56 protein-coding genes and 4 pseudogenes (1 of these 60 cut by a window edge) are annotated in these 56,113 nt (G+C 66.2%); 20 read left to right on the top strand and 40 right to left on the bottom strand.

All coding sequences use genetic code 11. The annotated features are described in order from the left end of the window. The 4 genes in view from RL72_RS04915 to RL72_RS04900 are tightly spaced (each overlapping or abutting the next) and all read right to left on the bottom strand, a layout consistent with a single transcriptional unit that may run on beyond the window. Nucleotides 1-373, bottom strand: the 5' portion of a protein-coding gene (locus tag RL72_RS04915; RefSeq protein ID WP_045249697.1) for a nucleoside/nucleotide kinase family protein. The gene continues 182 nt to the left of window position 1, outside the view; only the first 373 of its 555 coding nucleotides appear in the window; the start codon lies at nt 371-373; its stop codon lies off the left edge, out of view. After that, a complete protein-coding gene (locus tag RL72_RS04910) occupies nt 363-1,133 on the bottom strand; it encodes an energy-coupling factor transporter transmembrane component T family protein (RefSeq protein WP_045249696.1) in 771 nt (256 codons plus the stop codon). The genes RL72_RS04915 and RL72_RS04910 overlap by 11 nt, the downstream gene beginning before the upstream one ends. Further along, nucleotides 1,130-2,620, bottom strand: coding sequence for an ABC transporter ATP-binding protein (locus tag RL72_RS04905; protein ID WP_045249695.1), 1,491 nt, complete (start codon nt 2,618-2,620; stop codon nt 1,130-1,132). The genes RL72_RS04910 and RL72_RS04905 overlap by 4 nt, the downstream gene beginning before the upstream one ends. Next, a complete protein-coding gene (locus tag RL72_RS04900) occupies nt 2,617-3,237 on the bottom strand; it encodes an ECF transporter S component (RefSeq protein WP_045249694.1) in 621 nt (206 codons plus the stop codon). Before RL72_RS04900 ends, RL72_RS04905 begins: the two co-directional genes overlap by 4 nt. 99 nt (nt 3,238-3,336) lie before the next feature. Between RL72_RS04900 and RL72_RS04895 the strand changes: the two genes are divergently transcribed. After that, nucleotides 3,337-4,008, top strand: a complete 672-nt coding sequence (locus RL72_RS04895; protein WP_045249693.1) for a GntR family transcriptional regulator — start codon at nt 3,337-3,339, stop codon at nt 4,006-4,008. Between the two features lie 296 nt (nt 4,009-4,304). On the opposite strand, the gene RL72_RS04890 is transcribed toward RL72_RS04895, so the two are convergent. The 15 genes and pseudogenes from RL72_RS04890 to RL72_RS04830 form a co-directional block, all read right to left on the bottom strand. Continuing rightward, nucleotides 4,305-5,375, bottom strand: a complete 1,071-nt coding sequence (locus tag RL72_RS04890) for a hypothetical protein (RefSeq protein WP_045249692.1) — start codon at nt 5,373-5,375, stop codon at nt 4,305-4,307. Beyond that, nucleotides 5,363-5,995, bottom strand: a complete 633-nt coding sequence (locus tag RL72_RS20370) for an RNA polymerase sigma factor (protein WP_346218186.1) — start codon at nt 5,993-5,995, stop codon at nt 5,363-5,365. Before RL72_RS20370 ends, RL72_RS04890 begins: the two co-directional genes overlap by 13 nt. A gap of 96 nt (nt 5,996-6,091) precedes the next feature. After that, nucleotides 6,092-6,274, bottom strand: a pseudogene (locus tag RL72_RS20365) (integrase core domain-containing protein); the annotation flags it as partial. Nucleotides 6,275-6,290: 16 nt separating this feature from the next. After that, on the bottom strand, nt 6,291-6,740 hold the full coding sequence (locus RL72_RS20360; protein ID WP_248700376.1) for a transposase: 450 nt from the start codon (nt 6,738-6,740) through the stop codon (nt 6,291-6,293). Further along, nucleotides 6,719-7,231: an IS110 family transposase gene (locus RL72_RS20355; protein WP_052674192.1), complete on the bottom strand. Its 513-nt coding sequence runs from the start codon at nt 7,229-7,231 to the stop codon at nt 6,719-6,721. The genes RL72_RS20360 and RL72_RS20355 overlap by 22 nt, the downstream gene beginning before the upstream one ends. Nucleotides 7,232-7,563: 332 nt before the next feature. After that, nucleotides 7,564-7,845, bottom strand: coding sequence for a DDE-type integrase/transposase/recombinase (locus tag RL72_RS20030; RefSeq protein WP_338061346.1), 282 nt, complete (start codon nt 7,843-7,845; stop codon nt 7,564-7,566). After that, nucleotides 7,788-7,946, bottom strand: a pseudogene (locus tag RL72_RS20620) (IS3 family transposase); the annotation flags it as partial. The gene RL72_RS20030 and the pseudogene RL72_RS20620, both read right to left, overlap by 58 nt. Before the next feature lie 977 nt (nt 7,947-8,923). Beyond that, the gene (locus tag RL72_RS04865; RefSeq protein WP_045249691.1) at nt 8,924-9,718 is read right to left on the bottom strand and encodes a tyrosine-protein phosphatase; all 795 of its coding nucleotides are present in this window, start codon (nt 9,716-9,718) and stop codon (nt 8,924-8,926) included. Continuing rightward, nucleotides 9,715-11,112: a hypothetical protein gene (locus RL72_RS04860; RefSeq protein ID WP_052674191.1), complete on the bottom strand. Its 1,398-nt coding sequence runs from the start codon at nt 11,110-11,112 to the stop codon at nt 9,715-9,717. Before RL72_RS04860 ends, RL72_RS04865 begins: the two co-directional genes overlap by 4 nt. A gap of 93 nt (nt 11,113-11,205) precedes the next feature. Next, nucleotides 11,206-12,147, bottom strand: coding sequence for a DUF1214 domain-containing protein (locus tag RL72_RS04855; RefSeq protein WP_045249690.1), 942 nt, complete (start codon nt 12,145-12,147; stop codon nt 11,206-11,208). Nucleotides 12,148-12,179: 32 nt separating this feature from the next. After that, nucleotides 12,180-12,497: an SHOCT domain-containing protein gene (locus RL72_RS04850; RefSeq protein WP_045249689.1), complete on the bottom strand. Its 318-nt coding sequence runs from the start codon at nt 12,495-12,497 to the stop codon at nt 12,180-12,182. A gap of 1 nt (nt 12,498) precedes the next feature. Beyond that, a complete protein-coding gene (locus RL72_RS04845) occupies nt 12,499-12,951 on the bottom strand; it encodes a DUF6325 family protein (protein WP_211256027.1) in 453 nt (150 codons plus the stop codon). Then, nucleotides 12,948-13,334 (bottom strand): SHOCT domain-containing protein, encoded by a 387-nt coding sequence (locus RL72_RS04840; RefSeq protein ID WP_045249688.1) that lies wholly within the window; start codon nt 13,332-13,334, stop codon nt 12,948-12,950. Before RL72_RS04840 ends, RL72_RS04845 begins: the two co-directional genes overlap by 4 nt. Before the next feature lie 60 nt (nt 13,335-13,394). Further along, a complete protein-coding gene (locus RL72_RS04835; protein WP_045249687.1) occupies nt 13,395-14,075 on the bottom strand; it encodes a GAP family protein in 681 nt (226 codons plus the stop codon). After that, nucleotides 14,072-15,745, bottom strand: a complete 1,674-nt coding sequence (locus RL72_RS04830; protein WP_045249686.1) for a SulP family inorganic anion transporter — start codon at nt 15,743-15,745, stop codon at nt 14,072-14,074. Before RL72_RS04830 ends, RL72_RS04835 begins: the two co-directional genes overlap by 4 nt. Before the next feature lie 110 nt (nt 15,746-15,855). On the opposite strand from RL72_RS04830, the gene RL72_RS04825 reads away from it, so the two are divergent. From RL72_RS04825 to RL72_RS19710, 3 genes are all read left to right on the top strand, one after another. Further along, nucleotides 15,856-17,331, top strand: coding sequence for a helix-turn-helix transcriptional regulator (locus RL72_RS04825; protein ID WP_045249685.1), 1,476 nt, complete (start codon nt 15,856-15,858; stop codon nt 17,329-17,331). Nucleotides 17,332-17,358: 27 nt separating this feature from the next. Continuing rightward, the gene (locus RL72_RS04820) at nt 17,359-17,769 is read left to right on the top strand and encodes a phage holin family protein (protein WP_045249684.1); all 411 of its coding nucleotides are present in this window, start codon (nt 17,359-17,361) and stop codon (nt 17,767-17,769) included. 109 nt (nt 17,770-17,878) lie between these two features. Then, complete coding sequence (locus RL72_RS19710; protein ID WP_156156702.1) at nt 17,879-18,055, top strand: hypothetical protein; 177 nt, start codon at nt 17,879-17,881, stop codon at nt 18,053-18,055. Between the two features lie 314 nt (nt 18,056-18,369). Here the strand turns inward: RL72_RS19710 and RL72_RS19380 are convergent. Further along, nucleotides 18,370-19,166: pseudogene (locus RL72_RS19380) on the bottom strand (ISL3 family transposase); the annotation flags it as partial. Between the two features lie 76 nt (nt 19,167-19,242). Between RL72_RS19380 and RL72_RS19705 the strand changes: the two are divergent. Further along, nucleotides 19,243-19,653, top strand: coding sequence for a hypothetical protein (locus tag RL72_RS19705; protein ID WP_156156701.1), 411 nt, complete (start codon nt 19,243-19,245; stop codon nt 19,651-19,653). Here the strand turns inward: RL72_RS19705 and RL72_RS19375 are convergent. The 3 genes from RL72_RS19375 to RL72_RS04795 form a co-directional block, all read right to left on the bottom strand. Then, nucleotides 19,634-20,543, bottom strand: a protein-coding gene (locus RL72_RS19375; protein WP_211256026.1) for an IS5 family transposase whose coding sequence is annotated in 2 segments (ribosomal slippage) — nt 19,634-20,191 and nt 20,193-20,543 — 909 coding nt in all. Because the reading frame shifts where the segments join, the coding sequence is not laid out codon by codon here. The genes RL72_RS19705 and RL72_RS19375 overlap by 20 nt on opposite strands. Before the next feature lie 359 nt (nt 20,544-20,902). Then, nucleotides 20,903-22,057: a hypothetical protein gene (locus RL72_RS04800; RefSeq protein ID WP_156156700.1), complete on the bottom strand. Its 1,155-nt coding sequence runs from the start codon at nt 22,055-22,057 to the stop codon at nt 20,903-20,905. Between the two features lie 121 nt (nt 22,058-22,178). Further along, nucleotides 22,179-22,901 carry a helix-turn-helix domain-containing protein gene (locus RL72_RS04795; RefSeq protein ID WP_211256025.1) on the bottom strand — a complete coding sequence of 241 codons (723 nt, stop codon included), beginning with the start codon at nt 22,899-22,901 and terminating at the stop codon, nt 22,179-22,181. A gap of 355 nt (nt 22,902-23,256) precedes the next feature. Between RL72_RS04795 and RL72_RS20210 the strand changes: the two genes are divergently transcribed. The 3 genes from RL72_RS20210 (at nt 23,257) to RL72_RS04780 (ending at nt 25,566) form a co-directional block, all read left to right on the top strand. Then, on the top strand, nt 23,257-23,850 hold the full coding sequence (locus RL72_RS20210) for a hypothetical protein (protein WP_052674189.1): 594 nt from the start codon (nt 23,257-23,259) through the stop codon (nt 23,848-23,850). A 2-nt stretch (nt 23,851-23,852) separates the two neighbouring features. Beyond that, nucleotides 23,853-24,395: a hypothetical protein gene (locus RL72_RS19700; RefSeq protein WP_156156699.1), complete on the top strand. Its 543-nt coding sequence runs from the start codon at nt 23,853-23,855 to the stop codon at nt 24,393-24,395. A gap of 940 nt (nt 24,396-25,335) precedes the next feature. Beyond that, entirely contained in the window at nt 25,336-25,566 is a 231-nt protein-coding gene (locus tag RL72_RS04780) for a hypothetical protein (protein ID WP_156156698.1), read from the top strand. 151 nt (nt 25,567-25,717) lie between these two features. Here RL72_RS04780 and dmpG read toward each other — a convergent pair whose 3' ends face one another. The 10 genes from dmpG to RL72_RS04730 all read right to left on the bottom strand — a co-directional run bounded on the left by dmpG (nt 25,718) and on the right by RL72_RS04730 (nt 34,286). Then, nucleotides 25,718-26,734 (bottom strand): 4-hydroxy-2-oxovalerate aldolase, encoded by a 1,017-nt coding sequence (gene dmpG / locus RL72_RS04775; protein ID WP_045249676.1) that lies wholly within the window; start codon nt 26,732-26,734, stop codon nt 25,718-25,720. Continuing rightward, the gene (locus tag RL72_RS04770; protein WP_045249675.1) at nt 26,731-27,687 is read right to left on the bottom strand and encodes an acetaldehyde dehydrogenase (acetylating); all 957 of its coding nucleotides are present in this window, start codon (nt 27,685-27,687) and stop codon (nt 26,731-26,733) included. The genes dmpG and RL72_RS04770 overlap by 4 nt, the downstream gene beginning before the upstream one ends. Nucleotides 27,688-27,692: 5 nt before the next feature. Further along, nucleotides 27,693-28,109: a hypothetical protein gene (locus RL72_RS04765; RefSeq protein WP_052674188.1), complete on the bottom strand. Its 417-nt coding sequence runs from the start codon at nt 28,107-28,109 to the stop codon at nt 27,693-27,695. Then, entirely contained in the window at nt 28,106-28,960 is an 855-nt protein-coding gene (locus RL72_RS04760) for an SDR family NAD(P)-dependent oxidoreductase (protein ID WP_045249674.1), read from the bottom strand. The genes RL72_RS04765 and RL72_RS04760 overlap by 4 nt, the downstream gene beginning before the upstream one ends. Beyond that, complete coding sequence (locus RL72_RS04755) at nt 28,957-29,808, bottom strand: alpha/beta fold hydrolase (RefSeq protein WP_045249673.1); 852 nt, start codon at nt 29,806-29,808, stop codon at nt 28,957-28,959. The genes RL72_RS04760 and RL72_RS04755 overlap by 4 nt, the downstream gene beginning before the upstream one ends. Nucleotides 29,809-29,857: 49 nt before the next feature. Next, entirely contained in the window at nt 29,858-30,460 is a 603-nt protein-coding gene (locus RL72_RS04750; RefSeq protein WP_248700375.1) for an aromatic-ring-hydroxylating dioxygenase subunit beta, read from the bottom strand. Nucleotides 30,461-30,533: 73 nt separating this feature from the next. Continuing rightward, on the bottom strand, nt 30,534-31,769 hold the full coding sequence (locus RL72_RS04745) for an NAD(P)/FAD-dependent oxidoreductase (protein ID WP_045249672.1): 1,236 nt from the start codon (nt 31,767-31,769) through the stop codon (nt 30,534-30,536). Beyond that, nucleotides 31,766-32,110: a non-heme iron oxygenase ferredoxin subunit gene (locus RL72_RS04740; RefSeq protein ID WP_045249671.1), complete on the bottom strand. Its 345-nt coding sequence runs from the start codon at nt 32,108-32,110 to the stop codon at nt 31,766-31,768. Before RL72_RS04740 ends, RL72_RS04745 begins: the two co-directional genes overlap by 4 nt. Next, the gene (locus RL72_RS04735) at nt 32,107-33,468 is read right to left on the bottom strand and encodes an aromatic ring-hydroxylating oxygenase subunit alpha (RefSeq protein WP_045249670.1); all 1,362 of its coding nucleotides are present in this window, start codon (nt 33,466-33,468) and stop codon (nt 32,107-32,109) included. The genes RL72_RS04740 and RL72_RS04735 overlap by 4 nt, the downstream gene beginning before the upstream one ends. 14 nt (nt 33,469-33,482) lie before the next feature. Beyond that, nucleotides 33,483-34,286 (bottom strand): 2-keto-4-pentenoate hydratase, encoded by an 804-nt coding sequence (locus RL72_RS04730; RefSeq protein ID WP_045249669.1) that lies wholly within the window; start codon nt 34,284-34,286, stop codon nt 33,483-33,485. Nucleotides 34,287-34,404: 118 nt separating this feature from the next. On the opposite strand from RL72_RS04730, the gene RL72_RS04725 reads away from it, so the two are divergent. Continuing rightward, nucleotides 34,405-35,376, top strand: a complete 972-nt coding sequence (locus tag RL72_RS04725; protein ID WP_045249668.1) for a zinc-binding dehydrogenase — start codon at nt 34,405-34,407, stop codon at nt 35,374-35,376. A gap of 16 nt (nt 35,377-35,392) precedes the next feature. Here the strand turns inward: RL72_RS04725 and RL72_RS04720 are convergent, their stop codons facing one another. Then, complete coding sequence (locus tag RL72_RS04720; RefSeq protein ID WP_045249667.1) at nt 35,393-35,968, bottom strand: XRE family transcriptional regulator; 576 nt, start codon at nt 35,966-35,968, stop codon at nt 35,393-35,395. Nucleotides 35,969-35,982: 14 nt separating this feature from the next. Here RL72_RS04720 and RL72_RS04715 point away from each other — a divergent pair, with 14 nt between their 5' ends. Beyond that, nucleotides 35,983-36,882, top strand: a complete 900-nt coding sequence (locus RL72_RS04715) for an IclR family transcriptional regulator (RefSeq protein ID WP_248700374.1) — start codon at nt 35,983-35,985, stop codon at nt 36,880-36,882. Between the two features lie 67 nt (nt 36,883-36,949). Here the strand turns inward: RL72_RS04715 and RL72_RS04710 are convergent, their stop codons facing one another. From RL72_RS04710 to RL72_RS04695, 4 genes are all read right to left on the bottom strand, one after another. After that, the gene (locus RL72_RS04710; RefSeq protein ID WP_045249665.1) at nt 36,950-37,945 is read right to left on the bottom strand and encodes a VOC family protein; all 996 of its coding nucleotides are present in this window, start codon (nt 37,943-37,945) and stop codon (nt 36,950-36,952) included. 15 nt (nt 37,946-37,960) lie between these two features. After that, complete coding sequence (locus RL72_RS04705) at nt 37,961-39,583, bottom strand: AMP-binding protein (protein WP_248700378.1); 1,623 nt, start codon at nt 39,581-39,583, stop codon at nt 37,961-37,963. A gap of 149 nt (nt 39,584-39,732) precedes the next feature. Next, nucleotides 39,733-41,382, bottom strand: coding sequence for an amidohydrolase (locus RL72_RS04700; protein WP_045249663.1), 1,650 nt, complete (start codon nt 41,380-41,382; stop codon nt 39,733-39,735). Between the two features lie 540 nt (nt 41,383-41,922). Then, nucleotides 41,923-42,567 (bottom strand): TetR/AcrR family transcriptional regulator, encoded by a 645-nt coding sequence (locus tag RL72_RS04695; RefSeq protein ID WP_045249662.1) that lies wholly within the window; start codon nt 42,565-42,567, stop codon nt 41,923-41,925. Nucleotides 42,568-42,790: 223 nt separating this feature from the next. Between RL72_RS04695 and RL72_RS04690 the strand changes: the two genes are divergently transcribed. The 9 genes from RL72_RS04690 (at nt 42,791) to RL72_RS04650 (ending at nt 53,055) form a co-directional block, all read left to right on the top strand. Next, the gene (locus RL72_RS04690) at nt 42,791-44,410 is read left to right on the top strand and encodes an ABC transporter substrate-binding protein (RefSeq protein WP_169748208.1); all 1,620 of its coding nucleotides are present in this window, start codon (nt 42,791-42,793) and stop codon (nt 44,408-44,410) included. Further along, nucleotides 44,383-45,363, top strand: a complete 981-nt coding sequence (locus RL72_RS04685; RefSeq protein WP_156156697.1) for an ABC transporter permease — start codon at nt 44,383-44,385, stop codon at nt 45,361-45,363. The genes RL72_RS04690 and RL72_RS04685 overlap by 28 nt, the downstream gene beginning before the upstream one ends. Before the next feature lie 11 nt (nt 45,364-45,374). Next, nucleotides 45,375-46,244, top strand: coding sequence for an ABC transporter permease (locus RL72_RS04680; protein WP_248700373.1), 870 nt, complete (start codon nt 45,375-45,377; stop codon nt 46,242-46,244). Beyond that, a complete protein-coding gene (locus RL72_RS04675) occupies nt 46,241-47,260 on the top strand; it encodes an ABC transporter ATP-binding protein (RefSeq protein WP_045249659.1) in 1,020 nt (339 codons plus the stop codon). The genes RL72_RS04680 and RL72_RS04675 overlap by 4 nt, the downstream gene beginning before the upstream one ends. Continuing rightward, nucleotides 47,257-48,069, top strand: coding sequence for an ABC transporter ATP-binding protein (locus RL72_RS04670; protein WP_045249658.1), 813 nt, complete (start codon nt 47,257-47,259; stop codon nt 48,067-48,069). Before RL72_RS04675 ends, RL72_RS04670 begins: the two co-directional genes overlap by 4 nt. Beyond that, nucleotides 48,050-49,750 carry a CocE/NonD family hydrolase gene (locus tag RL72_RS04665; protein WP_248700372.1) on the top strand — a complete coding sequence of 567 codons (1,701 nt, stop codon included), beginning with the start codon at nt 48,050-48,052 and terminating at the stop codon, nt 49,748-49,750. The genes RL72_RS04670 and RL72_RS04665 overlap by 20 nt, the downstream gene beginning before the upstream one ends. Then, complete coding sequence (locus RL72_RS04660; protein WP_082072075.1) at nt 49,737-51,452, top strand: amidohydrolase; 1,716 nt, start codon at nt 49,737-49,739, stop codon at nt 51,450-51,452. The genes RL72_RS04665 and RL72_RS04660 overlap by 14 nt, the downstream gene beginning before the upstream one ends. Next, a complete protein-coding gene (locus tag RL72_RS04655) occupies nt 51,449-52,669 on the top strand; it encodes a flavin monoamine oxidase family protein (protein WP_045249655.1) in 1,221 nt (406 codons plus the stop codon). The genes RL72_RS04660 and RL72_RS04655 overlap by 4 nt, the downstream gene beginning before the upstream one ends. 140 nt (nt 52,670-52,809) lie before the next feature. Further along, the gene (locus RL72_RS04650) at nt 52,810-53,055 is read left to right on the top strand and encodes a hypothetical protein (RefSeq protein ID WP_045249654.1); all 246 of its coding nucleotides are present in this window, start codon (nt 52,810-52,812) and stop codon (nt 53,053-53,055) included. A gap of 484 nt (nt 53,056-53,539) precedes the next feature. On the opposite strand, the gene RL72_RS19695 is transcribed toward RL72_RS04650, so the two are convergent. Both RL72_RS19695 and RL72_RS19690 read right to left on the bottom strand, forming a co-directional pair. Beyond that, on the bottom strand, nt 53,540-53,692 hold the full coding sequence (locus tag RL72_RS19695; protein ID WP_156156696.1) for a hypothetical protein: 153 nt from the start codon (nt 53,690-53,692) through the stop codon (nt 53,540-53,542). Next, nucleotides 53,625-54,065, bottom strand: a complete 441-nt coding sequence (locus RL72_RS19690; RefSeq protein WP_282955660.1) for a serine hydrolase — start codon at nt 54,063-54,065, stop codon at nt 53,625-53,627. Before RL72_RS19690 ends, RL72_RS19695 begins: the two co-directional genes overlap by 68 nt. Before the next feature lie 59 nt (nt 54,066-54,124). Here RL72_RS19690 and RL72_RS04640 point away from each other — a divergent pair. Then, a pseudogene (locus RL72_RS04640) lies at nt 54,125-55,397 on the top strand (IS3 family transposase). The last annotated feature ends 716 nt before the right edge of the window (nt 55,398-56,113 follow it).

Genomic DNA, 56,113 nt, shown 5'->3' with positions numbered 1-56,113 from the left:
CGGGTGTTTCGACCCAGATGCCGAGGTCGGCGAGGTTCCGGGTTCGGAGGCTGAGCGAGCCGACGCCTTCGACGATGAGCGGTGCGCTGGCGGGCACAGTCCGCCAACCGGAGGGCGCGTTGGATGCCCAGTCCCATTGGCGCCACGTCCCGCGTGTGCTGCGGCTGCGGGGTTCCAGCAGTGACGTGATGATGTGTTGGTGGGCCCATTCCAGTCCGTCCCAGCCGGGGTAGATGTCGTCCAGGTGCACGACCATGCAGCCGTGTACGGTCGCGGCGACCGCGTTGGCGAGGGTGGACTTGCCGGCCCCTGAGCGCCCGTCGATCAGCAGCGTCTGCCAGGTTCCCCTCGCGGGAAGGTGATCAACGTGCACCGATGAAGCTCCAGGTTCCGGCGAGGACGGCGACAGTGATCGAGGTCGCGCCGATGGCTGCGCCGATTGCGATTATGGAGAAATCCGATTTTGACAGCGTCGACTCGCGGGCCCAGGTTCGGGTGGGGTAGGCCCCGAATCCTCGTGCTTCCATCGCGGTGGCGAGTTTTGCTCCTCTCCGCACGGCGAACACGAGCAGCGCGAAGGCTTGGCCCGCACTCCGGCGGATCCGACCGTGGTCGGCGACGCCGCGAGCGCGCCGGGCATAGCCGAGGTAGCGCCAGTCTTGCTGGAGCAGCCCGATGAGGCGGAACCCTGCCAATGCGCCGAGCACGAATCGGGCTGGCAGCCGCAGGATCTGTGCAAGTCCGTCCGCGAGGTCGGTGGGATCGATGTCGAGGAACAACAGGATGGACGGCAGCCCGATGGCCAGTACCCGAAGGAGCGTGGCCGTTGCGAGGACGATGGAGCCGTCACTGATGGTCACGAGCAGGAACTGGGCGTGCACGGTTCCGCTCGGTTGCCCGTAAAGCAGAATTGTCAGGGCTGTGAGAAGGCCTGCGATCACGACGGGGAGACTCCGGCGTAGAACCTTGCCGATAGGGATGCCGCTGAAGAGCAGGAGGACAGTTTCGAGTACGAGTGCCGTCAATGCCGACACCCAGTCGATACTGAAGATCAGCATGACCCCAATCAGCAGCGCCGCGATTAGGCGGGCGACAGGGTTGGCGCGAGAGACATCGACGCGCGGGGCAGTCATCGGGTCACTGCTTCCTCTTCGGTCTCCCACGCGGGCAACTCGATCCAGTCATCCGCGAGGAGTTGCGCGAATTCCTCGTCGTGTGTGACGGCGACCACCGCGGTGCCAGCGTCCACGACATCGGCGATGAGCTGGACAAGCTCCTCCCAAGTTCGCCGGTCCTGACCGAAGGTGGGTTCGTCGAGCACGATGACGTCGGGTTGAGTGGCGAGGACGGTCGCTACCGATAGCCGACGTTTCTCACCACCAGAGAGCGTGTACGGGTTCGCGTCTGCCAAATGGTTCAGACGGAGCCTGTGGAGCAGGTCTTCCGTGAGAGTGGCGATCCGGTCGTCATCGAACTTCAGGGCGCGCGGGCCGATCGCAAGTTCGTCGCGCACGGTCGCGGCTAGGAACTGATGTTCGGGATCCTGAAAGACGCTGCCGATGCGCGTGAGGAGTTCCTTGGATCTCCATGCGGACGGGTCGAGTCGTCGCGGGTCGGGTGCGAACTCCGTCGTCGCCTCAAGTCGTCCCGCGGCGGCGGGGATCAGCCCGCCAAGAGTCAACGCCAACGTGGATTTGCCGGCGCCGTTGGGGCCGGTCACGACGGTAGTGCGGCCACGGCGAACCTCGAACTCGAGGCGCCGCCGCCGGTGCGTTTCCGAGGTGTGGCCGACCGCGAGCTGAGAGGCAGTGATCACAACCCGCTCGTCGGTGCTCCGAGTACGCTCAAGGTGTGGCAGTGGGGCTCCGGGTACCCATACGCCCGCCGTGAGGAGCATCTCTTGCTCCTGTTCAACGGTGGCGGCTGCGGGTCCGTCGGCGATGATGCCGTCGTGTCCGAGGACCACGGCTCGGTCGACAACCGGAAGCCAGATCTCGGTTCGGTGCTCGATGACAACCAGAGTCGCTCCGGTCCGATCCGCGACGGCGACGACGGCGTCGCGCACTTCGTGCACGCCCGCGGGGTCGAGGTTGGCTGTCGGCTCGTCGAGAAGGATGAGTCCAGGCTCCATCGCGATCACCCCTGCGAGAGCGAGTCGCTGCTTCTGTCCGCCCGAGAGCCTGCTCGTGTTGTGGTCCATGGGGACTGTGAGCCCGACACGTTTCAGGGCAACGCGCACTCGCTGCCAGATGCTTTGGCGAGGCACCCGGAGATTCTCCATGCCGAATGCGACATCGTCGCCCACACGGGAGAGGATGACCTGCGAGTCGGGGTCCTGCAGAACCAGGCCGATACGATCGCGACGTCGTGACGGCGGGGCACCATCCACCAGCAGTGTGCCCCGCTCATCTCCGTCCTCCTGTCCGCCGAGGATACCGGCGATACCGTGGAGGAGCGTCGACTTGCCAGCGCCGGACGCGCCCAGCAGCAGCACACGCTCGCCTTCACGGATATGCAGGTCGAGGGACGTGACGGCCCACTCGTCGCGGCCGGCGTGCCGCCATCCCCATCCGTCCGCTCTGATCGTGGTACCAGTGCGAGGGGAAGTCGCGAGACTCATCGGCGGACGTGACGGCCAACTGCGAAACGGTTGAGCGCTCCGGTCTTCGCGATCGCTTTGACCACGAACCAGGCGAGCACGCCCGCGACGACAGCGCCGGAGACGACAGCGGAGACCGTGTAGATCACGGTGAACATGGTGCCAGAGCCCGGGTACCAGAGGATCAGATCGTTGATCGCGAGCGCAAGACCTGACGCCGCACCAGCCAAAATTGCGATCGGAAGGCCCCACCGCTTGTAGAGGAAGATTGCGAAGACAAGCTCGGCGCCAAGCCCCTGCACGATGCCAGACTCCAGCGTCAGCGCTCCCCACTGGTTTCCGATGAGGGCGGACACGCTGGCAGCGAGCAACTCCCCGTAAAGCGCAGCACCCGGCTTGCGAATGATGAGTGCGGTGAGCACTCCTGCGAACAGCCAGCCTCCGCCGACCAGCCCTTGAACGCCAGGGAGGAGAGCGCTCAGCGGTGCGCTGATCGGGTTGGAGGCGATGTTCCACAATACGAACACGAGACCGGACGCAACGCCGATAACGCTTGCGACGACGATGTCAATGACTCGCCACTGCAACGCGCGCGATGCCCAGGCCTCGGTGCGGTGGATGGTCTGGAAATCAGTCATGATGCGCCTCGATGAGTTAAGCGGAATCGGATGCTCAAGTATCCGGCGACGCCCGCCAAAAGGTGCACAGATGTGACGTTGTGTGTATTTTATGTATGCATGATGTTCGCGAATGTATACAAGGAGGTGGATGTGCCTGAACGCGTACCGTTGCATGCGCGACTGCGGGCCGACCTTGTCGCCGGACGATTCGCTGCCGACGATCACTTGGTCGAGACGATGATCGCCGAGCTCTACGGAGTTTCCCGCACCCCGGTACGCGAGGCTCTGAACCGGCTCGAGCAGGAGGGCCTCATCGTGCGAGCGATGCGTGGCTTTCGTATCCGGTCAGGAAGCCCCGAAGACGTTATCGAGATCTACGACGTCCGCATCGCGTTGGAGCGAGCCGCAGCCGAATCGGCCGCATCCCTCCGTACAGAGTTGCACCTCGCGGAGCTCACACAGCTCCATCAGCAGTCCATCGACGCAGCAGGGGATCCCGCGTTGTCGCGGGCCCTTCACTCCCGTTTCCACGAGGTGTTGTGGGACGCCTCGCAGAACGTGACGTTGCAATCCATGCTGGCCGCACTCGTCGCACGTCTTCGCATCTTCGACCGAGAGACACGCCATCGCGACGATCGAGCCGAGACCGGCAACGAACACGCGGAGATCCTCTCCGCGCTCCACGAACGCAACGCAACGAGAGCAGGTGTTGCTGTCGTAGCGCACCTCGCTCGCACTAAGCAGGAACGCCTCGACACCTTCGTCAGGGATCGTGTGCGACTGCGCTGAGAGGCGCAGGAGGACGACTACGATGACGCGCCGAGAGCAGCTCTCCAAGTCTTTGTAGTGCGCAGACATACACGGCTGCGGCTGCGGGTTCGTCCAAGCAGGATTATCGATTGCCCGGCTGGCGCGTGCAGGGCAATTCGCTGACCCATTGCGCGGGGGACCTTCCGTCCGGGACCAGATCGGTCAGCGCTTACAGGACAGCGTTCCAAGAAGTGGTTGGCATCGTTGCGCCAGAATGAAGAGGGGTGGGACCTGCATGATGCAGGTCCCACCCCTCTTTCTCTCGAGACGGAGGCCTAGTTCGTGGCGGTTTCTGCCGGCGGCGCGGCGTCGACGACATCTTGGGTGATGGTGACGGTGAGGTCCGCGGTGTCCGCGGGTACGAACGACGGACGCGTCTGGGATACGGTCGTGCTCTTGCCAGTGGTGTCGGTGGTGGCGAGCTTCGCGTCGGTGATCTGCACCTTCTGGATCAGGCCCTTGGCGGTGTCGATGGTGACCTTATATGTAGCCCAGGTCCCTGTGTAAGTGAGGTTGGCGATGCCGTTGTCGTTGTGGTCGACGGTGACGCCATCTGTTTGGGAGAGCGCGTTCAGGAGCGTTGCCCGGTATTCGCCGGTGCCGTAGATGACCCGAGGGTCGGCGAGGGAACGCCACTGGTCTTCGATGGTGGGCTGGCCGAGCTGGGTGCGCAGCGTGTCCGCTCCCGGGCGATTCTTGTCGAGGGCGTTCAAGTCGGTTCCGCTGGCCTGGGTGACCATCCAGTCGGCGGAGCGGTACGCGGTCGCGTCGGGGGCGGCGCCGATGGCCGGGACCCCGTTCGCTTCGTAGTAGTTCTTCCAGCCCGTCTGCACGGCGGTGAGGTCTCCGTACGAGGTGGTGCCGTGGAAACCGATGTCCTGGATCGTGTATTCGTCACCCGATGCCGGCTTGTACACGTTGCGGGTGTCTTCCGTGATGACCGCGCCCGTCGCGCCGTCGACCATGGCTGTGAACGGGTCTGCGGGATCCTGCGGGTTGAGGTAGACGAGGCGTTGGGTGGTGACGGTGGTGTGCAGGAACTGGCCGGCGTTGAGGGGGAAGTCGTAATTGCTGATCTGGAGGGTTGCGGCGTTGGCGAGGATCTCCTGCGCACTGGCGGAGGCAGGTCCTGCCGGGCTCCCTGGCCCGCCGAGCAACCCGATCGTGGACGCGGTGACGATGCCACCGACAGCGAGGGTCGCCGCGCCGATCAGAAGTCCCCGGGTGCGGGGCCGGGTGTTTCGGCGGGGGCTGCTGTTGATGGCTGTGTCGAGTGCTGCTCGGGCGGCGCCGAGGTCACTGGGGCCGGTCTGGCGCAGTTCACGCACCTGGGTCAGAGTGTCCATGCGGGTTCTCCTTTGATGTCGGATGAGGGAAGCGCAGCGGCACCGAAGATCGGTGGCGCTGAGAGATTGGCGCGGATCCTGCTGAGTCGGGAGCGTACGGTGCCGATCGGGATGGCCAGGGCTTCCGCGATCTGCTCGTAAGTCAGATCCCCCCAGGCGTAGAGCAGGAGCAGGTCCCGGTCCCGGTCCCGTAGTGCCGAGATCCGTGGTGCGAGTTCCCGCACCGCTGCCTGCGCGTCCACCCGGATCGCCGCGGCCGCGAGGTCGTCCGGGGCGATCTCCGCTGCCAGCCCGGCGGACGCGGTCAGGGAACGCCAGTGTTTGGCCTCGTCCGAGCGGTGGCGTCGAATCATCCGGGTCGCGATCCCCATAAGCCACGGCAGCGCGGATTCGGCCGCGAGATCGAACTTGTCCCGGTACCGGAACGCGGCGAGGAACGTCTCGCTCAGGATGTCGTCTTTCGCTGTTGTCCCAACTCTCGAGATGATGAACGCCTCCACACGCGGGGCATGCCTCTCGAAAATCTCCGAGAACCTGCCAGGCACGCGTTGGGAAGCCAAGACGATGTCGCTATCGCTAATCACAACTCGTATTGCCCCATCCCGCCGAAACAGTTCCAAAAAGAGCGCGAACCGACTGGCCAAGGTCGTGCGGCTGAACCGCCCTGGGTTCTGTGCCGGTCGCCATGTGAGCGCCGGGGTGGCGCTTCTTGATTGATAGTAGGCGGCTTCGGCCTCGGCCGGGGTGGCGTAGTCGAGGGCTTCGTGGAGGCGGGTGCTATTCCACCGGTTCACCCAGTTCATGGTCTGGAACTCGACCTCGGTGACGGAGGGCCAGGCAGGCCGTGCGTGGTTGAGTTCGGCCTCATAGAGGCCGTTCACGGTTTCGGCGAGAGCGTTGATGCACCTATAGTTGTCAACTCATGATTTCGCCGGTTCTGGGGTCGGTCTTAACGAGGTGGTAGACCTCCCGGATCACGTAGCGTTTCAAGCAACGGATGATGTCTCGCTTACTCTTGCCCTCGGCGGTCGGTCGGGCAACGTAGGCGATGGTCGGCTCGTGGAACCTCATCCGGACGATCACAGTCCGGTAGATCGCAGCGTTCAGCTGACGGTGGCCATTGTGATTGATCCGGTGCTTGCCGCTGGTCATCCCTGAACCGGTCGGGACGGGGCTGATCCCGGCAAGTTTCGCGAACGCGGCTTCGCTTCTGATGCGTTCGGGGTTGTCTCCGGCGACGATGAGGATCTCCGCGGCGGTGTCGACGCCGATGCCGAACTCATCGAGCAGGTGCGGGCGCGTTGGAGCACGAGCTGCTCGATCTGCGCCTCGAGGTCCTTGATCTAGTCGTTCAGAGCGATCCATCGTTTCGCGATCGACCGGAGTACGTGACGGTTCGCGTCCCCGGGTGTCGTCAGCCCTCTAGGACGGAGCGCGGCGCAGTTCCTCACGACCATCTTCTGCGTCTTCTTCGCCGTCTCGCGGCGGAGATCCTCAGTGGCGTGAACGAGCACCGATCCGGCGGCGTTCTCCGCGTCGAGCGTGTCGGACTTCCCGTTCAGTCGTCGCAGCCGTCGGTCGGGACGTGAGACCTCGATGACCTTGTGGCCGTGACGACGGACGAACGAGGTAAGCGCGGCCCCGTAGGAGCCGGTGCCTTCGATCCCGAACGCGATGATCTTCCCGAAGCCCGTCGCCCACTCCAGCAACTGGCGAAACCCGGCGGTGTCGGTCGTGATCGTCAGGGTCGCGAGGATCCCGCCGATCGAGTCCATCACCGCCGCGACGTGGACGTGTTTGTGGTTGTCGACACCGATCACGACGTGCCCAGAACTGACGGTCTCGATATCGGTCATGTGTGCTCTCTCCTTCACCGGTTAGCGTGGTGTCACGCTGTCGCCGGCGGGTGGACAGGACTGTCATGGGGACGCGTTGTCGAGACTGCTCCAGGCTCCTATCAGGTCACGCCCGATCCGGCGGCAGCGGCTACTGCACGCCCGGCCGGAGGCTCGACAGATCAACGCCAAGGCACCCTGCGGGCCTTCCCATACCCACCTCCGAGATCGGGTTGTTGCGACGACCAGTTGAATCCACCTTGACTGCCGCGGTCGGAGTGATGGACGAGCCCGTCGAGGGCGTGGTCCTTCGCGCTGACGGGCACATGTTCGAGGGCTTCGAGCGGGAGGTCCTAGGTGCGCATCGTTGCCCGGGTGGCCCAGTCGACGATCTTGCGCTCGAACACGTCCGTCACGAACGCCGTGTAACAGAACCCGGCCATGGTGCGAACGTAGGTGATGTCCGCGACCCAGAGCCGGTTCGGGCGGTCCGCCCGGAAGCGCCGTTCGACGAGATCAGGACGATCGTCCGGTGTGCGGGCGGGTGTTGTGGTGCGGGGCTTGCGCCCCGGATCACGCCTTCCAACCCGGCTGCCCGCATCAGCCGGGCCGCCTGGTCGTGGCCGATGTCCCATCCTTCTCGTCGCATCGCCTGCCAGATCTTCCGGGCCCCGTAGACCCCGTAGTTCTCCGCGTGGATCCGCTCGATCACCGGGAGCAGGACCGCATCGCGCAGCTGCCGGTCGCTGACCGGGCGGGTCCTCGTGGCCCGGTAGCCGCGGGATGTGAGAAACCCCCCCCTGTCGCAGCGGGTGTGCGGCAGATGAGCTCGACCCCGAACTGGTCGCGATACATGTCGACATACGCGATCATCTCGGCGTGGGCCGGTCGAGCTCCGCGGCGAAAAGCGCCGACGCGGTCTTGAGGATCTCGTTCGCGCGCCGCAGCTCCGCGTTCTCCCGTCTCAACCGACGGATCTCCGCCTGCGCATCCGTCGTGATACCCAGCTTCGTTTCCGCTATCGACGCTGGCCTGCTCGACCCAACGCCGCAACGACTCGACAGAGATATTCAGCTTCGGGGCGGTGACCTTGATGACCTGATAACTACTCAGACCGTCCTCATCGGACTCGAGTCTGTCCGACACCATCCAAACCGCACGATCCTTGAACGACTGCGGATACTTCCTAGGCATAGTCCCATCCTCTCGACAAAGGACCGGAACGAAACCCAGGGCGGTTCAGAGACCCCCTGACCAGCAGACATTCTCGAGCGAGGTGACCGAAGCACCAAACATGGCCACGCCGCCCCGGCGATGAACAGCCACGCTCCCAAAACCGCGATCACGCACGCTAATCGGGGATAGGCGCACCAGTCACCACATGTACACAACCTACGAAGCGTGCGAGTCGTCAGAGTCCTAGTGGTGTGGGTGCGTATTCCTGAGCGGCATGTTCGTTAGGTAGCTGGCGGGTGGACGTCGGGGCAGTCTGCGAGGCAGCAGCCGCAGATCGGGGGCTCTGTTGTGCCCATGTCGGCGTCGTTGGTGCAGGGGGGGCAGGTTGAGCACGCGGTGCCGGGTCCTGAGTGCCCAGGTCGCTCACGATCGCGGTGTGAGAGATCGGTGCTGAAGAGGACGCGATGGCGCTGGCCATCGACGTTGAGATAGATGTCTTCTGATTTAGGGATCTGGCTGGGTCGCGATCCGCTCGGGTCAGAGGAACAGCTCCCGAAGTCGCTGCTCGTCGTCGGCGCTCAGCCCGAGCCCCTCGCGTGCGTACCCCTGGATGCTGCCGAACTGGTTCCGCATCTGCGTGAACGCGGCGGCGAGGTAGCTCTCCCGGACGCCGAGCACGGGAAGCAGGAGTTCACGGTCGACCCCCTGTGTTTCTGCACGTCGAAGCACAGGTTCGAGGGCGGGGAGCAGGTCGGTATTGGTCTGCAGGTAGTCCTCGTACACGTCGCTCTCGCTGACGCCCAGCAGGGTGAGGAGCGTCGCGGCGGCCCAGCCGGTCCGATCCTTGCCGGTGGTGCAGTGGAACAGCGCGGCTCCGTGCCGGTCCTCGTCGAGGAGGCTCGCGTAGAACGCGCGGTAGGCGCGGAGCGCGGAGGGGAGCCTGACGAAGTCGCGGTACGTCTCTTCGAATAGCTGCTGGGCCCGCCCGCCGGCGAGCGAGGCGGCGAAGGCATGAGGGTCGGAGGCGAGTTGCCCGAGGCTCGCTGCGACGCTCGTGGTGCTGTCCGCGAGCACATCGAGGCTCACCCTGTCGACCCCTTCGGGGAGGCGGTCGCGGGATGCGGTGGCCTCCTCCGCTGTGCGCAGGTCGTACACCGTGCGGATCCCGAGCTCGACGAATCGCTGCTGGTCGGCACCCGTCAAGGAGGAAAGGGCGGCTGAGCGATACACCAGTCCCCGCCTCACCTCACCGGCTGTGCTCGGCAGCCCACCCAGGTCGCGGAGATTCGGGGCTGTCGCGATCGGCACGGTGCGCGTGTGCGAGGTGTTCATGTGCGGGTCTCCTTGGCTTCGGGGCGTTCGGTGATGGTATCGATGGCCGTCGCGCGAGTGGTCGGCCGGGAGAGCAGCTCGAGGACGATCACGGCGCCCATGCCGAGTACTGCGGTCCATAGGGCGATTCCGGGTGTGATCGGTCGGATGAGGAGAATGGATGCCGCGCATGCGGTGCCGATGGCGAGCCGGAGCCGACCTCGCCACCTGTACAGGCGTTCCCCGACGGTTCCTGTGGTGATGCCGTGTTGTTCGGCCCGGCGCCGGATCGCGGCTATCGCGGCGAGCACGTGCCCGCGCAGCCTTCTGGCCCACGGCCATGGTCCCGCGACCAGCGTGATCGCGAGCGTGGCGGCGGCGACGGAGCCGAGCGCGATGAGCATGTCCGTCACGTACTGGAGGACTCCGGTGTAGAGGACGACGGCGGCGTCGTGCGGGATGGATGCCGCGACCGCCAGCGCGAAGAGATTCGTTCCGATGCTGATGCCGTTGCCGGCCAGCAGCATGAGCAGGAGCACGGCTCCTGATGCCCCGGCGAGAGCGAGCGCGCGCCTGCGCGCCACGAGCACCCCTGCGGCGAGCATGATCAGCATGGCCCAGGGGAGCCAGATGCCGATCGCGATCACGATCTGATAGATCGTGAGGTAGATGCCGATCGAGGTGTCCTCGGCGAGCACGATCGACCGGGAGATCGCGGGAATGCGGTCGGCGAGCGGAACCCCGTCCTTGACGAGTTCTTCCTTGACGGCGTCGATGATCGGGCCGAGTTCGAGCTGGATCCGCTGGTTCTGGCCGATCGTGATCGCTGCTCCTTGCTGCCCGCTGGCGGTGCTGAGGAGCTGGCGATGCGTGACCTCGAGAGCGTCCTTCCAGATCGCTGCGAAGGCATCGGAGCGGACGAAGCCGTCGATCGTCTTGCGGATCAGGTCTTTGAGGCCGGAGACCACGGGAGCCTGGAGCAGTTGCAGGGCTCCCCGGGCCCGTGGAGTGAGGTCGAGGTTGCCGAGTCCCGCGAAGAGGTCGTCGGCGATCCGGTCGATGTCGATGTGCGACTCGATCGCAGTGACGGCTTCATCCGCCACGAGATCCTGCACCGCGGGCTCATGAGCGAGAGGCGCGAACGTGCTGACGAAGTAGTCCGTGTCGGTGAGCTGATGGTGCGCCCACGTCGATACGACCGCGACGGGGGCGAGGAGGGCCCCGATCACGATCAGGCTCGCCGAGAGCAGCGTCCTTCCCCATCCACCGGTGCGTGTCCTGCGCGGGACCTCTCGGTCTCCGCGTCCACCGCGGGCTGGGGCCCGTTCCTCTTCGAGGGCTCGTACGAGTTCGGCGTTGACCGCTTTGAGTTCGTCGAGCTCGGCAGCGAGCTGATCGGCGGTGGGCTGCGCCATGCGTGCTCCTCCTGGTCGCGATGCCGGGAGAGATCCCGGTGAGACGTATGCGTGTATGCGGGGGAACGGGCGGGGCGGTGCCCCGCCCGTTCGTCAGATCGCCTCGGGGCGAGGTGCGGTCCAGGATCCGTCGAGCACGACGGGGTGCGGGCGGTACAGTCGCAGCACGTAGTTCCAGCCGGGCATGATCGCGAGTGCGTTCGGCACTCCGTCCAGCTGGGTGCCGAAACGAATGGTGACGGCACCGTCGGCGTCCGGGGTGGCGGTGAGGCTGTTGATGCTGTTCACCCCGAGCGCGTTCTCCTCGAAGTACCCCGCCGCGTTGTACAGCGATACCGACCAGAACGCGTCCACCGGGATGTCCTTGAGCCTGAGCCGGTACTCGTCGACCGGGAGGTTCTCATCGACGCTGATATAGGTCGCCTCGTACTCCGGGAGCCCGCCCCAACCGGAGGCGGTGCCGAGCAGGTGCAGGATCGCGTCGACCTCGTTCCGCGTGCCGAAGGCGTGGTCATACTTGCTCACACCGCGGGCGAGTTCCAGGATCGCGTGACGGGTCGCGGTATGGGATGCCTCGTCGTAGTCGGGCATCGGATAGGTTCCCGAGCCACCGCCGTGAAGGCGGAGCGCGTCCTGCAGCCGGTTCACCTCGGTCACGTCGTCGACGTCTGTCGGATCGACGAGGATGCGGACGATCACTCCGGCGTAGTCCGTGCCGACGAGGTCCCGGCTGAGGACATGGTCGCCCGGCTCGCTCAGGATCGCCTGTCCGTAGTGTTCCTGGCTGATCACGAAGGCCGAGATGTAGCGGTCCCCGGTGTCCGGGAGCGTGAGCGTGACGTCCTCCCTGACGTCGAGGATCGTCATGCTGTACAGGGTGTCGCGGTTCTGCCGGATCACCGGCTGATCATCGAGTGGAGTCACCTCATAGGTGTGGTTCCAGGTCCCGACGCCGTGAGGTGCGGCGAGGCGCGAGAACATGAGGTCGGTCTCGGCGTGATTGAAGTTCTGGACGTTGACGGGGATGGCAGCCATCTCGGTCTCCTTTCGTCGGTTCTCCGTGCTGCTCAACGCAGCAGCCTTGCTTTTGCGGTTTCGAACTCGGCCTCGCTCAGCAGCCCCTGCGTTCTCAGGTCGCCGAGTCGCTGCAGTTCGGCGACCAGGTCATCGGAGGCTGCAGTCGGAGGCGCGGGGACCCCCGCCGAGGGGCGCTCGGCTTCGTACCGGGCGTTCTCGTACTGGGCCGCCTCGTACTGCGTCCGTGCCTTCTTCTGCTGGTGGGCCATGATCCCGCCGCTGACTGCTGTCGCCGTCCCGGCGACGACGGCGGTGCGGGCGGCCAGCCCGAGCAGCCCCGGCCTGCCGATCCTCGGAATGAACGGCATCTCAGTTCTCCATCTCGGCGACGAACGAATCGAGAAGGGCGTTCACGACCGGCGCCGGGATGCGTTCGTATGCGAGCAGCTCCGCGCCCGATGCCGCGGTCTTCTCCGCGAGATCGCGCTGATACACGAGCTCGACGGCGACGAGGAGTGCCGCCGTGCCCTCGGGGATCAGGGCTGCCAGATCGTCGACGTCCTCGTTCCCGATGAGGCCCGCGGCCCCGAGGCCGGCGGCGCCGATCTCGAACCCACCCGGGATCTCCGCGGCTTCCACGATCGTCGTCTCGCCGGCATCGGAGCGGGAGATGAGGAGCAGGTCGAGCAGGCGCAGAAGGCCGGATCCTGTGAGCTCGGTCAGCGCCGAAAGCGCGGCCGGGTCAGGGCGCTCACCGGGGAGCCCCAGCAGATAGAGGTCGACCGGCCCGAACGGCGGGGTTTCGATGACAGAGCCGGTCACGCCAGCGCCTTCGCTTTGAGCCGGTCGAACTCCTCCTGGCTGATGGATCCGGATTCGAGGAGCGCGGATGCTGCTGCGATCTCCTCGCTCGGGCTCTTCCCGGTGACGTCGCGAATGTAGGCCTGTGCGGCCGTCTCGGCGTTGCGGGCGGCCCGGTCGCTGCGTTCGGCCATGCCCTCGCCCCGGGCGATGATGTACACGAGGGCGGTGAGGAAGGGCAGGAAGATCAGGAAGACGATCCAGACGGCCTTCCACCATCCGTTGAGTTCTCGGTCCCGGAACAGGTCGCCGACGATCGCGAACAGTGCGAAGAGGTAGCCGATGAACACGACCGCCCAGAGCATCCAGCCCAGGATCGCCCAGAAATCTACCCAGAAGTTCATATCTTGTTTCCGTTTCTCGGAGGTGGTTGAGGCCTGCAGGGCGCGGACCCTGCGGTGGGGTCAGAGGGAGCCGAGGCCCTTGCCGAGCATGAGAACGCCGATGACGAGAAGCAGCACGGAGGTGATCACGGCGTTCTCGCGAGTGAGCCATTCGTGGAAGGCCTCGAGCGGCCGGCGCAGGCGGTCGGCCGCGAAGAGGTAGGCCACCACGGGGACGAGCACCGTGGAGATGGAGCACAGGATGAACACGCCGGTGGCGATGGCCGCGGAGGCCAGGGGAAGTCCGGCCCCGCCGATGATCATTCCGGCGCTCGCCGCCATCAGCAGATTCTTCGGTCGTGGCACCGAGAGCAGCAGTCCGAGGCCGAGCGCCCGGCCGAAGGTGAGCGAGTCGATCGCCGACATCCATTTCGGGAGAACCGGATCAGCGCCCGGCGCCGGTCGGCTTCGCCATTGCTTCACGGCCAGCAGGAGCAGCAACGCGGCGAGAACGAACTGCACGATCGCTCGGATGAGGTCGGGTCCGTCGGCACTCGCGCGCGGTGGCAGTGCGCCCGCGATCAGCACGAAGGTCGTTGCCGCGACGGCGACTCCGACGCTCCAGCCGATCAGGAAGCCGGGGCCGGTGCTGCGGGCGTTCGGTGAGAGCAGCATGAGGATGACCGCGACGATGGTGAGCGGGCTGATCGCGATGGCGAGCGTGAGGGGAAGGATCTCCCCGATGACCTGGCCGAGCATCATCGGCTCCTTTCCGCGGCGCTGGGCTCCGTCGGTGAGAGTGCCGCAACGGCAGCACGGTTGGTGACGTACACGGGATCGTCGTCGCGAATGATGCCGAAGTGGGCGAGGCGAGGACGGGCACCGGCCCGGACACGGCTGAAGGCCAGGGCGACACGGGCGTCGTCGAGCCAGCTTCTGAGCCCGTCGAAGCTCTGGGCACCCGTGACGTCGACATCGGTGATGGCCTCCATGTCGATGACGAGGTGACGGACGTGAGCGCTGCCGGCGGCTTCGACGGCGCTCCGCACCGCCTGCGCGAACACGGTGCCGTTGGCGAAGAACAGCGGGGCGGCCATCCGCACGACGATCACGCCGTCGGCCGTCACCGCACCGGCCGGCGCATCCTCGACGAGCGAGGCCGCGGGGTCGTCGTCCTCGGCGAGCACGTCGATGGAGGGGGCGGCGGCGCGACGGGCCAGGTTGATGAGCGCGAGCACGAACGCGACCACGATGCCCGCGATCGCGCCGACCAGCACAGTCACGGCGAGACAGGCGATCCCGATCCAGAACTCGGTGCGGGACAGGCGCCACAGCTCTCGGAACTCGCGGAAGCCGAGGAGAGGGAGCACGGCGATGCCGACGATCGCGCCGATCGCCGGCGACGGGATCCCGGCGAGAAGCGCGGTGCCGAAGAGCAGCAGCAGCACCGTGCCGACGGCCAGGACGAGCGAGGGCAGCTGGGTCCGGGACCCTGCCTGATCCATCGCCGCCGTCCGGCTCGTCGAAGCGCCGACCGCGAACGAGCCGGAGGCGCCGGCGGCCAGGTTCGCCGCTCCGAACGCGAGGAGGTCGCGGTTCGCGCGGGTCGGATAGCGGCGCTTCTCGCCGTACGAGCGGGAGACCAGGAGTCCCTCCGCGCTCGCGACGGCCGTCAGGGCGATCGCGGACGGCACGAGGGCCAGCCACTGCTGCCAGCCAAGCACCGGCCATGTCAGCACCGGCGGTCCGGCGGGCACCTCGCCCAGTACCGCGACGCCCGCGTCACCGGCGTGCGTGAGCGAGACCGCCAGTGTCGCGACCACGAGCACGACCAGCGCCCAGGGCAGGGACGGCAGGAGCCTCCGTCCGAGGAGCAGGATCGCGACCGCAGCGGCCGAGATCAGCACCGACCACGGATTCACCCGGCCGAGGCCGGTGGCCAGTTCGGCGACCTTCTCGGTGAACCCGCTCCCCGAGTCGATGTGCACACCGAGCATCTTCGCCACCTGAGACACGAGGACGTCGAGCGCGAGGCCGGCGATGAACCCGATCAGGATCGGGCGGGAGAGGAAGTTCGCGAGGAATCCCAGCTTGAACACCGCCATGGCGGCGAACAGCACTCCGCAGATGACCGCCTGCGCGAGCGCCATCGTCAGGTAGCCCTGGGAACCGGCCGCCGCCAGGCCGCCGATCGAGGCGGCCACCAGCGCCGCGGACGAGGCATCCGGGGAGGCGACGAGCTGACGGGAGGAGGTCAGGACGACCCACACGATCGTCGGAAGCACGAGCGCGTACAGTCCCGCCGTCGCGGGGAGCCCGGCGATCTGCGCGTACCCGATGTTGAGGGGGATCGCGATCGCGATGAGCGTGACCCCTGCGAGGAGTTCACGCCCCAGGTTCCGGCGACTCAGGCCGGGCAGCAGACGGTTCATCGCTGCCAGTGTTTCCCGCCGGAGCGGGCGCGGAATCGGGTCTCATCCTCTACGGATGAGGCGCAGGGGGGATCTCATCCGCCCTGCGCCTCATCCGCTAGCGTGGAGGCATGATCGACGAAGTCCGCCGGGAGATGGCCGCTGCGGCCCCCGAGGAGGCGCGGGTCCTCCTTCGCAGGAACTGGCTGCGGCTCATCATCGAATCCCACACCAGCGAGCTCGAGCAGCTCTGCACGGCCGCCCCCGACCCGCACGACCCGCACATCCTCCTGATCCGCGCCTGCTGCCGCGACCTCGCCGGCGACTCCTACGGCGCCGAGTATCTTCGCGGGCAGGGCCTCCGCGTCGCCGAGGACGACTTCGTCGCCTGCTTCACCGATCTGCTCCTCGCGCCGGACGCCGCGGCCAAGGCGGCGGTCGCCGACCGGGCGCACGAGGCGCTCTCGCACTGCGGAGCCGACGACGACTATTCCTCGGCGCTGTTCCTGCTCGGGTGGACCGAGGTGCGGCTCCGCAGGAACTTCCCGGGGGCGATCGCCCTCCTGCGCTCCGCAGCGGCCGAGGCGCGCCTTCAGGACCGGCGGGAGACGTATCGTCTCGCCCAGTCCAACCTCGCGTTCGCGCTCACCCAGGCCGGGCTGTTCACGGATGCCGAGCAGGTTCTCGATACGCTCCCGCCGAGGGCGACGCCGTCCGACTGGGACCTGTTCGAAGGCGGACTCCCCGAGGCGAACCGAGGGTGCATCGCCTACTGGCGCGGAGAGTTCGCCCAGGCCGTCGCTCTTCTCGAAACGGCGATCGTCGAGGACAGCCCGGGGAACAACTTCGAAGCCCTCGCCCGTCTCTACTACGTGATGAGCGTCGTCGCCCTGCAGCGAGAGGATCGCTACTACGCCGCGGCAGGGCTGCTTCAGGGCATCAGCAGGTCCGACAAGCACGGGATCCCCTGGGACACGCTCCGTCGGGCCGTCTCGGCGCATCTCGCACACGCGCAGGGGCAGGATGAGCGGGCCAGGGCGCTTGCCGCGCCCACTCTCACCCGTACCGGTGCCGCCGTCGCGCACGCGCTGCTCGCAGAGCTCTACCGGACCATGGGCGAACCCGGTCTGTCCGGTCAGGCGTTCCGCCTCGCGGCCGCGGCCGGAATGCCCCGCTACGCGCGCGTCAGCACCCTCGTCACCTCGGCCGCCCTGCATTCGGCGGCGGGCAACGGCGACCGCGCGCACGAGCAGCTCGATCACGCGCTCGAGAACGCGGCCGCGGAAGGCGTGCTGGCCCCGTTCCTCGGCGACGATCCGATCATCGCCGACCTCCTCAGCGCGCACGCGCACTGGGGATCGGAGCATCAGCAGTTCCTCCACGCCATCCTCACGAAGCGCGGACAGCACGCGACCGCGGTGACCGGCATCCTCACCGAGCGCGAGAGGGATGTTCTCGTGCGCCTGCGCACCACGATGACCGCCGACGAGATCGCGGCGGAACTCGGCATCGCCTACCCCACGGTGAAGACCCACATCCGTGCGATCTACCGCAAACTCGGGGTCGCCTCGCGCCGTGACGCGATCCGCGCCGCCGACCGGGCGTAGCCCCGCCCCGACCAGAAGCAGGCAGCCATGCTCAGATTCCTCTTCCAGATCCTCTCGCAGCTCGTGCTCGGCGCGATCGCACTCCTCGTCGTCCATCTCACGCTCCCGGACGTCGCCCTCAGCCTCTCCGGATTCTTCGTCGCGCTCGGAGTGTTCACCCTCGCGCACATCATCCTCGGGCCCTTCGTGCAGTCCGTCGCGCAGCGCTACGCCGCACCGCTCGTCGGCGGTGTCGGAATCGTCGCCACCCTGCTCGCCGTCTGGATCGCCACGTGGTTCCCCGGCGGCATCCAGATCCACGGCGTCGCGTCGTGGATCCTGGCGCCCTTGATCATCTGGATCATCACGGCTCTCGGCGGGTGGATCGTCATGGGCCTCATCGTCGACCGCCGCCTCAAGCAGCGGGCCGCACGAAAGCTGCTAGGCGGCGAGAAATAGAACGACCTTTCGCTGGGGTAGTCGAAGACCTTTTCTGTCCTGATGACGACCGCCGTCGTGCACCACCAGCGCTGGGAGCGAGTGCACGACTGGGCAACAAGGTGGCCGCATGACTATCGCGGGCGTACTTGTCAGCGTTTGTCTGATCGCGCCCGGCTGCATGGCTCTCACGGTCTTTGTCGCCACTGTTGCAACGATTTTCGCATCGGATGCCAAGACGCGCCGTCGAAGCCAGACGCTCGCTATCCTGATGCGCGCGTTTCGCCTACCAGAACGTAGGAAATGATTCTCGACACCTAGTGCATGCGCGCTGCGCCTCGGCTTCGTATGTCGTAGGTCCTGGGGAGAATCAGTCCCATCGAGCGATAGAGGGGACCGACAAATCCTATGAAACGCAGTACCTGAGTTGCCACTTACTACCAACCTGGGAGTCGGCACCTCGCGTTTCGATGCGGTAGCGCGAACCAAAGTCGTTTACAGGGTCGCACACCGCTCCCCGTGATTCAGCGTCGAGGCGCACACGAACGGTCACAGCTTCTTGCACGTCCACGACCACATCCGAGCAGGCGCGAAACCGGCTCTTCGGACATTGGGTGGGGGTCATCGGGTGAGGCCGCCGGCGGCGAGGAGCATGCGGAGGCGGTAGTTGTGGCGGTTGCGGTAGCCGCGGGTGAGGCGGCGGTGGAGTTTGATGATTCCGTTGATGGCTTCGGTGTCGCCGTTGTTCGCGCGGGCTGTGGTGAAGTATGCGAGGAACGCTGACCGCCAGCGGCGGAGGGTGCGGCCGAGCGGGCGATCTCGGGGATCGGGCAGGTGTGGAACGTGTCGACGACCTTTTGCGCGATCCGCCGCCCCTCGGCGAGGTCCTTCTGGTGGTAGGCGGAGCGCAGTTGCTGCGCGCACTGCCACGCGACGAACACCTCGTCGTGCGCGGGGTCGGCTTCGACCGCTGCGGTGAGCCTGATCCGCTGTTTGTCGGTGAGGTTCTCGGCCCCGGCGCGGAGGATGGTCTGGATTCCGTAGAGCGGATCGCCCTTGCGGCCGCGATGCCCGAGGGTGTCTTGCTGGACCCGGCGGCGGGCCTCGTCGACCGCGGCGGTGCCGAGCTTGACCACATGAAATGCGTCCAAGACTGCCACCGCGTCCTGGAGCTTGTCGTCGATCGCGGTCTTGTATCCGGCGAACGGGTCCAGAGCGGCGACCTTCACGCCTTGGCGGAACGCGTCGCCGCGGTCTGCGAGTCAGGTTGCGTAGGCCTTCCCGGATCGGCCGGGCACGAGGTCCAGCAGCCGAACCCGCGTGTTTCCGTGCTCGTCGCAGCTGAGGTCGACCATCCCGGGAAGCTCTTTCGGGCCGCGCTTGCGGGGGTCGACGTGACGCCAGATGTGCTCTTCCACGACGTCCCTAGGGCGTGTCTGACAAAGGTGGCCTTCCCAGCTGGGTTGCCTGATGGTGCCCTAGAGTCCTCACCTGATGGCTACCTTTCCAACTGATGCTGGCGATCTTACGTTCCGGCGCGATATGCCGATGTTTTATCGGTGCCTTCTAACACTCTGGGGGAACAGGCTCGCTTCGGGCCTCATCACGGAGAGTATTTGGAGCGATGAGACGCTTGAAAGCAGGCTGCCGGTCGTGCGGTCCGCATTCGGGCATGTTATGAACATGGATCCTGATTTGCTTCACTCGCTTGTCGCCGCGCGATTGCCTGTTGCCGTGGACCTGGACGAGTTTGCGAAGTGTGAAGTGGTTTCTTTGAGTGCGTATTGGGCAGATGAGGCTCTGCACCCGGTCATCCGTCTTGCCTACGGCGTGCTTGATGACGGGGTTTACGCGCTTGCTGAGGTATTTGATGGCGTAGTGACCGCTACCGAACTGAATAGTTAGGGGACCCTGATAGGACACAGGTCCAGGCGATGACGCCGTTGAGGACGACCGCGGAGCGGTAGATCATGGAGTGCTTGTCGTAGCGGGTTGCCAGCCCCCGCCATTGTTTGACGTGGCAGTAGCGGCGCTCGATCACGTTGCGGTTGCGGTAGTCGGCGGCGTCGAGAGCGACGGGTCGGCCGCCGCGTGATCCGCGGCGCTTGCGGTGGCCCTTCTGATCGTCCGGTTCGGGGATCACGGCCTTGATCCCACGAGAGCGCAGGTGACCGCGGATCGCGCGGGACGAGTAGGCCTTGTCGCCGCGCACCGCATCTGGCCGGGTTCGGGGCCGTCCTTTCTCCCGGCCGACGCGCAACTGCGCCATCAGCGGCAGGAACATCGGTGAATCTCCGGCCTGCCCTGGGGTGATCAGCGTGACCAGTGGGAGTCCGTTGCCGTCGACGAGCTGGTGGATCTTCGTCGACAGGCCGCCCCGAGATCGGCCGATGCCGTGGTCAGGCGGCTCGAGGAGCGGATTCGTGTAATTCGATCCAGCCCCCTGTGAGCCGGGTCGTGTTCGTCGCATGCTGGTGCGCACGCGGGATCGTCGAGTCCACCGACAGGGACCAGTCGACCAGCCCCGCGGCGTCCGCGGCGGCGGTGAGCTTAGCCAACACCCGATCCCAAATGCCATCCGTCGCCAGCCGGTGATGCCAGGTCCACACTGTCTGCCATCGGCCGAACACCTCCGGCAGATCACGCCACGCGATACGGCACCGATACCGGTAGACGATTGCTTCGACCATCAACCTCGCATCGGAGAACCGGCGTCCCGGCCGACCCGTCGGACGCGGCAGCATTGTCTCGATCAGCGACCACTGAGAATCCGAAAGCACCTGGAACCTCGACACACATTCAGAGTCTCAGCCACGACCGAGACCCATTGTCAGACACGCCCTAGGCGTGACCACTGACAGCAACCAGACCGACGCCCTAGAGTTCGCGCTGACGTCCCTATTGACGCGCGCTCTATGCAGATACCCAGTACATTCGATCTAGCGTTGTTCTATGGGCACGAACAAGCGTTGGCCACATCTGGCTGACGCCCAGATAGTTGGCCGCCTGCGCGTCGACAGAAACCGCGTTAGTGTCCGCCTGTACGTGACCATATCCCTCACGCTCGCGAGGTTCTTCGGTGGCATGTGCGACGGGTGCGACATGCTCCGAAGAACCTCGCTGCGCTTAGTGACTCATTGGACGCCCGTGAGCGTCACCACGTGCATGCCGGAGGGGCAACGAAGCCCTGCCACTGGTTGTTGTTCGAGTCGAGGCCAGGATGGCCGGCCGAGCTGACCCCGGAGGCGGCCAGCTTGTTTCCGACGTAGAGGTCACCGTTCGGCGCGAGGAAAGACGTGTCACCCAGTGAGGTCGATCCTGCCGGGACGTTGGTGAACGTGGAGATCTGGCCCGTCGCGCGGCTGTGGATCGACGCAACTCCTGTCGAGGACACGAAGCCCTGCCACTGGTTGTTGCTCACATCGAGAACGGGAGTGCCGGCAGAGCTGACCCCGGAAGCGACCAGCTTGTTTCCGACGTAGAGGTCGCCATTCGGCGCGAGGAAAGACGTGTCACCCAGTGAGGTCGATCCTGCCGGGACGTTGGTGAACGTGGAGATCTGGCCCGTCGCGCGGCTGTGGATCGACGCAACTCCTGTCGAGGACACGAAGCCCTGCCACTGGTTGTTGCTCACATCGAGAACGGGAGTGCCGGCAGAGCTGACCCCGGAAGCGACCAGCTTGTTTCCGACGTAGAGGTCACCGTTCGGCGCGAGGAAAGACGTGTCACCCAGTGAGGTCGATCCTGCCGGGACGTTGGTGAACGTGGAGATCTGGCCCGTCGCGCGGCTGTAGATCTTGGCCTCCCCGACCGGGGGCGCGGTGACGGGGGCCGTGACGTTCAGGGTCCCGGAGGTCGCTTGGAACGACGTGTTCCCTCCAGCGGCGGGTACGCGGACGGAGGGAAGGGTGATCTTGCCGTTCGCGTCGGTGGTGCCGGTGTAGACGGTCGTCCCATCCTCGAACGTGTATCCGTTGGAGAGAGTGACAGTGATCGCCTTGCCCGGATCCGGGGCGCCGGATGTGTTCGTGAGCACGGCCTGAACGTTGGAGATTCTGGTGCACGCGGTGCCGGCGTACGTGGGGAGCGTGAAGTTCAGCGAACTCGCCAACGAAGCGGCGGCGATCGGCGCGGCGACGGCCGCGGCAATGACGGGAACGCTCCACGCGGCGCCTTTGACAACCGTGCGCCGGGAGACGCCCAAGGTCTTCTGCACGGTGGGTTGGGCGGCTTCGTTCGTCGAGTGGGTAGGAGTATTGCTCACGGTTCGGGTTGCCTTTCCTTGGTTCCGACAGCGGTGCCAGCTCAATCGTTCGGAGACGTGCGAGCCGGCAAGATGAGACTGTCGGAGGCCATGAGCGGAGTGACCGAATCTGACACGAAGCGTGCGGCGTGACAGAAACTGATCGACAGCGCCGTGGAGCCCTCGTTCATCGGCCGCGGAGAGAAGACCCTGCTCTCACCAGTGACCGACGCATCGTGATCACGGACGCGAACCCAGTTTGCGCAGCGATTTCCGCAATCGACCCGTCCTGGTCTTCTTCGAGTACCGCAAGTCGACGCACCGCGTCCGTCACGCGGTGACGTTCGATCTCCTTGCGCGGGGTCACCCCCATGGGCCGATAGGCGCGATGGAGGGAGCTCGGGCTCACGGAAAGATCTCTGCACAGGCTGTCCACCGTCATCGCCGGATCTGCATACCCCTCGGAGATGATCGTCTGCGCCGCCAGAAACAGACCGTCCCGATGCACGGGGTCGGCCTGCGGTCGAGGCGAGGGAGCACCGACAGCGCCCGCCACCAGATGCTCCATGGCGATGCGGGTGTGGATGGATGGCGTCACATATGCGCCGCCTCCCTGGAGCAACGCATTCGACACGGACGTCAGCGCCAGCAACGCGGATCGCGGGACCGTTCGCGGCTCGTCGAATAGATGGCGATACTCGCGCCCGCGCAGGATCCCCTTGCGGAAAAACCAGCCATAGCGTGCCCACGGTTGCATGGAGGCCGCACGGAGAGACGAGCCGCCGTCCAGGACGATCATTTGCCCGGCCTCGATGCGCAGGTCTCTGCCGTTCATGGTTAGGTCGGCGGCACCCTCGACGATTGCCGCGACGTGTACGAGGCTCTCGTCGCTGACGAGGCTGGTGCTCATTCCCGCGCTCCACAACCGAGCGAAGCCGAAGTCGGTGCTGGCCACTTCGTCGTACTCATATTGTTGCGGGCGGGCCTCGTAGCCCCAACCGTGCCGGAGACTGCGTTTCAACGCTTCCATTGGTGGCGATCGCTCCCCAGACGGCATAGATCCGACGTTGGAAACCTAGCGGTGCCTCCCCTCGGGCAGTCGTTCGCCTCATCCGTAACGGATGAGAAGAGTGCACATGTCTGACCATGACTGTTCGAGTAGCCACCAGAGCGATCGGCAGCGGAAGCACCGATCCTGCGAGGTGCGATTAGGCCGTGTTGCTAAAGCTGGTGACGGCCGACAGCCGCGGCGTGCAGTCGCAGGGGTGGAACACGAGGCTGCCTCCGACTGGGACAACCCGGATACGCACCGGGCGCTCATCGCGCACTTCATGGCGAACTATGACGGGTGGGTGCTCGGCGAACGCGTCGTTGAGGTCAGCCGGCTCAATCGGCTTGCGCGCCGGATGGACGGCAAGTCCGATCAGCTCGACGCCGAGCAGATCGCCCGCGCAGTTCTTGGTGAGACCTCGACCGCGATCCCGAAGCGCATGTCCGGCGTTGTCGAGGTAATCCGCACCCTCCGAGTTACCCGTTCCAGCGCCGTGAAGGCGCGCAGCCAGGCGTTCAACACGATGTTCGGCGTGATGATTGGCGCACCATCACAGCTGCGGGACGAGCTCGTTAACCTCACCAGGCGCACCCTCGTGAACCGGTGCTTGCGACTACGGCCGGAGACCGACGAGATCTATAGCGGCCGATCCGGGGCGCATGCACTTGGCCGCGACGAAGCTACGGTCGCCTCTATCTCGGCACGGATCTGCCTGTTAGGACGGGGGCGCCCGACTGGATATTCGTTGTCGCCCACATCATTGAGGGCGAGGGTCCCGCAGTTGGGGAGAGCGTCCAGATCACGGTAGATGTGGAGCGCCGTGCGGCGCTTTCTGCAGCTCACACGGCATGCCACCTCGCCGCGCTCGCACTCGATTCAGCTTTGGCCGGCGCATGGAGCAAGACCCCGCCGACCGACGCGCTCGGCAACCCCGCGTTCGACGCCCTCGCTATCCAACAGTCCCGGATCCAGCCCCTTTCCAGCGTCGATGTCTACAGGATTGGAAGGTCGCTGCGTCGAAAAGGCTTCAATGCTGCTGCACTGAACGATCCCGCTGGACTCGCCGTGCGCGTGAACGACATTCTGGCGCAGTGGATTTCAGTCGGTGGTCCCGTTCGAATCGAACGAACCGACGACGCTCTCTCCGCCCGTCGGATGTGGGTATGTGAACTCCCAGCCGGGAGCACGAATATCCCTTGCGGCGGAACACACGTCCGAGATATTGGCCAACTCGACGCCATCACCGTCCGTCTGACAAGGAAGCACGCGGACTCGAGTCTTGATGCCGGGGTAGTGAACAGCTGCCTCGAGCTCGAGATGGAAACGCGCGCGGCGATGGCGGTCTCGGCGTGATGCGTGTACACAGTGGGGTCGCCATCTCGACGCGTCGCGCGCAACGCATCCGAACCATCAGGGGCGGTCGAGGACGGATTGCTGTATGACCCCAGAGCGGGGTGCCCTCGAGCGTCTTCCACCGTGGTCGCTGGCTGACGCCGCAATGCTCGCCGTGCAGCTCTCCAATGCTCTCTGTCCCCGTCATCGTGCGCATCGTACTCGCGGCACAGCTTGGTTGAGGATGTGCTTCGGAGTCTTCATCCTGTGGGCCATCGCAAGATGACGAGCTCACTCCCCTCGCAGACCACCTGCCGCGTCTGCTCCCCCTCATTCCTGTCAGCTATGCGCTCCGGCTGGTCCCAAGGGCACTGTGTTCGTGGGCGCTGCTGGGTTGCTATCCGTCGATCCACTTGTTGTGCCGAAGTTGAAGTACGCGGTCAAGAGCCGCAGCGAGTCCCGCGACGCGCAGGATCACGTCCATCGTGTCTAGGAGGTTCAGAGTCGGCAGTATATGGCCGGCGAGATGAGCGATGGACGAGTTGTGGACGACAGACGTAAGTAGCCTTCTGTCCGGGGTCTGTCTCGTCGAGGCTCCCGAGAGCGAGGAATGCCCCCATTTCGACATGGCGTTCCTCGTCGAGGGGCAGCAGCTGGCAGGCCAGGTCACGGACCAGTGCAGGCGTGGGCTGGCTCGGATCGACTGTGTCCAGATGTTCTTGAACGCGCTGCGCGATCAGCTCCATCCAGTACGTCCGTAGAGACGCCTGCGCGGGGAAAGGAAGCGACCGCCAAGCCCGTCTCGTCCGCTAGCTTCCGCACAGACAGACTGGCCAAGCCGCCCTCGGACAGCACCCGAAGCGCCTCGTGCGCCCGCTCAGCATGATCAATGACCTTCGGCATCTGTCCGATTTGGGACGTCTGTATCAATTTGAGCAGATGCTTCGAGAAGAGTTGTTCCGTGATCTACGCCGTCATCATCGCCTGCGAGGCTGCGTTCGGGGTGTTCATCGTCGCGGGCCACGTTGTCAGGGATGTCCTCTGCAAACGCCGCCTCGCCACCGTCCTGCTCGTGCTGACGCGGCGAGGAAACCGCCGGCGCATTCGCGAAACGGAAGCGCATTGGGTCAGCAAGGATTCGCGACACTTGCTCTCCGATAAGGTCGTGATCGGCGCGTCGGCACTGCGCTAAGTGGTCAAGTGTCTTCGACCTGTACCGCGGGCGGGCCCTCTCGATCAGCACCGGGCCATGGTGCGTGAGCGGACGATCTCAGTTCCAGCGTCGACGTGTGGCTCACTGTCGCGCCCGAAACGACGGACGTCGGGCCACGCGTTCATAGCCGTCAGCCTCTTGCCGCGACGAGATCGAGCGCCACGTCGGTGATCATGTCCTCCTGCCCACCGATGAGCTTGCGCTCGCCGACCTCGACAAGGATGTCGCGCGCATCCAGTCCGTAGATCTCCGCCGCGCGCTCCGCGTGCCGCAGGAAACTCGAGTACGCGCCGGCGTATCCGACGGACAGGGTCTCGCGGTCGACTTGGACGGGGCGGTCGTGCAGCGGGCGCACCAGGTCATCTGCCGCGTCCTGCAGCGCGAACAGATCTGCGGCGACCTCCCAGCCCTGCAGTTTCGCAACGGCGACGAAGGGTTCGATCGGCGTGTTCCCCGCCCCCGCGCCGTGCCCGGCCAGAGAAGCATCGACGCGGTAGGCACCCTCCTCGACGGCGACGACCGAGTTCGCGACGGCGAGCGAAAGGTTCTGATGCGCGTGGATCCCGATCTGGGTCTCAGCTGCCAGCACGTCGCGATACGCGCGGATGCGATCGCGGACTCCGTCCATCGTGAGGCGTCCGGCCGAGTCGGTGACGTACACGCAGTTGGCGCCGTAAGACTCCATGAGCTTCGCCTGCTGGGCGAGCGATGCCGGATCGTTGAGGTGACTCATCATGAGGAACCCGGACACGTCCATGCCCCACTCACGCGCTGTGGAGATGTGCTGGGCGGCGACATCGGCCTCGGTGCAGTGCGTCGCGACGCGCACAGACCTCACCCCCAGGTCGAACGCACGCCGCAGCTCGTGCAGCGTACCGATACCGGGAAGCAGCAGGGTGGTCAGGACGGCGTTCTCGACGGCGCCCGCGACGGCCTCGATCCATTCCCAGTCGGTGTGGGAGCCGGGGCCGTAGATCAGCGAACTGCCGGCGAGGCCGTCACCGTGCGACACTTCGATGGCGTCCACACCCGCGGCGTCCAGCGCGCGTGCGATCGCGGCCGCCTTCGCCGGCGCGATCCGGTGACGGATGGCGTGCATGCCGTCGCGGAGCGTGACGTCCTGCAGGTAGATCTTCGGGCTGGTCATGCGACGGCCTCCTTCTCGCGCGCGCTGAGCGCGACCCGCTCGGCGGTGCGCAGCGCGGCACTGGTCATGATGTCGAGGTTGCCGGCGTAGCTCGGCAGGTACATGGCGGCGCCTTCGACTTCGAGGAAGACGCTTACGCGTGTGTATCCGTGCGGCTGCACGCGGTCGGTCGGGACGAGGATGTCGGCCTCGCTGCCCTGTTCGAGGAACTGCACGTCCTGCTTCAGTCGATAGCCGGGTACGTACTCGGCGACGGCCGCTGCCTGTGCTGCCACGGCATCCCGCACCCGATCTTGAGCGTCGTCGTCGAGACGGGAGGTGAGCACCTGCACCGTGTCGCGCATGATCATCGCCGGCTCTGCGGGGTTGAGGACGATGATCGCCTTGCCGCGTGCGGCGCCCCCGACCTTCTCGATCGCCTGAGACGTGGTCTCGGTGAATTCGTCGATGTTGGCGCGCGTGCCGGGGCCTGCGGAGAGCGAGGCGATGGACGCGACGATCTCGCCGTAGTGCACGGGCGCGACCGCATTGATGGCGGCGACGATCGGGATCGTCGCCTGCCCGCCGCACGTCACCATGTTGATGTCCGGGGCATCAAGATGCGCTTCCATGTTCACGGCCGGTACCACGTAGGGGCCGATCGCGGCGGGGGTGAGGTCGATGAGGCGTTTGCCGTACGGAAGCAGCTTCTCGGCGTTCGCGCGGTGTGCGCCCGCGCTGGTCGCATCGAATACGACGCCGATCTCGTTGAACTGCGGGCTTGCGATCAGGCCGTCGACGCCGTTGCTCGTCGTTTCGAAGCCGAGACGGGCGGCGCGGGCCAGACCATCGGAGGCCGGGTCGATGCCGACCATGACGCCCATCTCGAGCACGTCCGACAACCGGATCACTTTGAACATCAGATCGGTGCCGATGTTGCCGGAACCGATGATGGCGATCTTCGTCTTCGCCATGGGTATCACTCCTTCAAGGGGATGTCTTCGAGGACATGCGGCTGGGCAAGTACCCAGTCGGGTTCGATCACCAGCAGCGACCAGCCGCCGCTGCGAGTTTCGATGTCGACCACATACCGGAAGCCGGCGTCCTCGGCCCATGCGATCGCATCCAGATCGCGTTCGGGGACAGGAAGGACGATTCGTCGACAGCGAGCATCCTGGGCGAGCACGTGCGCGGCGAACTCGGCGACCGCAGACGGCGCCGGGGAGCCCTCGACCAGCAGCTCGCGATCGTGGGTTCCCGCGGGGTAGGCATCGACGAGTTCGCCCGCACGGGCGCGGCGGATGCCGAGCCGCGCAGTGCCTCCGTCCCGTCCGGTCACATCGATGACGATCTCGAGCCCGTCGGGCAGCGTGTGGGTCGGGACCTGAGCGGTCACAGCTGATCGCCTCCCGCGGCGCTCGCGAATCCACGAACGCCGATGCCGCCGTCGGCGTTCACGACAGCGCCGGTGATGACGCTCGCGTTGCGACGGGACGCCAGCAGCACGTACGGTCCCGTGGAATCGACGGGATCCGGGCTGGCGTGATGCAGGGGAAGCCACAGGTTGGGTCCGCGCCCGTCGTCGTGCTTGGCGAAGGACTGCTCGATCGAGCGCTCGGACATCCCCGTGGACGCCGGCCCCCGCAGGTCGGTGCGCAGTCCGCCGATGGCGACGCCGTTGACACGCACCTTGGGGGCGAGCTCGTAGGCGAGCTGGGTGACCAGACCTCGGGTGGCGTGCTTGGCGGCGGTGTAGACAGGGCCGCCGCCCGCCGCGTAGAAGGCGGCGTTCGAGAGCGTCATCACGATGTTGCCGTGCGACTCGACGAGCGCTCGCCACGCGGTCGATACCGTCAGCAGGTAGCCCTTGACGTTGATGTCGAAGAGCTCGTCATAGATCGCCTCGATCTCGTCGGGGGTCGTACGACTGATCGACTTGTTGAAATCCCAGACGCCGGCATTCGGTACCAGGACGTCGAGCTTCCCGAACCGGCCGATAGTGGCATCCACTGCGGCCTGCAGGTCAGCGCTCGATCGGACGTCGCCGACGAGCGGCAGCAGGCGGTCCGCGCCCGTCCCGGCGGCGGTGACCGTGCTCTCGAGACGTCCGGGATCGCGACCGAGGATCGCGACGCCCTTCGCGCCCTCCTGGAGGAAGCGCAGCGCGACGGCCTGTCCGATCCCGGAGCCGGCGCCGGTGATGAAGGCGACGTCTCCGTCGAGCCAGCCGATTCCGGGGTCGCTCATTCGGTGTCCTGGAGGAAGGCGGTGACCAGCTTCTCGAACTTCGCCTTCTTCTCGACCTGCACCCAGTGGCCGCAGCCACCGAAGACGTGCAGCTGGACTCGGCGGATGTTCCTCAGCATGAGAGATGCCCCGTCGAGCGTGATCGTACGATCGTCTCGACCCCACACGAGGAGGGTGTCTGCCGTGATCCGGTCGAGATCCTTCCACAGCGGGTCCATGCCGCCCCGCCTCGCGAAGGCCGCGTTGTACAGGTGATAGAACGCGATGTGGCTCTCGTCGAGGGATGCCTCGTATCGGGCGTGGATGTTGGCGTCGTCGAACAGCTTCGGATTCGCGACCATGACGCGGACGAAGTTCTTCATCTTCGCGACCGTCGGCCCTTCGCCGTTGTAGTAGCGGAACATCTCCTTCTGGCCCTCGGTCGGGGTGGGGCCCGTCGGAAGCCAGCCACCGCCCGGTGCCATGAGCACCAGCTTCGTCACGCGGGTCGGCTGCGCGATGGCCATGCCGAGCGCGGTCGCCCCGCCGAGCGAGTTCCCGAGCAGGAAGAACGTGTCGATACCGAGAGCGTCGAGTACGTGAAAGGTCGCGTCGACAGAGATCTCGGTGATCGATCGGGCCTCCAGGTCCGCCTCGGTCGGACGGTAGCTGCCGCCGAACCCGGGCTGGTCGGGAAGGATCACCTGGAAGCCCTCGAACGCGTCAAGATTGTCGCGATAATTGGCCAGCGCGCTCGCGCCGGGGCCTCCGCCGTGCATGAGCACGAGAGGCGTACCCTGCCCGACGACGCTGACGGCGATCGAGCCGAGGGGAGTGTCGATGATTCGGGTGTCCACGGCGGCGGTCACGGAGGTCTCCTCTGCGGGGGTTCGGCTTTTGGTTGGTTTGCGGGGGTGATCAGAAGAAAGTGGAGATGTTCTTCATGAGCAGCACGTTCTGCTCGAAGAGGATGGTGCGCTTGACGAGCTCGAAACCGTGGACGCCGGTTCGTCGCAGCACGTCGTTGCGGCCCCCGGCGTAGATGTCGACCTCCGTGTGCAGCCGGTTGCGGTAGACGATGAATGCGCTGCGGGCCTGCAACAGGCCATCACTGCGCTCACGCACGGACACGTTCGAGATGAGGTGGCGCGTGCGGCTGGGCGGATCCTCCGCCCATGCCATGCCGGAGTCATAGCGGCGGATGCGCCAGGCCAGCGAGTCCTTCGTCTCGTCATAGAACGCGGACTCCCCGGGCGCGTGCACGGAGAGAGCCTGCTGGCGGCGCAGCCGATTGGAGCGGACCGGCGCCCAGTAGTGCAGGTCGTCGGCGAGCATCTCGAGCCAGTCCGCGAATCGGCCGTCGTCGAGGAACTCGGCCTCGAGGAAGTAGAACTGGCCGACCTCGAAATGCGTCTGCAGGTCGGCCAGCCGCATCCCGTCGACCTCGTCGTTCATGATGCCGGGCGATACCGAGGTGGCGCCGTTCAGAGTGGCCGGGTCGAGGCGGAATGCATCGCTCATGACTCCATCCCATTCCGGATGGAGTGGCTGCTCAAACAGATGTGCCAGCCGTCGGCACGTCTGATGACGGCGCTCACCGCGCGGCCTTCAGGAGAGCTCGGAGGGACACGGTGTCGTCAGCGAGATCACTCGGCGTGACCGGGACGCGGAGGTCGATCAGCCGTCGAGCCGCGCGGACGAGGTTGTTGTCGTCGATGGCAGCGGCGCCGACCAGTAGACCGCCGTCTCTGAGGAAGACGGCCGGATGCGCGCCGCCGGCACGCACGATGAGCTCCCCGGGGCCCGACAGGCGACCGACGGCCTCGAGGTGGACTCCGTGGCGGTCCGACCAGAACCAGGCGGCGCCGCGCGGGGGGACTTCGAGCCCGAGCATCCCGTACGCGGACTCGCGCCCGGACAACTGCGCTGCCTCCCAGTGCTCCTCTCGGCGGCGCAGAGAGCCGTCTTCGGCGCGGTGCCGTGCGACGTCGCCGGCGGCGAAGACGCGATTCGCGCTGGTGCGGAATCGGGAATCGATCAGGATGCCGTTGTCCACGTCCAGACCCGCATCTTCCGCCAGGGACGAGTTCGGGATGATGCCGACCCCGACGATGACGACATCGGCGTCCAGCATGCGGCCGTCGTCGATTGTCACCGTCAGGTGGTCGTCGGCGGTCTCGATACCCGCGGTGATCCCGACGACGAGGTCGACGCCGTGGGCCGCATGCATCGTATGCAGATGCTCCGCCATGAGCTCTCCGACGGCCGGCGCGAGCGGCGCCGCAACGGGATCGACGAGCGTCACCGTCGCTCCGCGACGCACGAGCGAGGACGCGAGTTCCGCCCCGATCAGACCGGCGCCGATCACGACGACGCGGGTGTCGTTGCGGACGGCGTCGCGGATGCCGATCGCATCGGCGAAGGAGCGCAGCACGTGCACGCCGGGCAGGTCTGCACCGGGGATCGGCAGCGTTCGCGCCCGCCCGCCGGTCGCGAGCAAGACGGTGTCGGCTGCGACGACGGTGCCGTCGTCGAGGGCGACGGATGCAGCACCCGGATCGAGCGCGGTGGCCCGTCGGCTGAACAGCGTTCCGATGTCGAGGTCGGTGAGCCGCTCCGGCGTGGTGAACGCCAGCGAAGCGACACTGAAGTCGTCTTCGAAGAGCCTCTTGCTCAGCGGCGGCCTGTCGTAGCTGGTCGGTTCCGCGTCGATGAGGGTGATCGGCGCCTCGTGGCCGAGCGCGCGCAACTGCTCCGCGGCGCTGTATCCGGCGAGGCCTCCGCCGATGATGACGACGCGGCCGGCGTCTCTCCCGGATCGCGCGGTCATGCGAGGCGTTCGGGGTTCGGGACGAGTCGGATATCCGTTCCGTCCAGGATCAGGCGGTGGCAGGCGACGTTGTCGGTCGCGGGCATCGACAGCACGTCGCCGTTGCGTAGGCAGAACTTGCCGGCGTGCAGGGGGCACTCGATGACGCCGTCTTCGATGTATCCCTCGGACAGCGACGCCTTTTCGTGCGAGCACGTGTCGTCGAGGGCGAAGAACTCGCCGTCGTCGTTGAAGATCGCGATGTCATCGACCGTGCCGGTGACGGATGCATCGATCTTGATGGCTTCGCCGTCGGGGATGTCGTCGGTCTGTGCGACCAGGATGCCGTCTTCCGTGATCATCGCTGCTCCTCGTGCCAGGCTGGGGTGTTCATGAGCTCGGCCCATCGCGCGTAGAACCGTCGCCCGGCGGCGTCGCTGTACAGCGTGCTCGTGGATCCGGGATAGATGCCGTCCTCGCGTTCGGACCCGATCCCCATCTGGTAGTTCAGGGGGATGGTGTTGGTGCGCCAGCCATGGGAGATGGCCTGGATCTCGCTCCAGTTCTCACCGTCGTCCTGCTCGAAGATGCCGGACGGGCCGAACGTGCGCAGGTTGTACAGACGCTGCGCGGTGCGCACGTCCTCGGGCATGGACTTGTCGAGCACGGTCCAGGCCCATACCTCCATCTCGTCGGGTCCCTTCGGATGCCAGACCCGGATGGAGCCGTTCACGGGCAGGTACGAGAAGTTCGGGAAGACGGTGGCGTGCCCGGTGGTCAGCGGGCCCTCGACACGCGCCTGTCCGAGACGGTCGGTGAGTGCGGCGTAGTTGTAGTACTGGTGCACGGGCTGTGCGTCGAAACGGGACTTCGGATGCGTGGGGAACCCGGTCCCGTTGCCGTGCTCGTCGGAGTACTGCCGTCCGGGAGTCTCCGCGATCTCCTTCTTCGGGCCGCGACCGGTAGGGGAGAGGACCATCAGCGCCGATGCGTGTGACATGTTCACGTGGTACCAGTCGGTGCCGAATTGCTCGGCGGCGAGCTTCCAATTGCCCTTGAGCACCCACTTCGTGATGCCGCCGACGACGGTCGTTCCTTCGGAGTCGCGGTCGAGGAACGCCTCCATGTACCACTTCATGTCGCCCAGCTGCTCGTCCAGCGGGACGGCGTGCGGGTTCCACGTCGCGAAGATGAGACCGAGCATCGTCTCGAGCTGAGCGACCTCGACGAGGCCCCAGTTCGCGCGGTCCCAGTCGGCGTCGTGGTAGCCGTCTTCGTTCGGGACGCTGATGAGGTTGCCCTCGAGGTCGTACGACCAGCCGTGATAGGTGCAGGTGAACGCGCGGGTGTTGCCGTAGTCGGCGCGCAGTACCCGCGCGCCGCGATGACGGCACGAATTGAGGAAGGCTCGGATGCGTCCCGCCTTATCCTTGGTGACGATCACGGGGTCCTCGCCCATGAACGTGGTGAAGAAGTCTCCGGCCTTCTGCAACTGATCAATGTGACCGAGGAACAGCCAGCTGGTCGCGAAGACGCGGGCCTGTTCCTGGTCGTACAGGCGTCGATCGGTGAACACCGAGCGGTCGATCAGACCGTTCTCGCGATCCACGAGCCCGGAGACGTCGATGGTCGGGGCGATGCCCTGCGGGCGGCACAGGTCACCGGTGGGGAGCATCGGGCGTTCGCCCTCGTGCGTCGAGGGGAGCCGGGTGATCGTCATGGCATCACTCGCTTTCAGATGGACGTGAACGTGACGGGCGCGAATCCCCCGCCCGTCACCTGCCAGACGGATCCGGCGGTCAGCGGGACAGCGGCTGCGACGGCACCGGCGAGCACGATCTGGCCGCGACGGAAGTGGTCGCCGTATGCGCCGATCGTCGTCGACAGCCAGTGCAGCGAGATGAGGGGATCGCCGAGCACCGCGGATCCCGGTCCAGAACCGGCATCCTGTCCGTCGTTCGTCAGCGCGATCACCGTGTCGGGAAGCGACTTCAGAAGCGCCGGGGTGGCCGCGACGAACTCGCCGTACACGATCCGGGCGCTCGACGCGTTGTCTGCCACGGTGTCGGCCAGGCCGATCCGCCAGTCGGCGATGCGGGAGTCGATGATCTCGATGGAGACGGCGACACCCTCGATGGCATCGGCGAGCTGCTCCATCGTCGGTGCGGGCGGCAGATCGGCGCCGATTCGGAAGGCGAACTCGGCCTCCAAGCGCGGGGCGATGAGGTGTGCCGGGGCGAACTCGCCGCCGTCGGGCACGACCATCGCGTCCGTGATGATGCCGAAGTCGGGCTGATCGACCCCCAGCTGCCGCTGCATCGCGAGCGACGTGAGTCCCACCTTGTGCCCGATGATCCGCTCACCGGCGTCCCCTCGGCGTCGGACATTCGTCGCCTGGACGCGGTACGCGTCTTCCAGGCTGAGTCCCGGATGGGACTCGGTCGGGGGCGGCACGGGAAGGCCTGTCCGCTCCGCCTCGCGGAGAGCCTCGGCGATCTCGAGCACGGTGTCGGGCACGTCAACCAGCGATTCAGTCACGTGATCATCGTGCGAAGACGGACGCGACAGTGCGAGCCGGTGTGCCGCGCATCGGAACGAGGACCGAGAGCGGAGGACATCCCACCGGCAGGATCGGACCTGAACGAGGAGGAAATGAATGCGCGCTGCCGTCGCCGTCGCTCAGAACCCCGATGATGCTCTCGCCGGGTTGGAACTGAAGGAGTGGCCCGAGCCGGGTCCTCGTGAGGGGTGGAGCCGAATCCGTGTCAAGGCGGCCTCGCTGAACCCGCACGACACGTGGACGCTCCGCGGCGTCGGACACCCCGCGGAACGCATCCCGATCGTGCTCGGATGCGACGGCGCAGGGATCACCGACGACGGCAGGGAGGTCGTGATCCATCCGGTGTTCGGCGACGCCTTGCGCGGTGACGGCGACCAGACGCTCGATCCGCAGCGGGCGCTGCTGTCCGAGACGATGAACGGGACGCTGGCCGACTACCTTCTGGTGCCCGACCAGATGATCGTGCCCAAACCCGCGTCGCTCTCCTTCGCCGAAGCGGCCTGCTTGGGCGTCACCTGGGGAACCGCGTACCGGATGCTGTTCACCCGCGCCGGACTGCGTGCCGGGGATCGGGTGCTGGTGCAGGGGGCGAGCGGGGGAGTGGCCTCCGCTGCGATCGCGCTGGCATCCGCCGCCGGTGCGCGCGTGTATGCGACCGCCCGCTCCGAGCAGAAGAGGGCCTTCGCTCTCGAGTGCGGAGCTGTCGGCGCCTTCGAGCCAGGTGCTCGTCTGCCCGAACGGGTCGACGTGGTCGTCGAGACCGTGGGCGAGGCGACGTGGGCGCATTCGCTGCGCGCGCTCCGCCCGGGGGGAACCGTGGTCATCGCGGGAGCGACGACCGGAGGGATGCCCCCGGCAGAGCTGCAGCGGATCTTCTACCAGCAGCTCAGCATCGTCGGCTCGACGGGGTGCACGCGGTCGGAGTTCGAGAGCCTGCTGCGGCTGCTGGACACGACGGGGGTTCGCCCTCATGTCGAAGAGATCGGATTCACGGACATTCCAAGCGGGTTCCGGAGATTGCTCGACGGTGACGTCCTCGGCAAGATCGTTGTCGACCTCGAACGCTAGGCGCGACGGTGACCGTTCAGAAGAAGCGGTCACCGCCCGCCATCGTCAGCTGCGGCGCGGTCGTGTTGACGAACACGAACGCGATCGGAGTGATCGCTTCGAACATGTGTGGGGTGTCGGCGGGAAACCGCACGAAGTCGCTCGTCTTCGCTGAGGCCGGTGTGCTCTCGGGGCCCAGGCGCACGCGGCCCTCCAAGACGTAGCAGTGCCGCAACGAGCCACGGGACGCGGCCCGGTGATGCGACGGGCCCTGGTTGGCGTCGAGTCGCAGCACGGAGTTGTAGACGTATCCGGATCCGAAGGCCTGGTCGAGTTGCCGGACGCGCATTCCGGCCTGCTCGTGCCACTGGATGGCGTCGCCGGAGTGCATGAGCATGTCGCTGCCGAGCTCGCTGAGGAGGGCACGGATGCCGACTCCGAGAGCGGACGCCAGCTCTTCGAGCGTCTCGATCGTGGGGTTGCCTCGGCCTGTCTCGATTCCTATGATCGTCTGTTTTGCTAGACCGGAGCGTCGGGAGAGCTCGTTGATGGAGATCTCCTGCTCGGACCGAAAACGCTTGAGGTTACGCGCGATGATTCCGCTCGCAGCCATCGTTCGCTCCTTCTTTGATATCCGCGGATGTCTACTTCAATGTACCGCTCGAGCGTTGCTCGGGTGAGTGGTTCGGCTTGAGAATCGGACCAACCCGAACACGACACATCGACGGAGATGCGATTCCCATGACTCAGAGCACGCCCCGTGAACGCGACGAGCGCACGGCTGTAGACAAGGCCATCAGCGTCATCAAGTCCTTCGGCAAGGACGCCCATGTCGGCCTCGGTGTGAGCGAGCTGGCCCGCCGAGCAGGATTGAGCAAGTCGACGACCTTCCGCCTCCTCGGCATGCTCGAACGCAATGGTGTCGTCGAGCGCTCAGGTACGGCCTACCGGCTCGGACGGATACTCCAGGAGATCGGCGCGCAGCTGAGCACTCCGGACCAGGACCGCGTGCGCGACCTCCTGACGCCGTACCTCGCGGACCTCTACGAGGCGACGCGCGGCACCGTGCAGCTGGCCGTGCTGAGCGGCGAGCACGTCGTCTACCTGAACAAGCTCGAAGGCCATCAGCGCCTGCGCACACCCAGTCGCATCGGTGGGCGGATGCCCGCGTACTGCACCGCGGTCGGTAAGGTTCTGCTGGCGCACAACGCCGCCGCGCAGGATGCGACGTTCCAGATGCCGCGGCACGCCTGGACACCGAGCACGATCGTCGGTGAGGATGCGCTGCGCGCCGAGCTCTGGCGCGTTCGCCAGAGCGGTGTCGCGATCGATCGAGGTGAGTCGCTGGAGCGCCTGACGTGCGTCGCCGCCCCCGTGATGGGACCGGGGGGCGAGCCGATCGCGGCGATCTCGGTGTCGGGGGATGCGGCGACGTTTCGCCCGGAGATGCACGAGAACGTGCTGCGTCGCGTCTGTCTCGCGGCGTCTCGCGCCGCGGTTCAGCTCAGATTCGCGACCGCAGCGTGAGGAGTACTCTCCTCGGGTAAGTCGAGCAAAGGGGCGCCCCGTCGATGACGGGGCGCCCCTTTGCGCCTCAAAGGCCGGCGGACGGAGTGGTCTCGAGGCTGCGGGCGTCGCCCTTGTAGACGAACGGGTCGCCGTACCAGGTCAGGCCGTCGGGGAACTGCTCGCGCTCCCACTTGATGGGCTCCCAGTCGGGATCGAAGATCAGGTAGCCGCCCGCGTAGATCTCGACCCGGTGCCCTGATCCCGGGTCGAGCACGTAGAGGTACATGGCCTGGCCGATGCCGTGCTTGCCAGGTCCGAGGTCGAAGGTGACGTCGTAGTCGCGCAAGACATCCGCCGCGGTGAGCACGTCCGAGAGGTTCTCGAGGTTGAAGGCGACGTGGTGCAGCTGCCCGGTCTTGCCGAAGGAGTTCGCGACCATCGCGAGGTCGTGCACCTGCGGGGTCACGGACATCCATGATGCGAGCACCGTGGTGTCATCGCGATGCAGCGCGTACTCGCGGCGGTTGAAGCCGAGGTTGTTCCGCACCCAGCTCTCGGCCTGGTTGATGGTTTCGCGGGATGTCTGCACGTTGAAGTGGTCGATGCGGCGTACCCCGAGTCCGCGCCGGCGCGAGCTGTTGCTCGGCAGCTTGGAGCGCAGCTCCTCCGCAGACTCCGGCTTGTCGATGTCGTAGTACAGCTCGAAGGGGTGACCGCTGCCGGGGACGAGGAAGCGCACGGCGGTGCCGCGACCTGCTTCCGTGCCGGTGGGCACCTCGAGGGTCTCGATCTCCTGCCGCTCGAACTCGGTGGCGAACAGTTCGACGTCCTCCGGTCGCTTCACGCGGAAGCTGTAGGAGTTGACGATCGACTCCTCCTGCTGCTGCAGAACGAGCGAGTGGTGGGTGAGCTCCTGGTATCCGCGCAGATACGCGATGTTCCCGTCCCGCTGGACGATCTCCATGCCCAGCAGGTCGCTGAAGAAGTGCAGTGACTTCTCCAGATCTTTGGTGCCGAGGTTGATCGCGCCACACTGGGCGACCTGAGGACCCGGGTCGTAACGGTCCGAGAGCTTTGCCATGCGGGTGGATTCCTTTCAGGGCTTCGGGGCGGGCACAGGGACCGCCCCGGTGAAGGTCGGTGCGTCGATCGCCGACACGCGGGCATCGGGCAGTTCGGACACGATCTGCCGGATGAGTGGTTTGTCGAGCTTCCCGGCACCATTGCGAGGGACGCTGCCGAGCACGACGAGACGCGAGGGGAGCTTGTAGCGGGCGATGGTGCCGGTGAGAAACGCCCGGAGGGCGTCGATCGTCAGCGCCTCGCCGCGGAAAGCGACCACAGCGCACACCGCTTCACCCCACTTCTCGTCCGGTACGCCGATCACCGCGACGTCCGCGATCGCCACGTGAGCGCTGAGCACATTCTCGATCTCGGCCGGGTAGACGTTCTCACCGCCGGAGATCACCATGTCCTTGAGGCGATCGACGATGAACAGGTATCCGTCGTCGTCGGCGTAGCCGATGTCGCCGGTGCGGAACCAGCCGTCCGGGGTGAAGACGCCTGTCGTCGCATCCGGATTGTTCCAGTATCCGCTCGAGACGTTCGGGCCGTTGACCCACAGCTCGCCGGTGCGACCCGCTTCCGTGACGTCGTCGAGGGTGGCGGGATCGACCACCCTCACGCGCGTGTACGGCATACCGATGCCGCAGGAGCCAAGCTTGGCCTCGGTCATGGAAGCCTCGAGGTAGGTCGAGAAGGGGGAGGTCTCGGTGAGCCCCCACGCCTGCTGAATGAGTACTCCCTTTTCGGCGTACGCCGCGATGAGGGCGGGAGGCACGGGCGCGCCGGCCGCGATCGTCGAGCGGAGTTGCGAGAGATCGGCATCCGCGAAGCCAGGCTGGCGCTGGATGCCGGCGAGCATCGCGGGCACGAGGAACATGCTGTTGACCTGCAGATCCTCGAGATCTCGCAGCGCCTGAGCCGGGTCGAACGCGCGTCGTACCACGAGGGTTCCCCCGCGGGTGATGGTGCGCAGCGCCACGGCGTTGAATCCCCCGATATGGAACAGCGGGGCGGCGGCAAAGCAGACATCTCCGAATCGGGTGTCGACGACGGAGTCGACGTTGACCCAGTTCCACCAGAGGTTGCCGTGTGTGAGCATGACACCCTTGGGCTTGCCGGTCGTGCCGGAGGTGTACAAGAGGGCGGCGAGATCGGCATCCGACTGGGGAACGTGGGGAGGCGCCTCGGCGTGAGCTGTGCGGAATCGTTCGAATGAGTGCCACCCATCGGACAGACCCGCGGGCGACTCCAGCCATGGGTCGTCATCGACCAGAAGCGACCGGCGGACGGCGACTTCGTCGAGGAAGCCGTCGATCAGCATTGCGTGGGCCGACTCGGCGACCACGAGGTCGGGGCGGGAATCCTCGATGACGGCGCGCACCTCCGGCGCAGCGAGGCGGAAGTTCACGGGAACGAAAGCCGCGCCCACCCATATCGCCGCGAAGTACGTGACAAGGAAGGTCAGGCTGTTGTGGCCGGCGTAGGCCACACGGTCGCCGGGGCCGACGCCGTCGGCACGGAGCCCAGCCGCGAAGCGCCCGGCCAGCTCGTGAAGTTCGGCATACGTGACCTCGCGGCCCTCGTAGTTCACGGCGACCATGCTCGGGTGAACCTTCGCGTGGCGGGCGATTTGAGTGATCGCGCTGATGTCCACGGTGCTCAAGATGAGCTCTCCTTTCAGGGACAGCGATGTCTGGACACGAGAATGGCTGGTGCGGCCCGGTGTGTCAGCTTCGCGTGCCGGATGGTGGAACGTCTCGGACGCGAAGCTGACACCACGATCGAGGTGCGCGATGCCGGCCTTCACTCCCTGACGAACACCAACTCGCCGCGCACCACCGTCGCCGCGTTGCGCACGGTGGCGATCGCCGAAGGCTCGAGGCCGAACGGATCCGTGGTCGCAACCGCGAGATCCGCACGTTCCCCGACCTGCACGCGCCCGGGCCGACCGAGCACCAGAGAGGTCGAACCGCTCGTGTACGCCCCGAGAGCCTGCGTCAGTGTCAACGACTGATGCTCGGCATCCAGCGTGTCCACGGAGCCGGCACGTTCTCCCGATGACTCCGGAATGGGCTCGGGCGACCACCTGTTCACGGTCACGTGGATGGCGAGCCACGGGTCGGCGGAAGACACCGGCCAATCGGACCCCATTGCCAGGTCTGCACCGGCGTCAGCCATGGTGCGGAACGGGTATCCCTGCAGCATCCGCTCCTCGCCGATCATGGTGGCGGCGAAAGCGTCAGGTGCTGCCCACAATCCCTGGATGTTGGCTGTGACCCCGAGCGGACCGAACCGTCTCGCATCCTGCGGATGCACCATCGACAGGTGAGCGATGTGGTGGCGCGGACCGGTGCCGTTGGTGGCGCGGGCCTCCTCGATCGCATCGAGCGCGACCCGGATACCACGGTCGCCCATGACGTGTAGATGGAGCGCGAAGCCGGCGGCATCCAGCTGGGTGACGAACGCACGCACAGCGTCTTCGGTGAAGTGCAGCCCTCCGGTCGATCCGTCGTGCGAGTGGTTGCAGTACGGTTCGAGGAGCGCGGCGGTGCCGCCGTGCGGAACGCCGTCGATCATCGCCTTCGCTGTCGAGGTCGCGAACCCTGCGGCCGCGTTCCGCCGCCGCAACTCGGCGAACCGCGCGACGAGCTTCGGCACGTCCGGTGCCGTCAGTCCGGGCGGGATCCACAGTGCTCCAGACACGTCGCTGCGGAGCGTCCCGTCTGCGATCGCACGGACATAACCGGGTGTGCAGTCCGCCTGGCTGTTGTAGTCGCCGAGGATCGCCTCGTGCCAACCGGTCACGCCCAGTGACCACAAATAGCCTTGCGCGTTCAGGATTCCGGCATGGATCTCCTCGGTGGAGGCGGGCGGCACGAACCTGCCGACGAGTTCGGTGGCTGTCTCATTGAGATAACCGATCGGATCGCCGTCGTCGTCGCGATAGATCATTCCGTTATGCGGATCGGGTGTGTGGCGGTCCAGCCCGGCGATGTCGAGCGCTCGTGAGTTGACCCACAACGTATGGTGTCCGGCGTCGCTGAGCACCACGGGACGATCCGACTCGATGGCGTCGAGTTGGTGTCGGGTGGGCAGGGGGAACAGATCGTGACTCCACCCGCCTCCCGTCAGCCACTCGGCGTCGCTCCGCTCGGCCGCCGCACGGATCAAGTCGAGGGTCTCATCGACGGTGGTCGCTGGGGTGAGATCGATGCTCAGACGCTCGGCGCCGGCAGACGCCGCGTGGATGTGCGCGTCGACGAAGCCCGGATGGATGAGGCCACCGGCCGCATCCAAGACACGGGTATCTTGGCCCCGCAACTCGAACATCTCTGTATCGGTTCCGATGCGAACGATCTTGTTGCCACGGACGGCAACGGCGGTATCGCTGGTGCGCACTCGGCCATCGAAGATCCGCCCGCCGGTGATGATGAGGTCTGCAGTTTCGGACATGATCCCACTTTCTGCGCGACGTGGATGCGCCGTCGCTCCGCGAGAAAGGCTACGGATTGGATCTTTAATAGTCAACTACGACTAAGATCTGCTCTCCTGAGCGGGATCGCATTCGAAAGCGAAAGGCACATTAAGCAGCCCGGTCGCGTCGGTGCTGGGCGGGCAGTATTCTCTCGTCGGCCGCAGGCAGAGCGACATGGCGATTCGACCCTGTGTCGCCGCCGGGGTGGAGTAGCTGGTACTACCTGCTGCAGTATCCTGACTAGCGCGATTCGGTGTGGCACGCAAACATCGTGGTGTTCGTGGCCCCTCCTGAGTATGACCTCGACCAGGGGCCCGGCGTCATGCCGGTGGGTCACTGGCTGTGTGTGCAACTCGCAAGCGGCGATTCTGGAATATCCGTTGCATCTCGGCGAGGGGGAGAATGGTGGCTGGCGCCTGAGGTCTTGCCGGCCGAGAACACGCTCGTGACAGACGTGGCCGCCCCCTCGCGGCTCGACTTCACCGTGCTGGCAGGCGGAGTTTGGCAGGCGGCAAATCTCAAAGCCTCGGGCGCACGACGGAGGGGTTCACTCCTCCGTCTGACCCGGGCATTCGCCCGATGAGCTCTGTGGCCGCGGAGCGGGCATCCGCGATGCGTTCCGGCGACAACTCGAGGTCGGTCATGAATGTGTTCCCGATCGCCGTTGCCAGGACTGCATACGCAACCCTCCGGCACTCGCGCGGCGCCGCATCGGGATGCGCGCGGTGGAGGATGTCCGTCAGTGCGGTCTCGAAGCTGAGGTAGGCGCGCAGCACGATCGTGTGGATCTCGGGGATGGTGCGTCCGGCATCCACGAAGGCTGTCGCGGCCGCGTTGTCGGCACTGGGTGCCGCGAACTCGCCGAACAGGTACTCCAGGGCCTCTTCGACGGTCGACGCCGGGTCGATGATCGGTGACGCTGCCATGATGCGGTCGAGATCCTTCTCGTCCATCGCCGCCTCGCCGAAGTAGAAGAAGCGGGCGGCATCCGTCAGGAGCTCCTCGCGGTTACCGACGTAGTGGCGGACGTGCCCGCGTGCCATGCCGGCAGCATCGGCGATGCGCTCGAGCGTCGTGCCGGCGACACCGTGCACAGCCATGCATTGGATCGTGACGCCGATGATCTGACGCCGTCGCTCGGCGGCAAGCGATGGTCGGCCCATGTCGGCGCTCCAATTCTTAGTCGAATATGACTAAGAGGATAGTGCGCTTCCGGTGATTCTGACAAGCATGAGCGGCTTTCCTGTCATGTTACCTCTTCGTTACATTGTCAGGATTGACTAAATAGTCAACGCGGCCCACACTGGGACCACCGCGATGCAGCGTCACCCTCACCGGACTGTCGTTCGCGGCTCCCCATCGCCCGCATCTGAACGCGAGGATCCCGTGAACCGAACCCGAGTCACCCTTGCCGTGGCCGGCACTGTCGCCGCCGCGGTCCTGCTGTCCGCCTGCAGCGGCAGCGGGTCGAACTCCGCGACCTTCGACCCCAAGGTGACGACGGAGGTTGCAGCCGCGACCACCGCCGTCCCCGCCCTCACCTGGAATCTCCCGGCCGGAGAGCCCACGACCCTTGACCCCGCGCTCTCCGCGCTCGAGTCGAACAGCACGGTCGTGTCCAACCTGTGCGAGTCGCTGCAGACGCAGACCGCGTCGGGCAAAGTCCAGCCCGGCTTGGCGAACTCGATCGATCAGACTGACCCCACCACGTATGTGATCCACTTGCGCTCGGGCGTGAAGTTCTGGGATGGCACCGTGATGACGGCGGAGGATGTCGTCTACAGCATCCAGCGAGTGCTCGACCCGAAGACCGGTTCGTCCTGGGCCGGCTGGGCGGACGCGGGCACGACCGCCACGGTGACCGGCGCCGACGAGGTCACCGTCAAGACGAATACCCCGAACGCGCTCGTGCGCAACTACTTCTCCACCCCTGCGTTCGCGGTCGTGCAGAAGGCGTACGCAGAGAAGGCCGGTGCGAAGTTCGGCACAGCGACCGGTGGCGTGATGTGCACGGGCCCCTACAAGGTACAGACCTGGTCGTCGGGATCGAACATCGTGCTCGTTAGGAACGACGCGTGGTGGAACAACTCCCACCAGCCTCTGGTCGATAAGGCGACGTTTACGTTCACCACCGACGCGTCCGCCCAGGTCGCAGCGTTGCGCAGCGGGTCGGTCGACGGACAGTTCAGCGTGCCGGTGTCCGGCTTCAGTTCTCTCAGCGCGCAGGGAACGATGCTCTTCAACGACAGCTACGCGATGGAGTTCCTCGCGGTCATTAATCTCAAGGGCCCGCTCGTCGACGTGAAGACCCGGGAAGCACTGCAGAAGTCCGTGGACTACGCGGGTATCGCCCGGTCGATCTACAAGGGCACGGCTGACCCGCTCCGCTTCATTGTGGGCCCGGCGACGTGGGGATACGGCAAGGAGGTCTACCAGGCGGCGTATGACAAGCTCCCCGCGGCCAAGCGGGATCTGGATGCTGCGAAGTCGGCTCTGAAGGCTTCCTCGTACACCGGTCAGACCATAACGATCGCCTACGCCGTCGGCAACGACGAGGAGACCAAGATGGCCACGGTCATCGCGGACAGCGCGAACGGGATCGGCCTCAAGGTCTCGCTGAAGCCGTTGCAGCCCGCCGACTACGTCGCCCTCTACAGCAGCCCTGACGCACGAAAGGGAATTGACGCGTTCGTCAGCGCCGGTTACCTGGACTTCCCCGAGCCGGTTCAATACCTGCAGTACTGGACTGCGGGCAGCTACTACAACTTCGCCGAGTACGCGAACGCGAAGTACGACGCCGCGATCCAGGCGGCCCTGGCACAGTTCGACGACACCCAGCGCGCGCAGGATGCCGCCGGAGCGCAGGCTGTCATCGCGGCCGACTACGTGAATATCCCCCTGGTGTCGCAGTACGTCAACGTGTACTACTCGAAGAAGCTCGCCGGTCTCGTGCCCGCCCCGTCCTACCTGTACGCGTCGTGGCTGACGAGCCTCGGCGGCAAGTGATGCTGCGCTGGATCGGGTCGCGCCTGCTTGCGGCGGTCGTGGCGATGCTGATTGCCTCGATCATCATCTACGGCAGCCTCAAGTTGGTGCCCGGCGATCCGCTTGCAGCTATCACGTCGGGTCGACGGCTGAGCCCCGAGCAGCGGGCGACGCTGCGCGAGACGCTGGGATTGGACGAGGGGTTTGTCACCGGCTACCTGCGCTGGCTCGGAGGGGTGCTCCACGGAGACTTTGGCCAGTCACTGGTTTACGGGAGCTCCGTGAACGATCTCATCGCGTCGCGACTGCCCACGACGATCACGCTGGTGATCTATGCGGCGATCCTCGCGCTCGTGGTGGGGCTGGTCATCGCGCTCGTCTCGGCGACCCGCCCCGGCGTCCTTGACCGTATTGGCCTCGTTGTGACGAGCGTCTCGATCGCGACCCCGTCGTTCGTGGTCGCCCTCATCCTCATCGGGGTGTTCTCGGTGCAGCTGCAGCTGTTCCCGGCGACGGGATCGGGTGCTGACGGGGGACTGGCGGACATGGTCTACCATCTCACCCTGCCGGCGATCACGCTGGCGATCGTGACGTTCGGCCTCATCGCCCGGGTCAGCCGGGCCGCATTCCGCGAGGAGCTCGACAGCGAGCACGTCGAGGTCGCCCGCAGCCGTGGCGTCGCTTCGGGGAACATCCTGCGAAAGCACGTCATCCGGAACTCTCTGGGGCCAATCATGACCTTGACCGCTCTGCTGATCGCATCACTGTTCATCGGGACCGCCGTCGTGGAATCCGCGTTCGGGGTCGACGGCGTTGGCGCCTTGCTCGTGACCACGATCGGTCGACGCGACTTCCCGGTCGTCCAGGCGATCTCGCTCATGTCTGTCGCACTATTCGTCCTCACAAGCACCCTCGCCGACCTGGCCCTTCCTCTGATCGACCCACGCGTGCGTGCGGTCGGAGCCCTGACCTGAGAGGCCGCGAGATGACCATGTCCACCGTGGCGATGGCCACCATCCGGCGTCGCAGTCGACGCCGTCGCCCCCCGGCGCTGCTGATAGCCTCCATCGTCTTTCTCGTCGTCATCGTGCTCGCCGCGATCTTCGCGCCGCTGATCGCCCCGATGAATCCGAACACGACCGACATCCTCAACGCGTCGTCAGGCCCATCTGTGGAGCATTGGCTCGGCACCGACACCACCGGCCGCGACATCCTGTCTCGTCTGCTGTACGGCGCGCGGCTGAGCTTGCTCGCACCGCTCGCGGTTGTGATCCTCACCACGATCGTCGGTGCGATCGTCGGACTCGCGGCGGCCCGGTCTGGCGGTGTTGTCGACCTCGTCTTGTCGCGGGCCATGGACATCGTGTTCGCGTTCCCGTCACTCCTGCTCGGCCTGCTCGCAGTGGCGATCTTCGGGCCGGGGCTGACTGCACCGATCATCGCCCTCGCGATCGGCTACATCCCGTTCCTCGGCCGCATCGTACGCACGGCCACTCAGCAGGAACAGGCCCGCCCCTACATCGGCAGTCACATCGTCATGGGGTTCAGCTCATGGTGGATCACCGTACGCCACATCCTGCCGAACATCGTCCCGCTGCTGCTCGCGCAGGCCACACTCGCGTTCGGGTACGCGATGCTCGACATCGCCGCTCTCTCCTATCTCGGCCTGGGGGTACAACCTCCCGCGGCCGATTGGGGCTCGATGATCGCCCAAAGCCAGAGCGCCGTCATGCAGGGACAGCTCTGGGGCATGTTCTGGCCGAGCCTCGCCGTCATCCTCACCGTGCTGTCGGTGAATGTTCTGGGCGAACACCTCACCGACCGCACCAGCGCCCGTGGAAGGAGCTTGCTATGAGCGCCGCATTGGACGCCACATCGTCTCGCGACTCAGCACGAACCGATGCCGAGCCGCTCGTCATCGAGGCTCTCTCGATCACGGTTCGCACAGATGACGGCGACCGCCCCCTTCTCGACCGTATCGACCTGCAGGTTGGCCCGGGCGAGATCGTCGGTCTCGTCGGCGAGTCCGGTTCGGGGAAGAGTGTGACATCCCGGTCCGCGCTCGGTCTGTTCCCGCGCGGTGCGACCGTTGACGGATCAGTGCTCGTCGACGGCATCGAGGTCGTTGGCGGGAGCGCACAGCGACTGCGCGAGGTCCGGCGCACGCGCGCCGCGATGATCTTCCAAGACCCACGCAGCTCAGTGAACGCCATGCACCGGGTGGGCGACTTCCTGACCGAGGGCATCCGCGCCCGCGGCGTGCCCGCGGCGAACGCACATGCTGAAGCGGTCGAGATTCTCGCGGAGGTCGGAATCCGCGATCCCGAAACGGCAATGCGTCGCTACCCGCACGAGTTCTCGGGCGGGATGCTGCAGCGCATCGTGATCGCTGCAGCAGTCCTCGCCGATCCGCGGCTGATACTCGCTGACGAGGCGACAACAGCGCTCGATGTCACCACCCAGGCGGAGGTCATCAGCTTGCTCGAGCGAGCCCGCGGCGAGCTCGGGACCGGGTTGCTGTTCGTGACCCACGACCTCGAGCTCGCCGCCGCGGTGTGCGACCGCATCTACGTGATGTACGCCGGGCGCGTCGTCGAGAGCGGTGCCGCCGACGAGGTGCTCGCGCACCCCCAGCATCCCTATACCGCTGGGCTCCTCAGTTCGAACCCGCAACTGACCGGGGAGCGGCGCGTACTCAGCCCCATCCCGGGCCGCCCGCGCGCTCTCACCGACGCACCGTCGGGATGCGCGTTCCGCGACCGTTGCCCGCTTGCCGTCGTGGAGTGCACTGTCGACGTGCCTGCACTACTTCCGCATGAGGCAGCTGAGGTCGCCTGCGTGCGACCGGGCGAAGCAAAGGTGGCCCGATGAACGAGCACAGCTCCCAGGTCATCCTCCGCGCCGACCAACTCACAAAACGCTTCGGTCAGACTACCGCGGTCGCTGACGTCTCCTTCTCGCTGTGTCGTGGTGGCTCGCTCGGCGTGGTCGGTGAATCGGGGTCGGGCAAGTCGACCACTGCGCGCATGGTCGTGGGGCTCGAAAGGCCCACATCGGGGAGGACGTATTTTCCAGGAACTCCGAACGCCCGCGGCCGTGATGCCGCACGAGTGGTGCAGATGATCTTCCAGGACCCATATCACTCATTCGATCCGCGGCTCACGATCGGTCAGGCCATCGAGGAGCCGTTGCGGCTGCACTTCGGGGGCGCCAAGTCAGAGCGACGCAAACGGGTCGGCGAGCTGCTCGATCAGGTCGGCCTCAGCGCGAAGCAGGCCGACGCAATGCCGCGGGCGCTGTCGGGCGGGCAGCGGCAGCGCGCCGCGATCGCACGTGCGCTCGGCATCCGCCCGCAGATCCTCGTGCTCGACGAGGCTGTCGCCGCGCTCGACGTGTCGATCCAGGCACAAGTGCTAGTGCTGCTCGACGAGATCCGTCGCGAGACCGGAATGGCCTTCCTATTCGTCAGCCACGATCTCGCCGTCGTCCGGTACATCACGCAGGACATCATCGTCATGCGGAACGGCCGGGTCGTCGAATCCGGCGCCACCGAGGGCGTGCTGGCGGCCCCGCAACATCCGTACACGCGTCTGCTTCTCGATTCCGTCCCCCGCAAGGGCTGGGACCTCGGGCGACTACGCGCGGACCGGCTCGCGTTGGATGCCACCGAAGCCCCCTGACCTCATCTCGAGCCATTTCAGGAGAACCATGCAAGACATCATTCGGGTCGGCCCTGTCCCGACCGGACACCTCGCGACCGAGCAGTACGTGCGGATGCGCGACGGCGTTCACCTCGCCGCCGACGTGTACCTGCCGGACGGCGACGATGATCCCGGCGATACGATCCTCATCCGCTTGCCCTACGACAAGAACGGGAAGTACACCTTCTTACCGCTCGTCGCCGAGTACTTCATGGAGAGCGGGTACCGCGTCGTCACCCAGGATGTGCGTGGGAAGTTCCGTTCCGAGGGCGAGACACTGCTGTTCGTCAACGAAGCCGACGACGGCTACGACACGATCGAGTGGGTCACACAGCAGTCCTGGTCGAACGGCCGCGTCGCGATGTGGGGCGACAGCTACTACGGCTACACGCAGTGGGCCGCGGCATCATCGCAGCATCCGGCGCTGAAGGCGATCTCGCCGCGCGTGACCGGCACTCAACTCGGCGAGCCCGTGCATCCCGCCAATGGCGAACGCACGCGAGACGTCGAATGGGGGATCACCTACCTCTACCCGATGACCTGGTTCCACTCGCAGGACGCCTACTTCTGGGAGCCCGACCCGACCGTACGGCCGTTCAGCGCCCAGGTGGAGCAGGTCATCACGCGGATCGGGTCCCGGTCGATTTCGTACGACCAGTGGTACCCCCGGCCGGTGCATCTGCGCCGGTTCCCGACCGGCTCGCCATTCGATGCGCGACCGGTGCCGGCGCTCCACACGATCGGATGGTGGGACAACATCGCGCCGCTTTCGTGGGACGACGTTTCTGAGATTGAGAAGCGACCCGGGTGGGCGCTCAATCACTTCCTTCGGATCGAATCGATGGACCACGAGTCGTTCTATCTCGATGATGCCGACGAAGACCGCGTCGCGGAACGGAGCGAGGCGCAGATCAGGGCGATCTTGCCACGGATGTTGAATCCCACGCTGGAGTTCTTCGAGGTTTTCGTGCGCGGCAACGGTCGTCCGGAAGACGTCCCCCGGGTGGCGTGGAACCTCGCCGGAACCCCCGGTATGCGGGCCAGCACGCAGTGGCCGCCCGCCGGTACCCACTCGCGGACTCTGTTCGCCACGGCCGACGGCCGACTCGACGCACTACGGCCGGAGGCAGCCTCGGAGGCGACGTGGGCGCACGACCCGGCAGACCTGGTGCCATCGAGCGTCTCCGACGCGTTCGCGTTCCTGCTCGAGAAGCCGGACGAAGCGACCATCGGCGACCACCCCGGTGTGCTCGTCTTCACGGGTGACGCAGAAGGCCGAGACCTCGACCTCGTCGGTCCGGTCACCGCGCAGGCGCGCATCCGGTCGGACGGGCCCGTGATGGACCTGTTCGTTCGGCTGCTGGATGTTGCGCCCGACGGCTCCGCGCTGCGCATCGCGCGCGGACAGATCGAGCTGTCGGACGCCACGGACGAAGCCGTCGTCGAAGTCGATCTCGGGCAACTCGGCTATCGTCTGCGCGCGGGACACCGCCTTCGGCTCCACGTCTCGAGCAGCGATTATCCCGAGTTCATCCCGAAGCCGGGAACGGGTGAGGACCCGTGGTCCGCGGTGGTCACCCGGATCAACCATCAGACCATCACCATCGGCGGCGAGCACGGACTTGCGGTCACGCTGAGCCTGCGAGATGCCGCAGCCTGACGCCCGGATGGGAGCGGCCGCCCGGTCAGACGGACCGGGCGGCGCGACCGGGCCGCGCAACGAAGGAGTGGCGACCATGACGCAATTCGGCGGATCACGTCTCGCCGGCGAGGACCTCCTCGTCTTCGGTGGCAGGATCTTCCCGCACGCCGATAGGGCGGAGTGGGTTGAAGCGATGCTCATCCGAGGGGGAGTCGTCGTCGGGCTGGGGGATACCGCGGATCTTCGGGCGCTTTCCCCATCATCCGTGCCTGAGCTGGACCTCCAAGGCCGCACAGTGCTGCCGGGACTCATCGACGCCCATACGCACGTGGAGGCGACGGCGATCTCCCGAGGTCTCTGGCTGGACGTGCGCGGTCTCGAGCCCACGGCTGCCTGCGACGTGGTCGCGCGAGCAACGACGCCGCTGCAGGACGGCGAGTGGCTGCAGGCCCAGGGGACATTCGCGCAAGTTCTGCCGACCAAGGACCAGCTCGATCGAGCGGCTCCGCGCAATCCTGTGCTGATCCGCCAGAGCGCGCACAAGCTGCAGGCGAACACGGAGGCGCTCCGGCGGGCGGGCATGGTGCATCGCGCACCGCGCGTGGGTCCGGGGGTCGTCGTGCACGTCGACGAAGAGGGCGTGCCGACGGGCCTCGTCGAGGAGGGGTTCCACCTCTTCCCCGCGCCCGATGTCACTGAGCACCAGCTCGACGACATGATCGTCACCGAGCTGCGGACCAGATTTGCACGGGCCGGAGTGACGACCGTCTACGAGATCCCGGTCTCGGTCTGCGGGATCGCCGCCTACCTGCGGCTCGCTCGCGCGGGCGAGCTTCCGGTGCGGATCACCCTCACGCCGATCGTGGCGCCCCCGGCCGGGGCCGGTCTCGATCGCATCGACGAGTGGGCCGCCGCGGACTTCGGCGATGGCGTCGACTCCGACATGATCGCCGCCGGCGGAGTCAAGATCTTCATCGACGGTGACAACGAGCAGATGTTCGACAGCAAGTACTTCGATCGGGAGCCGCGGCAGTGGGGGGCCGTGACGCGCACGCTCGGCCAATTGCGCGAGGAACTGATCTGTGCGATCGGGCTCGGTGCGCAAGTGTGGATCCACGCCATCGGCGATCTTGCGCAGGAGATGGTGCTGGAAGCGATCGACCAGGCGCAGAGTCGGGCAGGCCGCCCACGGCTACCGATCCGACTCGAGCACGCAGCCAACCTTCAACTCTCGCCGAAGATACTCGAATCTCTGCAACGGCTGAATGTTATCGCCGTCCCCACGGCGAGCTTCATCGCGGTAGACGACGGCACGGGTGTCTACGCGTTTCGCACGCTGATGGATGCCGGGATGCGGCCGCCCGGAAACTCCGACACGGCCGGCTCCATCGAGAAGGCACCGAGCCCGTGGTTCGGAATGGCGATGATGATCGATCGCCGGAACGCTCACGGGCTTCCGATCGCACCGGACGAGGCAGTGACGATCGATGCGGCGATCCGCACGTACACGGCGTTCTCCGCCGAGGCTGCGGGCTTGACTGGAGTGCTCGGAGCTCTCGGCGAGGGCGCGGCCGCGGACTTCGCCGTGTACCCCGATGATCCTCGCGCGCTCTCGCCGGCGCTGATGCGTGAGGTCGAAGCCGACCTCACCCTTGTCGGGGGACGCGTGGTGTGGAGCCGAAGCGATCGGCAAACTATGGATGTGGAGAACACCGCATGAGAGTGATCGTGGTCGGAGCCGGTCTGTCGGGAATGACAGCGGCGTGGGAACTCATGAAGGCCGGACACGAGCCGATCGTGCTCGAGGCCCAGGATCGGGTGGGCGGGCGTACCTGGTCCCATCGGCTTGAGAACGGCGAGACGATGGAGCGTGGGGGAGAGTACATCTTCCCCGACGAACACCCCATCCGCCGCTTGGCTGCTGAGCTCGAACTGCCCATCATGTCGCATGGGGTTCGCTATGCCCGCCGAACCGTGAACGGGCGGATCATCACCGCTCCTGATCGGACGAGCACTCTTGCGCGCGTTCGGAACACACTCAAGGAGATGCTCGTCGACGGCGTGGCCGGCGTGTCGCTCGAGAGCGCCTTCGCAGAGTCCCTCGGGGGCGACTACCGTCTGCATCCGGTGTACCGCCAGGTGACGACATCGGCAGCAGCCGACCCAGCCATGGTCAGTGCGGAGGCGGTCTTGCTGTATGAGGGGGCGGGTGAGACCCACATCGAGGACGGAGGTCGGCTGGTCGGCGGAAACCAGTCGCTCGCTGTCGAGATTGCGCGGCGTTTGGGGCGCCGGCTCCGCTTGGGTAGTCCTGTCACGGAAGTGGATCAGAGCCCAACCGGGGTGGAGGTGCGGCTTGCGGACGGAGCGTCGCTGGACGCCGACGCAGCAGTCATCTCGATCCCACTACCGTTGCTCGGCGAAATTTCCCTCGGTTTCGATCTTCCCGAACGGCAGCAACGTGCCCTGGCGCACCGCTTCATGGGCGTCGCAGCGAAACTCGCGGTCCCACTCGAATACGTCGACTGCGACACAGCGCTGCAGAACTCCGAACACACATGGTGGTCATGGCGCTCGCTGTCCACTGACGGGACGACCCGGATCCGCGCACTGTCAAGCTTCGCGGGTGGTCCTGACGCGCTGCAGGCGTTGCGAGTGGAGGACGGACCCCACCGATGGGTGTCTGCTCTGCAGGCGATGCGCCCCGAGCTGCGCTTCGCCGGAGAGCCCGTTCTCACAACATGGGTTGACAACCGGTGGGCGCGGGGTTCGTACACCGTTCCTGGTTTGGATTGGCAGCCCGAGGACGCCGACGCGTTCGAAGCCCCCGCGGGCCGCGTGGCGATCGCTGGCGAACACACGGGTATGCATCAGTCTCTCTCTGGCGCGGTCGCATCCGGCTATCGTGCGGCGGCCGCCCTGTCGCGACGAGAGTGAGTCGTCCACCACGAGCGGATCGACAGGTGACACAAAAGCTGTGCAACCAATCCGATTGGCGGGACGCGCTGACGGCGGTTCGTGTGTGACCCGCCATGTCGAAATCTCCGCGAAACCGCGTACCAAGGTAACCCGTCGCGGTGGTCCTCGATGCCGACGGGATCGAGGACCAGGACCTGCGGTGCATTTCCGTTCGGACAAATCTGTCCGAGTGTACGTTCGTGCTGACGCCGACGACGCTTGACCTGAGAGGTGCGCCGTCCAGGATCGGCCGGGTCGTCAAGGAATGCTGTGCCGGTCTCGTTCCTATCGGCACCGCCTCAGGCGGCGTGCTCGCGTTTCGGCTCCTGCCCGCACTCGATCTGGTGCTGTCGCTCCGGCGGTAGACCTCGGGGGAGCTGCATTCTCGATTCTCGGATCGCTGGGGGACTCCTTGGCGTTGTCGGATCCACCGGTCGGCGGCTTCCAGATCGTCACGAGGGGAACCGGTGCCGGTGTGGTTACCGACGATGCTCACCGTAGACCGCCGGGCGGCCGCCCTTGTGGTGTCGGAAGCAATGGTCGGCTGTGTTCGAGGGGCAGCGCAGAGTCCTGGAATGGCTGGTCGACAGTTATTCCCGAGTGCGGCCAGTGACCGCTTCGCGGTGCGGGCGGGCGGCGCAATCACATGCAGGAATCCCGTGCGGATCCGCTCGTCGACGACGAGGAGCGCGTCCGCTGCGAGCCTTTCTTCGTGGCCTAGCAGATTGACGACCAGAAATCGGGCTGGCTGCACTTAAGGAGGACTGCTCAGATGGGAGGTTGGGATCATCATCATCAGCGAGGCTTGTGCGACAAGCGCGGCTCGCTCGACGAGGAGTTCGAGGTGGCTCATGACTCGACTTCGATCGCGTGCCACGCCATCCGTCCACTGGCCGGCCGGAACAGGTTGTTGACGAATGACGGGCTCTGGGGGCTAACGAAGATGTCGGCGCCTGCATCCGCGATCGTCGCCGCGTCGGCATGGCCACGTTCCGATGCCACGAAGTACGCCTGGCGTTCCTCGCAGACTGTCACGAAGCTGTGATGACGGCGTTGTCGAGTTCGTCGGGATCGATGCCACGGCGTATTGCGCGGTTGGTGAGCAGCACGTAGGCCAGCCCCGCGTCGGGTCGAGGGTGATGCCGTGCGCGCCGACAGCGCGCGTCCACGCGGAGATCGCGGCATCCCATGTTTCCCCGGTCACGTGCTCGATGAGCGCCGCGACGCCCGCGAACGCGAGCGTCGAGTAGCGCGAAGTGGTTCCCGCCGGGAAGTCGCGTCCACGGCGAATCAGTTCGTCGCGCAGCGGCACGGGTGTGTCCAGCGGCGGCTCGTCGATGCCCGAGGTATGGCTCACGAGGTGCGAAAGTCGCACGATGAACCGTCCCCGGCTTGATGCCGTTTCCTTTCGAGTCTGGAAGGAAGATAGTGATCATGCCGAAGAGGATTCCGGAGGAGACGAAGCAGCGTGCGATCAGGCTCGTGCTCGATCATCTCGATGAGTATCCGAACCTGACGTCCGCGTGCGAGACGGTGTCGACAAGGCTCGGGTTCGGGGCTGAGTCGCTGCGTCGCTGGGTGCGGCAGGCGCAGATCGATGGCGGGGAACGCCAGGGGGTGACGTCGAGCGAGTCGGAGCGGATGCGGCGCCTTGAGCGGGAGAACCGCGAGTTGCGTGAGGCGAACGCGATCCTGCGGGACGCGGCGGTTTTCTTCGCCGGGGAACTCGACCCCCGACGCCGCTGATTCTCGGGTTCATCGAGGAGCAGCGCGCACTGGGCCGCTCGGTCGGGTCGATCTGCAAGGTCCTGCGAGAGCAGGGCGTGCCGGTCGCCGAGCGGACATATCGGGCATGGAAACGTGCCCAGCCCAGCGGCCGCGACCTCGCGGACGCGGTCGTGATCGACGCGATCCGAACAGTCCGGGTGAACACGAAAGGCGAGCCGACGCCGGAGTCGATGTATGGGCGGCGGAAGATGACCGCGCTGCTGCGCAGACACGACCTGGCCGTGTCGAAGCGGCAGGTTGACCGCTGATGCGCGAGCTCGGGCTCAACGGCCTCGTGCGCGGCAAGGGCGTGCGCACCACCGTCCAGGACCGCAACGCGGCGAGGGCACCTGATCTGTTGGATCGGGACTTCACCGCTGCCGCACCGAACCGTCGTTGGGTCGCGGACTTCACCTATGTGCGGACGTGGGCCGGCTTCGCGTATGTGTCGTTCGTGATCGACTGCTACTCGCGAGCGATCGTGGGCTGGCATGCCGCGACCACGAAGACGACACCCCTGGTGACCACCGCACTGCGGATGGGTCTCTGGCGACGCGACCGCGCCGGCCACCCCGCCCCAGACGGGCTGATCCATCACAGCGATGCCGGCTCGCAGTTCACGAGCGTGTCGTTCGCTGAAACCCTAGCCCTCGAAGGCATCGCCGCATCGATCGGCTCGATCGGCGATGCCTACGATAACGCCCTGGCCGAGTCGACGATCGGACTGTTCAAGAACGAAGCGATCCGCGACGGTTCCCCCTTCCGCACCGGGCCGCTGCGCACGATCGACGATGTCGAATGGGTCACCGCTGGATGGGTCGACTGGTACAACGCCAGGCGCTTGCACTCGACAATCGGGGACGTCCCGCCCGACGAGTTCGAGACCGCGTACTACGCTGGCCACGAAACGCCTCACCACCCGGTGCTGGCACCCGCATAGAAGCGGCATCAAACCGGGGACGGTTCATGGAGATATCTGACGGCTTCACAAACTCGGAGATTCTCGTGTCCCACCGCAATGGCCCGCTAGGCCGCGCACGACCGGCTGCTCATCGTCAACCGTACCCGGGCTGGCTGGATGTAGGCGCATGTCATGCAGCATCGGGGTGTGCCGATGCTGCGTGAAGCGGTGGTTCGACCGTTACCGCGCCGAGCCCGAGCCCGGTCTGCATGACTGCTCCTCACGACGCTCATCACTTCGCCGACCGCACCCCCGATGCCACGGCGGGCGCGGTGGTCGCGATCCGGAAAGAACGAATCGGGCGTGAGAGGGTCGCGTCTCGGACTAGGGTGCCGGCGCAGACCGTGTCACGCATCATCGTCCGCGCCGGCGCGCCCCACCTGGCTGACCTAGCCCCGATACCGGCGAACGGATCCGCACGTCAAAGGCCACAGCGATCCGCTGCGAACGCGAACGGCCCCCGCGTTGTCGTTCAGGAGCGCCGGGGGCAGGGGCAGCACGTCCGGTGAGCTGTTCCCATCGGGCCATGGCTCCAGCGCAGCGTCCCCAGCGTGGAAGAAGTCCTCGAGACGCCGGTCCTCGCGATCCATGGGATCACCGCGACCCACCGGGCCTGGGATCTCGTCGCGGAGAGGCTCCCCGAGCGATGGATCATCGCGCCGGATCTGCGTGGCCGAGGCGGGAGCGGTGCGTTG

The organism is Microbacterium azadirachtae, assembly GCF_000956545.1.
Classification (GTDB): Bacteria; Actinomycetota; Actinomycetes; order Actinomycetales; family Microbacteriaceae; genus Microbacterium; species Microbacterium azadirachtae.
This window is presented reverse-complemented; position numbering and strand designations above follow the sequence as displayed.

Excerpts from the sequence above, each read along its gene's own strand:
- RL72_RS04910 (WP_045249696.1), bottom strand. The coding sequence starts at position 1,133 with ATGACTGCCCCGCGCGTCGATGTCTCTCGCGCCAACCCTGTCGCCCGC.
- RL72_RS04865 (WP_045249691.1), bottom strand. The coding sequence starts at position 9,718 with ATGAACACCTCGCACACGCGCACCGTGCCGATCGCGACAGCCCCGAAT.
- RL72_RS04725 (WP_045249668.1), top strand. The coding sequence starts at position 34,405 with ATGCGCGCTGCCGTCGCCGTCGCTCAGAACCCCGATGATGCTCTCGCC.
- RL72_RS04860 (WP_052674191.1), bottom strand. The coding sequence starts at position 11,112 with ATGGCGCAGCCCACCGCCGATCAGCTCGCTGCCGAGCTCGACGAACTC.
- RL72_RS04905 (WP_045249695.1), bottom strand. The coding sequence starts at position 2,620 with ATGAGTCTCGCGACTTCCCCTCGCACTGGTACCACGATCAGAGCGGAC.
- RL72_RS04735 (WP_045249670.1), bottom strand. The coding sequence starts at position 33,468 with ATGACGATCACCCGGCTCCCCTCGACGCACGAGGGCGAACGCCCGATG.
- RL72_RS04700 (WP_045249663.1), bottom strand. The coding sequence starts at position 41,382 with ATGTCCGAAACTGCAGACCTCATCATCACCGGCGGGCGGATCTTCGAT.
- RL72_RS04795 (WP_211256025.1), bottom strand. The coding sequence starts at position 22,901 with ATGAGCACCAGCCTCGTCAGCGACGAGAGCCTCGTACACGTCGCGGCA.
- RL72_RS04720 (WP_045249667.1), bottom strand. The coding sequence starts at position 35,968 with ATGGCTGCGAGCGGAATCATCGCGCGTAACCTCAAGCGTTTTCGGTCC.
- RL72_RS04665 (WP_248700372.1), top strand. The coding sequence starts at position 48,050 with ATGCCACCGAAGCCCCCTGACCTCATCTCGAGCCATTTCAGGAGAACC.
- RL72_RS04855 (WP_045249690.1), bottom strand. The coding sequence starts at position 12,147 with ATGGCTGCCATCCCCGTCAACGTCCAGAACTTCAATCACGCCGAGACC.
- RL72_RS19705 (WP_156156701.1), top strand. The coding sequence starts at position 19,243 with ATGGCTACCTTTCCAACTGATGCTGGCGATCTTACGTTCCGGCGCGAT.
- RL72_RS04850 (WP_045249689.1), bottom strand. The coding sequence starts at position 12,497 with ATGCCGTTCATTCCGAGGATCGGCAGGCCGGGGCTGCTCGGGCTGGCC.
- RL72_RS04680 (WP_248700373.1), top strand. The coding sequence starts at position 45,375 with ATGACCATGTCCACCGTGGCGATGGCCACCATCCGGCGTCGCAGTCGA.
- RL72_RS04660 (WP_082072075.1), top strand. The coding sequence starts at position 49,737 with ATGCCGCAGCCTGACGCCCGGATGGGAGCGGCCGCCCGGTCAGACGGA.
- RL72_RS04675 (WP_045249659.1), top strand. The coding sequence starts at position 46,241 with ATGAGCGCCGCATTGGACGCCACATCGTCTCGCGACTCAGCACGAACC.
- dmpG (WP_045249676.1), bottom strand. The coding sequence starts at position 26,734 with ATGACCAGCCCGAAGATCTACCTGCAGGACGTCACGCTCCGCGACGGC.
- RL72_RS04750 (WP_248700375.1), bottom strand. The coding sequence starts at position 30,460 with ATGAGCGATGCATTCCGCCTCGACCCGGCCACTCTGAACGGCGCCACC.
- RL72_RS19710 (WP_156156702.1), top strand. The coding sequence starts at position 17,879 with ATGACTATCGCGGGCGTACTTGTCAGCGTTTGTCTGATCGCGCCCGGC.
- RL72_RS04655 (WP_045249655.1), top strand. The coding sequence starts at position 51,449 with ATGAGAGTGATCGTGGTCGGAGCCGGTCTGTCGGGAATGACAGCGGCG.
- RL72_RS20355 (WP_052674192.1), bottom strand. The coding sequence starts at position 7,231 with ATGACCGATATCGAGACCGTCAGTTCTGGGCACGTCGTGATCGGTGTC.
- RL72_RS04830 (WP_045249686.1), bottom strand. The coding sequence starts at position 15,745 with ATGAACCGTCTGCTGCCCGGCCTGAGTCGCCGGAACCTGGGGCGTGAA.
- RL72_RS04710 (WP_045249665.1), bottom strand. The coding sequence starts at position 37,945 with ATGGCAAAGCTCTCGGACCGTTACGACCCGGGTCCTCAGGTCGCCCAG.
- RL72_RS04895 (WP_045249693.1), top strand. The coding sequence starts at position 3,337 with ATGATGTTCGCGAATGTATACAAGGAGGTGGATGTGCCTGAACGCGTA.
- RL72_RS04770 (WP_045249675.1), bottom strand. The coding sequence starts at position 27,687 with ATGGCGAAGACGAAGATCGCCATCATCGGTTCCGGCAACATCGGCACC.
- RL72_RS04890 (WP_045249692.1), bottom strand. The coding sequence starts at position 5,375 with ATGGACACTCTGACCCAGGTGCGTGAACTGCGCCAGACCGGCCCCAGT.
- RL72_RS04670 (WP_045249658.1), top strand. The coding sequence starts at position 47,257 with ATGAACGAGCACAGCTCCCAGGTCATCCTCCGCGCCGACCAACTCACA.
- RL72_RS04820 (WP_045249684.1), top strand. The coding sequence starts at position 17,359 with ATGCTCAGATTCCTCTTCCAGATCCTCTCGCAGCTCGTGCTCGGCGCG.
- RL72_RS20030 (WP_338061346.1), bottom strand. The coding sequence starts at position 7,845 with ATGGGACATCGGCCACGACCAGGCGGCCCGGCTGATGCGGGCAGCCGG.
- RL72_RS04745 (WP_045249672.1), bottom strand. The coding sequence starts at position 31,769 with ATGACCGCGCGATCCGGGAGAGACGCCGGCCGCGTCGTCATCATCGGC.
- RL72_RS04825 (WP_045249685.1), top strand. The coding sequence starts at position 15,856 with ATGATCGACGAAGTCCGCCGGGAGATGGCCGCTGCGGCCCCCGAGGAG.
- RL72_RS20360 (WP_248700376.1), bottom strand. The coding sequence starts at position 6,740 with ATGGATCGCTCTGAACGACTAGATCAAGGACCTCGAGGCGCAGATCGA.
- RL72_RS04835 (WP_045249687.1), bottom strand. The coding sequence starts at position 14,075 with ATGATGCTCGGCCAGGTCATCGGGGAGATCCTTCCCCTCACGCTCGCC.
- RL72_RS04900 (WP_045249694.1), bottom strand. The coding sequence starts at position 3,237 with ATGACTGATTTCCAGACCATCCACCGCACCGAGGCCTGGGCATCGCGC.
- RL72_RS04760 (WP_045249674.1), bottom strand. The coding sequence starts at position 28,960 with ATGAGCGACCCCGGAATCGGCTGGCTCGACGGAGACGTCGCCTTCATC.
- RL72_RS04740 (WP_045249671.1), bottom strand. The coding sequence starts at position 32,110 with ATGATCACGGAAGACGGCATCCTGGTCGCACAGACCGACGACATCCCC.
- RL72_RS04695 (WP_045249662.1), bottom strand. The coding sequence starts at position 42,567 with ATGGGCCGACCATCGCTTGCCGCCGAGCGACGGCGTCAGATCATCGGC.
- RL72_RS04840 (WP_045249688.1), bottom strand. The coding sequence starts at position 13,334 with ATGAACTTCTGGGTAGATTTCTGGGCGATCCTGGGCTGGATGCTCTGG.